This is a genomic window from Desulfovibrio gilichinskyi (assembly GCF_900177375.1).
GTDB classification, from domain to species: Bacteria; Desulfobacterota; Desulfovibrionia; order Desulfovibrionales; family Desulfovibrionaceae; genus Maridesulfovibrio; species Maridesulfovibrio gilichinskyi.
This window is the reverse complement of sequence record NZ_FWZU01000008.1, coordinates 1-57,671: the sequence shown is the minus strand read 5'-3', so window position 1 is coordinate 57,671 and position 57,671 is coordinate 1. Positions and strand designations below refer to the sequence as shown.

Here is a 57,671-nt window from a genome sequence, read left to right as displayed (position 1 = left end):
ATTTTCTGATCAAGTCCTTCCTGATAAAAAGATAATGGAACTCTGTAGATAGAATCAACATCAACTGCGGTGAAAACAGCGTCACGATCAACGTCACAGAAAAGTGCAATTTTAAGTTTAATACTTTCTTCAAGCTCAACTTCACTGCGGCAAAGAATAATATCAGGATGAATACCGATGCTGCGCAGTTCTTTAACACTGTGCTGTGTCGGTTTAGTCTTAACTTCACCTGCAGCCTTGAGGTAAGGGACAAGAGTCAGATGAAGGTACAGAACATTTTCACTTCCAAGCTCAGAACGGAGCTGGCGAATAGCTTCAAGGAAAGGAAGTCCTTCGATGTCACCGACGGTTCCGCCGATTTCAATTAAAGCAACATCTTCACCTTTAGCAACGCCGAGGATTGCCTGCTTAATTTCATCAGTAATGTGAGGAATAACCTGAACAGTGCCACCGAGGTAATCACCGCGTCTTTCTTTAGTAATTACGGAATGATAGATACGTCCGGAAGTAAAGTTGTTATTCTGATTGAGCGGAACATTCAAATAACGCTCGTAGTGTCCGAGGTCTAAATCTGTTTCCGCGCCGTCATCCGTTACATAGACTTCGCCATGTTGGAAGGGATTCATGGTTCCGGGGTCGACATTGATATAAGGATCGAGCTTTTGAATTGTCGCAGTAAGCCCTCTAGCTTTAAGAAGTGCGCCTATTGAGGCCGCAGCCAGTCCTTTGCCCAAAGAGGACAAAACGCCTCCGGTGATGAATATAAACTTGGTTTTCATGATGCTCCCATCCATGATGGATTATTTATTTAAACGCTCACTGTACATAAAACAAAATGCACAGCGAATAAAGTCGTATTTAAAAAAAACACAAAACGATACCACCCCAGTAAACATCCTACATTCAGGCGTATCCGACATCATTTTTTTGTGTTAGCGGTACGTCCTGAGGAATATAGGTTGTTGACGGAAAGCAGAGCCGCAATTATGTTCCTCTCTTCAAAACACGGACAAACTAGTCTCTGAATATTTCGATTGTCAACCTAGGAGGGGAAAATATATGGCCCGCGTTAAAGTATTGGTCATTACCGGATACGGAACCAATTGTGAACAGGAATCAGCACACGCAGCAAAAAAAGCTGGAGCTGACGAAGTAGATATCACATATTTTTCTGATCTTGCCGCAGGCAAAACAAGCCTTGAAGGATATAATTATCTTATATTTCCCGGTGGTTTCCTTGATGGAGACGACCTCGGAGCTGCGCAGGCCGCCGCCCTTCGCTGGAAGCATGCACAAACTGCTGACGGATCCCCGCTTGTAGATCAGATTAAAAAATTCTTTGAAGATGGCGGAATTATTCTCGGCATCTGCAACGGATTCCAACTTTTAGTAAAACTCGGCCTTTTACCTGCTGTAGGCGGTGAGTATTTCACCCGTCAGGTATCACTTAGTTACAATGATTCCGCAAGGTTCGAAGCACGTTGGGTACATCTCAAAGCTAATCCGGAATCTCCTTGTATTTTCACAAAAAATATTAAAACACTACATTTGCCGGTTCGTCACGGTGAAGGTAAAATAATTCCTGACACTGATGCCCTTCTAGAGCAATTGGTAGAAAAAAATCTCATCGCGCTGCAATATATCGATGAAGACAGCGGTGAAGTCACTCTTGAATACCCTGCCAACCCGAACGGTTCTCCGCTCGGCATAGCCGGCCTGACAGACCCTTCCGGACGCATATTAGGCCTTATGCCGCATCCTGAAGCATTTAACCACACCACCAATCACCCTAAATGGACAAGAGGCAACGTGCCTACTCTGGGGCTTGCTCTGCTTGAAGGCGGCGTAAATTACCTTAAGTCTATTTAAGACGAGATTATCTGTCTCTAATTGTTTACAGCTTATATGGAGGGAGAATTAAATTTCTTCCTCCAATTTTATTATGAATAATCCTGATGAAATAATTATCCGCGGCAATCCGCCCGTTACACCTCCGCAAGGCCAGACATGGCGCGACATGATGGACGTTGCTATGAGGCAGGGCTTTATTGCGCGCAGTAACGGAGAAGTTCCCATAGGAGCGGCTCTTTTTTCGCAGGATGGCAAAATTTTAGGAACCGGAAGCAACAGTCCGGTCACAGATTACGACCCGTCCGCTCACGCAGAAATTAAATGTTTACGCTCAGCCTGCAACAGTCTGAACAATTACCGATTACCGCAAGGGACAATCTTAGCCGTGACTCTTGAGCCGTGCATAATGTGCCTAGGAGCAATTATTCATGCACGAGTGGCAGGCATAATTTTCGGTGCGCCGGATATTAAAGCCGGAGCAGTTGTCTCGAATATGGAAGGCACAGACCTGACCTTCGCCAATCACAAATTCTGGGTACTAGGCGGAGTCCGCGCTGACGAATGCAGGACCATGCTGCAAAGTTTTTTTCTGCAAAGACGAAAATAAATCAAATTTATTTTTCACCGAATATTTCCACCCATACTTCAAAAACTTTCACAATTTTTTGCCTGAATATTCTTGCGTCTCACATCAAGAATGTATATGACTACCACTTCCCCAAGGCTGGAAGTCCTTTTTCAGCCACTATATATATGAGGAGAGGTAGCGAAGTCTGGCCGTAACGCGCTCGACTCGAAATCGAGTTACGGGTTCATCCCCGTACGTGGGTTCGAATCCCACCCTCTCCGCCATTTTAAAGGGCTCAAGCTGTAAAGTTTGGGCCCTTTAATTTTGGGGAAATTACTACAATAGGTGATTTTATAGGTGATTGACTTAAAATTTAAACATCATCACCCTCTTTCCTTCTTATATTCAAGAGCCTGCCGTTAAAAATCATTTTTTTGCCAAATCATCTAATCAATGTTTTAATAAAAGCATACATCCCGAAAAACATCTCTTAACAATAAAGCCGCCATGAATAAGCAAAATAAATCAAAAAAGATTTCAACCATTCTCCCCCTCTCTACAGGCCAACGCTCCTGCTACGACTCTGCTGGAAAAATCATTCCGTGCAAAAACAGCGGGCAAGACGGTGAATTAGCTAAGGGTATTCCGTGGCCCGAGCCGAGATTCAAATCTGATGGTGACATTACACAAGATTTATTAACCGGACTGATCTGGACGACAAATTCCTCTCCGGCGGAATTCCCGCTACCTTGGGAAGAAAGCTTTGATTTCATCAGCACCATGAATGAAAATAATTTCGCAGGACGTAATGACTGGCGAATGCCAAGCAGGCGGGAACTTTTCAGCCTCATAAGTTTTGCACGTAAAAAACCAGCTTTGCCGGATCATCCTTTCGGTTCAGTTTTTCTAGGTTGGTACTGGTCCAGCACCACTTACGCAGGATTACCGGACCATGCTTGGCGCGTGCATACTGAAGGCGGCCGCATGTTTTTCGGTCATAAGTCCGAAGATTCCCTGCTATGGCCGGTAGCAGGTGAAAGCTCAATACTTCCAGCCACCGGACAGACGATACTCTATGACCACGCAGGACGTGACACGCAAAACGGGGAACCACTGCCAAGTCCACGCTTCAAAGTAAACGAGCAAACCGCAACAGATTTACTTACGGGTCTTACGTGGCTTAAAAAAGCCGACTTATGCGGACTTGTTTCATGGGAACAAGCATTAGAAAAAGTGCAAAATTTCAACAAACAGCAAGGCTCCACAAATTGGAGGCTTCCAACTATTAGAGAATTGGAAAGCTTAGTAGATGCCTCCAACGCCTACCCTGCACTTACTGCATCACATCCATTCACTAATCTTGGCGACTCCTACTGGTCATCCACATCAAGCAGCTTTGAATATAACTGGGCCATGGCTTTGTACCTAAATAAAGGTGCTATCGGGGTTGGATTTAAATCCGGTGAACCTTTCTTAGTATGGCCTGTTTGTGACTCACTGAAGTGATCAGACAGATTAGATGGATAAAGAATCGAAAAGAATTAAGGGCTCAAGCTGTACGGTTTGAGTCCTTTACCTTTTTATAATCAATCTCAATCCGCCCAAGAAAAATCCACCACCCCCAACTATAACCCTCATCAATCAATACTATCACATTTACCCACCACTCACTCCAACAAATCACGATAAAAACCTATCAGATTCAAATATTTAAAATAAAAAAACACAACCTCTTTAGGTGTTACTAACTTGACATATGTAACATTTAATACATATGACTTTTAAAAAACAATCTTGGAGGTCTCCGTGTTTAAAAAAACTTATACTGGAAAACGTCTCTTGCAGGTTTTCGTGTTAAGCATTTTTTTGCTGACCATTGCCTGCACAGCCTTTGCTGCCAAAGACAAACTGGTACTCGCTGTCGGTGGAGAAAATGCTGAAGGGTATGATCCGCTTTTAGGCTGGGGGGCTTATGGTAATCCCTTATTTCAGAGTACATTGCTGAAACGAGATTCAGATCTAAACATTATTCCTGACCTGGCTGAAAAATGGACTCTTTCAAAAGACCGCCAGACATGGACAGTAACAATCCGTAAAGGTGTTGTTTTTTCAGACGGCTCACCGCTAACCGCCAAAGATGTAGCCTTCACATACAATAAGGCACTTGAATCCGGCGGAAAAGTAGATATTTCCCCGCTTGAATCAGCAACCGCTGTGGACGATTCAACTGTCACCCTTAAGCTTAAAGAGCCGGACATTACATTTATTCAGCATCTGATTACATTAGGAATTGTCCCTGCAAAACTTTACGGTCCAAATTATGGTCGTAATCCAATAGGATCAGGCCCGTACAAGCTTGTTCGCTGGGACGAAGGACAGCAGTTGATAGTTGAAGCCAATGATAAATATTACGGAGAACAGCCTTCAATTAAAACACTCGTCTTCCTTTTTTCAGATGAAGATGCAGCCCTTGCGGCGGCACGTGCCGGACAGGTCGACGTACTTGGCGTACCTTCCAACCTTGCTCGCCAAGACATACCGGGCATGAAACTGCACGTTGTTAAAAGCGTTGATAACCGCGGTTTAATGTTCCCGATGGTTCCAAATGTCGGCCAAAAGACTCCTAATGGATTGGCTATCGGCAACAATGTTACTGCTGATATAGCCATCCGCAAAGCCATTAACTACGCCATTGACAGAGAAGCTTTAGTCCTAGGTGTTCTGGACGGATACGGCCGCCCCGCTTTCGGTGTGGTTGATGATCTTCCTTGGGATAACGCAGCTATCCGTTTCAAAGACAACGATCCTAAAAAAGCTATCGCCATTCTGGAAAAAGCCGGATGGAAAGACACGGATGGTGACGGCATTCGCGAAAAGAACGGCCTTAAAGCTGAATTTACTGTTCTTTACAACTCCAAAGATTCTTTACGCCAAGGATTGGCTCTTGCCATTTCCGATATGCTCCGCCCTATCGGCATTGAAGCTACTCCAAAAGGTGTAAGCTGGGATCGCATCAAAAACGATCTGACTAACTCAAATGTCGTTGTTTACGGTTTCGGCGATCACAGCCCGCTCGAAATGTACAATCTTTACCACACTTCCGGCCCTGAACCTATGTACTGGAACGCTGGATTCTACTCCAACCCAGTTGTTGATAAATATTTAGATCAGGCCCGTACCGCAAAATCCTTTGAGGAATCAATTCCATATTGGAAACAAGCTCAATGGGATGGAAAAACAGGATTCACTGTTCCCGGTGATGCTGCATGGGCATGGCTGGTTAACCTCGACCACACCTACTTTGTGAATAAAAGTCTGGATGTAGGCAAATCCCAAATGGAACCGCATGGTCACGGCTGGCCGATCACAACAAACATTCAAGAGTGGAAATGGATTTCTGAATAATCTTATAAGTGAACAAATCGGTCAGGAAGAAATTTCTTCCTGACCGAAATTCCGGTACACCATGACAAAAAGAATACTTAAGTTTCTCGCAAAAAAAGCTGTTCACCTTGTATTGCTACTCATTGCAGTTGCAATACTGTCATATACATTGGTCAGCTTTTCCCCCATTGATCCGATTGATGCTTACCTCGGGCCGTCAATACTGAAAATTTCACCGGAACAACGCGAAGTAATCGCTCAGAGATGGGGGCTCAACCAGCCTCCCATAACAAGATTTTTTAAATGGGGCGAACAGGTAATAAAAGGCAATCTTGGAAAATCCACAATTTTTAACGAACCTGTCATTTCAGTCTTAAAAAAACGGTTTGTAACTTCATTTTGGCTGATGTCCGTAGCGTGGCTGTTATCGGGCGGATTGGGTTTTATTCTCGGCGTACTTGCCGGAGCGTTCGAAGACTCTGCGCTGGATAAAGCAATTCGTTTATATGCGTATACCATGGCCTCCACGCCGACATTCTGGGTCGGGATAGTCTTGCTCACAGTGTTTTCGGTTCAGCTGGGCTGGACTCCGGTTTGCTGTGCATGGCCTGTAGGATCAAGCGAAATGGAAGCCACACTATTTCAAAGAATTCATCACCTCATACTTCCGGCAATAACTCTTTCGCTGGTCGGAATTGCCCAGATTACTCTTCACACCCGTGAAAAAACGGTTGAGGCAATGCACAGCGATTATGCCCTGTTTGCAAGAGCTCAAGGCGAGAAAGATCTGGGGATTGCCTTCCGTCATGCCCTGCGAAACGTTGCGATCCCAGCTGTAACGCTTCAATTTGCATCGCTTGGCGAATTATTCGGCGGCGCAGTTTTAGCAGAACAGGTTTTTTCATATCCGGGATTAGGAAGGGCTACTGTCGAAGCCGGTTACAGAGGTGATGTGCCTTTACTTTTAGGAATAGTTCTCTTCAGTGCCACTTTTGTTTTTATCGGCAATACCGTTGCTGACCTCATTTACCTGATAGTCGACCCCAGAATGCGGAAAAAATGGAGCGCAGCATAATGATTCACGCACTCAAACTTCATGACCGCAGAAGCAGAACCATCGCAATCATAATCGGCTGCCTTATTTTCTTTTCAATAGTTTTCATTTCTGCGTGGCTCTACGGAAGCCAAGGGGAAGTAACAAACTTAGGTTCCCGTAAACTATCACCCAGCTTCCCTCACCCGTTCGGTACCGACTGGCTTGGAAGAGACATGCTCGCCAGAACTTTAAAAGGAATTAGAATAAGCCTCGGCGTCGGCCTTTCGGCAGCAACGTGTTCGTCAGTCATAGCTTTAATATTCGGCCTTGCCGCTGCGACCATGGGCAAAACTGTTGACAGCATTATCACTTGGCTTGTCGATATCTTCATAGCAACTCCGCATCTGGTTCTTCTAATACTTATATCCTTTGCCTGCGGAGGCGGAGCCAAAGGTGTTCTCATCGCGGTTGCGGCCTCACACTGGCCGGCCCTGACCAGAGTAATCAGAGCGGAAGTGATGCAACTTCGCTCGGCAGAATATATTCAAATGTCAAAGCAACTCGGGAAAAGCCCTTTCTTTATTGCAAAACATCATATGCTTCCGCATGTAGCACCGCAATTTATGGTCGGGCTGCTTCTTCTGTTTCCTCATGCAATTTTGCATGCTGCTGCGCTCACATTCCTAGGTTTCGGGATGTCCCCGCACACTCCTGCAATCGGAGTATTACTTGCGGAATCCATGCGCTACCTTTCAATGGGAATGTGGTGGCTCGCAGTAACTCCGGGAATTGCCCTTGTTATTACAGTTAAAGCTTTTGACATCTTAGGAACCAATGTTCGCGCTTTATTAGACCCTAGAACCTGTAGAGAATAGGAAGGTTTTACATGCTAGACGTAAAGCAGCTTTCGATATGTTTTTCAAACTATTCATTCGGACTTAAAAAGCAGGAAGTATGCGCCATACGCAGTTTAGATTTATCTGTAAAAGCCGGAGAAGTCGTTGCCGTGGTAGGACAATCCGGTGCAGGTAAGAGTCTGCTTGCACATGCTCTGCTCGGCATTCTTCCAAGAAACGCCCAAGTAACAGGCTCACTTTCATTTAAGGGAATGGAGCTGACGCCTAAAGAAATGGTCCGCCTGCGAGGCAGAGAAATTGCCCTTGTTCCGCAATCTGTGGCCTATCTAAATCCGTTACTCCACGTCGGGGTTCAGATATCCCGCGCAGCGGAGCTTAGCGGTATCGCCGCAAAATCTTCGTGGTCTTCAACTATCAAAGCTCTAAAACGTTATAAATTAGATGAAGAAGTGGCCAAGCATTTCCCTTTTCAACTGTCAGGAGGAATGGCCCGCAGGATTCTGACAGCTACGGCTACCATAGGCGGAGCAAGCCTTATTTTAGCAGATGAACCTACCAACGGCCTTGATGAAGATACCGCAAAGGAAACACTCGAACATCTGCGCCAGCTTGCTGACTGCGGCAAAGCAGTGCTGCTGATTACACACGACATTGAGGCCGCTCTTCAGGTTGCAGACAAGGTCACAGTTTTTTGCGGAGGTGTTACGGTTGAAGAAGCCTTTGCGAGTGATTTCTATGGCGAAAACAAACTTCGCCATCCTTATTCGCAAGCTCTATGGGCCGCACTTCCTACAAATAATTTTGTAAATGACCTGCCGGAAAAAATACATGCTGCAAACAATGGAGGTTGCCCGTTCAGCGCAACATGCTGCGAACGCGGTGACCTGTGCGGAGAAGTTTTGCCGGAATTACGCGAATTTAATGGCGGACGGGTAAGGTGCCAGAATGCTTAAAGCTACAAACCTGACTTTTAAATACGAAAAAAACAAACCGTGGCTTTTTGAAGATTTTGATCTCAGCATCGCTCCTGGTGAAATTGTCGGACTTCCCGGCCCCAGCGGTCGCGGTAAATCTACACTGGCGAAGATACTCGCAGGATACCTATCGTCCCATGAAGCAGGCGAAGTCCTTATTGACGGCAGTCCACTGCGATTAAATGAATTTTGTCCTGCACAGCTTATTTTTCAACATCCGGAACTTGCGGTTAATCCACGCTGGAAAATTAAAGAAACACTCTGCGAAGCGGGAACGCCTGATAAAAACCTTCTTGAAGAGTTATCTATAAATAATGCATGGCTGGAACGTTATCCACACGAACTTTCCGGCGGAGAACTTCAGAGAATATGTCTCGCCAGAGCTTTAAATCCCAAAGTAAAATATTTACTCTGTGATGAAATGACTTCAATGCTGGACGCGCTTACTCAGGCCGCAATATGGAAAGTTGTGCTGGGAGTTGCAAAAAAAAGGAACTTAGGACTTCTTGTCATCAGTCATGACGGAGCATTGATATCAAGACTTTGTGACCGGACTATTCCGTATTTTCTGAGCTAATTTCAGCTTGAAAGACAATATAATTCAGTGATAAACATGAAAACAAAAACTATGTCTTGATGGGCATAAATTAATAATAAGGTTATTTTAAATACATAGCTTAATTAAAATTAAGCGAAGATTGCAAATTTATTTATTTTTGTGTTTATATACAGTTTGCAACTTAAAAATATGAATCATATTATGATTAAATCAAATGAGTTTACAAAAAGTTTTACTTGTAAGTTAACTGCATTGAGAATCTTTGAATGGTTTTCAATTTCAACTTTCGCTGTATTTATTCTCACCCTGTGTTTTTGGGAAGAGATTATTAAGTACACTGCCAATTTACCTCAAGATACCGATAGTCACCTTGGGCTAACTCTTGGAGCCTTTTCTCTTTCCTTTGTTGAAGCGATAGTAATAGTTTTCTTTTTATGGTGCGGAAAGAAATATTTATGCAAAACTGCAGCAGTTAAACAAGCCCTGTTCACAGACAGAATTAATGAAGCATTAACAAGGCTTAGAAGTGAAGAAATTTTTGTACGTATTTCAGCTCTATCGGAACTATGGCGCATAGCCAAAGAAACAAAGACTGAAGGCGAAAAAATAGAAATATTAGATACTATTTGCGCTTTTATCCGCGACCTTTCCCATACCTCCCCCTCTGCAACCTCTCTTACTCATTCTCCAGAGCTAAAAAATAATATTGAAAAGAATGGAACTGCGATCAGAAATGACATTCAAATTGCGTTGAAATTTGTAACCAGAAACTTAGATGAGTTAGGTTTAAAATCAAAATATTCACTAAACTTATCCAGCGCTAACCTGAAACAGGCAAACCTTATTAATGCCGATCTTACAGGTGCAAATCTTTTAGGTACAAATCTCTATGATTCAAAGCTGCAAGGAGCAAAACTTGCAGAAGTCTTTTTCTCTCCTGACACTTTCACTGGAGCATGGCTCACCACAAAACAGTGTAAAAAACTTGGAATTAAAGATCATAAATGGATACTGGAAGAAAAGTAAAATTTAGACATATCTCAGGATCAAAAAACTCCCCCGCCGCTTGATTTGTTAATCTGCTATGTCCATGTTAGAACTGCCGGATATGGCAAGTCGCAATCAGCAATTGCTGCTAATTGCAGTAATTAACTATACTCATTCTTAAGTCTTTAAAAAGAAAAGTAATATGTCTCAAAAAAAACATCCTCTTGGTAAAGGTTCTTCATTCAGTCTCGACTTTACATACTCATTCTGGTGGAATTTAATACTTATTACAGTCGGATCCATCATTGCCGGAATAGGACTTCGCAGTCTAGCAGTTCCTTACCAGTTTATGCCGGGTGGAATTTTCGGTTTAGCATCTTTAATTTTTTATAAAACAGGAATCCTCTCACCGGGGTGGATTTATCTTATTCTTAACGTACCGCTTTTTGTATTCGCGTGGATAAAAGTCAGTAAACGTTTTTTCTGGTACAGCGCATACGCAACCTTGGCAACAACCGGATTTTATGAACTGATAAACATTCCTATGCACGTCGACAACCAGCTTTACGCTTGTGTTGCATGTGGTTTGATAACTGGTTTCGGATCCGGAGTTGTGCTGCGTTCGCTCGGTTCAAACGGCGGCCTTGATGTAATAGCTGTTTATCTTTACCAAAGATTCAATATAGGTATTGGTAAAGTATATATTATTTTCAATGCCGTTATTTTCAGTTTAAGCTTCTATGAACTCTCACTTGACTTAATCATCGCTTCACTGATCCTAGTTTTTATATCCGCTATGATAGTTGATAAAACTTTATCACTATTCAACCAACGTAAAGTCGTTTTTATTATCTCCGACAAAGCAGAAGAGATCAGTAATGATGTTCTCCATAAACTTAAACAAAGCGGAACATTTATAAAAGGTATCGGAGCATATACAAAACAGGAAAGAGATATCCTGATGACGGTTGTCAATAATGTTCAGTTAAAGAAATTAGAAGAAATAGCATTCAGTCACGATGCTAATGTTCTTTTCATAGTTGAAAATACGTTCTCGGTTGTCGGATCAAGTTTTTCTAAACGAAAAGTATATTGATATAAATTCTATATAACGTTTTTAATCCATACAATTGATCACAAAAGGAAAAATATTATGACTCAAAGTAAAGTTGCGATAATTACTGCCGGCGGTAGCGGTATGGGCGCAGGAGCCGCACGCAAATTAGCTGCAGAAGGATATCAAGTTGCAATCCTGTCCTCGTCCGGCAAAGGTGAAGCTCTTGCAAAAGAACTCGGAGGATTCGGCGTAACCGGTTCCAATCGTGTTCCTGAAGATCTCTCAGCTCTGGTCAACGGCACTATGGATAAATGGGGACGCATTGATGTAGCTGTGAACAGTGCAGGACACGGCCCTAAGGGCGACATTCTCACAATGACTGACGAAGACTGGGTAACCGGGATGGAAGTTTACCTGCTGAACGTCATCAGAGTAGCCAGACTGGTAACTCCGATTATGCTTAAACAGGGGTGCGGATCTATCGTCAACATTTCAACATACGCCTGTTTCGAACCTGAACCGTTGTTCCCCACATCGGGAGTTTTCCGTTCTGGACTTGCCGCATTTACTAAACTGTTTGCAGACCAGTACGCTTCAAGCTCCATCAGGATGAACAACGTGCTGCCAGGATTCATTGATAGTCTTCCTGAAAAAGATGAAAGACGTGATCGTATTCCAATGGGCCGCTATGGAAAAGTCGATGAAGTTGCAGAAGCGATAGCTTTTCTTGCATCAAAAAAATCCAGCTATATAACAGGGCAGAATTTACGCGTCGACGGAGGAATTACCCGGTCAGTTTAGTTACTAATAGTCGATATACCCCTTAATAAAATTTTATGTATACCACGAGACCTGACTTTGCTCAGGTCTCTTTTTTTTTGCGTGATCAAAATTAACCTTTTTTTTACCTTCACTTCTCTATATGTATGATCACAATCAACAGATCAAACGACTACGGTCTTAACCTGCCTGATAACTTTCCACTTAAATTTACTAAATATCTGAGAATCAACTATGCCCAATCTTTTATTGCTGGCCCTGCTAGCTACATTCCCATCGCTGTCTACCGATATGTACTTACCGGCCATCCCCACACTTCAAACGATTTGGGGAATCAGCCTTGCAGAAGCCAACATATCACTTGTTGCCTTTTTTATCAGTTTCAGCATCTTTTTACTGATACATGGCCCACTTTCAGACCGTATAGGAAGAAAACCGGTATTGCTTGGAGGAATAATTCTCTTCATAATCGGCAGCCTGCTCTGCGCGGCGTCACAATCAATAACGTGGCTGGTTGGAGCACGAATTATTCAGGCAGCAGGCGCGGCAGCGGCGTTCACTCTTTCAATGGCACTGTCTAAAGACTTATATGACGGGCCACAGCGGCAGAAAATTCTTGCATGGATGGGCGTAATTCTTGCTTTCTGCCCCATGCTTGCGCCTACCCTCGGTGGATGGCTTCTTCTGATTGCTTCATGGCGATGGATTTTTATTTGCCAGGCAACCCTTGCACTGGTTTCACTATATGGATCATTTAGACTAAAAGAACCACTTAAAGAAAAAACAAGTGGAGGTTTACTGGCAGTAGCGTCGCGCTATTTTGTCATAATGCATAATACCCGCTACATGATATTCACCGTAGCATTCTCACTTATGACTCTAGGCCATTTTGCATTCATCGGTGGATCGGCGGATATTTTTATTACCGGCTACGGAGTCAGCAAGCAAGCATTCGGTTACTATTTTGGACTTATCGCACTCGGCCTGCTGCTGGGTTCATTCACATGCTCCAGATTCTGTTCAGGTATTCCACCGCTTAAAATTCTGACATTTTCCTTACTGGGCATACTGATCACGGCATCATTTCTAGTGATTGAAGGCGGATCGACACCTTTATTGTTTATATGCCCCATGGTGATAATGTCTTATTTGCTGGGACTTAGCCGACCGATCAGTAACAATATGGTTCTGGAAGAAGTTGATAAATATGTGGGAGCAGCTTCGTCTTTGCTTACATTTACTATTTTCATACTTGCAGCAATAGCAATGCAGTTCATAGCTTTTGATTGGCCAAATAAACCGGCTGTAATCGGCAAGCTTGCAATGTTCGGCTCAACAGTGCCGCTAATAACCATGTGGGTAATGAATCGTATTACAAAGAAAAAGGCTGTCTGCCGTTAAGAACGGTAAATGAAAGGTGATTTTCTGAAAAATGAGTTCTTTTAGATTAGTTAGACTTATAAAATAAAATTCATCCGGTTTAAAATATACATTAAACCGGATGAATCAGTTCTTAGCTTCTGACCAGACATTTATTCCATCACTATATTGTGTCTTCAGTTTCTGAAGTTTCTTCAACATCCTCACCATTTTCATCAGACCCTGTCTGCTTCTTAGCTAATTGGCGTTGTTTCTTTTCTTCTTTCTTTTTCACTTTTGCCAAATCTTTCTGACGTTTCTCAAATTTATAATTACGCTTAGGTGGCAATGATATCTCCTCGTTAAACATTAAAAAAAGCAAAAAAAAACGCCCGTCTCCCGAAAGAGAGACGGGCGCCGGATACCGGACTAAAATTCGAAAATTTTAACTACCAGCGTGGACGTTCTTCACGTGGTTTAGCTTCGTTAACCTTAAGGTTACGTCCGCCGAAATCTTTTCCGTCCATGTTGTCGATAACTTCAAGAGCACCGGCATCATCCATTTCAACGAAACCGAAACCGCGAGGACGGCCAGTTTCACGATCTTCGATGAGGTTGATAGAAATAACTTCACCGTAAGCTTCAAATGCAGCACGGAGTTCTTCTTCAGTAGCAGACCAAGGCAAATTTCCAACATAAAGTTTTTTAGACATTATATATTCTCCTAAAAAATTGTTAAGACGATGACGCCTTCGCGTCAACAAAAAAAGGAGCAGTGTACAAGATGCACATTGCTCCTCGATATTCCTGTTCATTTTAAACTAGCTTCGGTCACATTCAGACCACGCATCCACGCGCGTTGCTAGTGTGTAGAAAACTCTTATCTAGTAGAAAGGTCATATTGTCAAGACATTTTATCTTTTTTATCACCACTAAGTTCAATTTAAATCAATTCAAGAAAATTAAACTTTAACAAATCCACAACACTTCTTATCTAAAGAGCAAAGTCCCCTCCTTATTTCAAAGATATTAAAAGCTGTTTCTTGCTTTACCATAAAGACACGTATAATTATAAATGCAAAACGAGGGGTCAAATATGCCTTTACTTACTTGGAATTCAAACTATTCGGTTGGAATCAAAATAATCGACGATGATCACAAGGTACTTATTGATATGATCAACAAAGCCTGTGATTCAATTGAACGTATGGAAGAGCAAAAAGTGTTAATAGGGTTAGTTAGCGATATGCGCCAATATGGCATGCAACATTTTTCAACAGAAGAAGGTCTCATGAAAGAGCATGACTACCCGGACATAGAAAGCCACAAAAAGTTGCACAATCATTTCATTATATATGCAGCGTCCTTAGACAACATGCATGACTCTGATAAAGAGAATCTCGAGCCACTTAAAATATTCAAATATCTCGCTGACTGGCTGCGAAACCATATACTCATTATTGATAAAAAATTCGGCTCTTTTTTAATTGATAAAGGCGTCAAATAAACACAGGCCGGATTCAATTTCCATTTTATGTTTCCTTATTCAATCTGTCTTTTAACAACAACAGTTATCGGATATTTTCTTACGAAGTGATTTTTGATTGAAGTAAATTCCAGTTTATCAAAACATCGGTTAATATCAAAATTGGAGCGTTAATGCCAACGTTTACCGAAGATATTTTGCTGGCACCTGAGAGCGAAATTGTTTGCTACTGCTCTGCTGTTACGAAAAGAGAAATTGTGGAAGCCATTGCATCAGGAGCTGACTCTTTGACTGCTATCAAAGATGTAACCGGAGCATGCACCGTTGCAAGATGTAAAGAAATGAACCCGCGCGGCAGGTGATGTTCAATCGAAATTAAAAATCTTCTTGGTAAGAAGATTCCTTTTTTGAATTCAATATGAAAAGTATTTTATTTATAACTTAGAGTTTTTTAACGTTTTTTCATTATAAAAAAGGCGTAATCCTTATGATTACGCCTCAATAAAATCACTTTTTTTGACTTATCATTTCCCTTTTTTCCAATTATCCCATTCTGTTTTACTTAGTTTTCCGTCTTTATTAACGTCAGCTTCACGCATAATCCGTTCAGCATTTAAGGGATATACGTGCACGACTTCGGAACGAATTATAGTTTTATCTCCATCGCTATCAATATCAATAAAACCTCTGGTAAAACGCACTCTTTCGAGATTATATTTTATTGCCTTAGCTTTTCTACCACCCTCTATATAATACAATGAAAGAGTCTGTTTTCCGGTAATTGTTCCCAATGTATAGCCGTCTTCATCTTCAGCAAAATACAGATGCGATCCATCCTCATCAATAATACCGCAGAAAGATTCAGTCAGAGCATTTTCATTATTATCTGCGAACCAGATTTTATAGCCGGAGAACATTGAGCCATCTTGTTTATTGATAACAAAAACAGCTTTATTAGCTTTTACGTCGCCATCTTTAGTTATAAGTTTAACCTGCCCTCCCCATGTACCACGCAGTTCCGGCGAATCTGCTGCAAATGCGACTGAACTGAAAACCATAAGAATCAGAACACCGAGACTTAAGCATAAAGACTTCTTCATAGAGTTACTCCATAATAAATTAAGGTTTAGGACTGACTTAATTTTATTGAGGATATAACCGAATTCGTCAACACTTTATTAACAAGTATAAAAAAAAGGCGACCTCTCTTAGAGAAGCCGCCTTAAAAGAATCAATGTTATCAAAGACTAAAGATGCGAAACCACTTTACCCAAAAAATCTTTTAATCTTGGGTTCTTAGGTTTAGTGAAAAATTCTTCGGGGCTACCTTCTTCTTGAATAACTCCTTCATCGATAAAAATAACCCTGTCTGCAACTTCTTTAGCAAAACCCATTTCGTGAGTAACAACGATCATGGTCATTCCTTCTCTTGCAAGTTTCTGCATTACATCCAAAACTTCACCTACAAGTTCAGGGTCCAGCGCAGAAGTAGGTTCATCAAAAAGGATGACTTTAGGCTGTAACGCAAGGGATCTGGCAATAGCTACACGCTGTTTTTGCCCACCTGACAGCTGATCTGGATAATTTATCGCTTTTTCTTTCAAGCCTACTTTATCAAGAAGTTTCAGCCCGAGTTCATTGGCTTCACTTTTGTTCATATTACGAACTTTGATCGGGCCCAGAGTAACGTTTTCCAAAATAGTCATATGCGGAAAAAGATTAAACTGCTGAAAGACCATACCAGCTTCAGTACGGACTTTATTGATATCAGTCTGCTTATCCATAATGTCATAACCATCGACGAAAATAGTGCCGGAACTTGGAACCTCAAGCTTATTAATGCACCTTAAAACCGTTGATTTACCAGATCCGGAAGGACCGATTATACAGACAACCTCACCGGATTTGACATGTAAATTAATCCCTTTAATAACTTGAAGATTTCCGAAATTTTTATGTAAATTCTTAATTTTAATCACAGATCTATCTCCGGGTGGTGTTAAGCTTTTTTTCTAACATTTTCATAGCTTGGGCTATTGAAAGAGTCATAACAAGATACACGCACGCAACTGCAAGGTATACTTCAAACGCCCTGAAGTTGACGGATGTAATCTCCTGTCCTGTTCTCATCAGCTCACCGACACCGATAACCATCAATAAAGAAGTATCTTTCAGACTGATAATAAACTGATTACCTAAAGGCGGAATCATACGTTTTAAAGCCTGCGGCCAGACAACGTAACACATTGTCTGAGTACGGGTGAGCCCTATAGAACGCCCGGCCTCAACCTGTCCAGGGTCAATAGATTGAACAGCACCACGCACGATTTCAGCAATATACGCACCGGAGTTTACAGCAATAATTATGATACCGGCAGTAATAGGTGTAATTCGAACACCCGCAGCCATAGGTATTCCATAATAAAGAAACATTGCTTGAACCAGCATAGGAGTACCGCGAATTGATTCAACATAGACTCCGGCAAGTTTTCTGGTAAAAATAGACCGCGCAAGCTTCATTAGCCCTGCAATACTACCGAGTATAAATCCGCAGAACAATCCCCCGACAGCGATCTCAACAGTAAGTTTGAGACCGCGCATAAGCATAGGGAAAGTATCCCAGAACACTGAAGTTTCAAATACGAATGCCATACTTTCTCTACCCTTTTAAAAGAATGAGGGCGGCCGATAAAGCCGCCCTTAAAATTACAGGAAAAAACAAATATTATTTAGGTTCTGATCCAAACCATTTGACATAAAGAGTGCGATATTCGCCATTAGCGCGAAGTTCTTTCAAAGCAGCATTAACTTTTGCTACAAGAGCACTTCCTTTAGGAAAAGCGATTCCGTAAGACTGTCCCTGATATAATGGACCGACAACTTCAACCTGGCCTTTTGGAGCCTTACGTACGTAGTCACCGATAACTGGGGAGTCAAACATTACAGCATCAGCTCCGCCTGCAACAAGTTCCATGAACATAGCGTCACTGTTAGGGAAAAGTTTAACTTCTTTAGCACCGCAGTTTGTTTTAACAAAGTCAGCTGAAGTAGTGCCGAGTTTAGTTGCAACTACTTTTCCTTTAAGATCTTTAATATCTTTAATGGAGGTATTGCCAGCTTTCACAAGAATAAGAATACCGGCATTGTAGTATGGATCTGAAAAATCGACAACTTTGCTGCGTTCAGGTTTAATAGTAATCCCTGCAATACCTACATCAACCTGATTTGACTGAAGTCCTGGGATAATTCCATTAAAATCCATGGGCTGTAAGGTGTATTCAGTTCCGATTTTTTTCGCAATTGCATCCCAAAGCTGAACATCAAACCCAGTATGTGTTCCAGTTTCAGGATCTTTGAACTCAAAAGGAGGAAAACTGGTATCACAGGCAACAGTTAATTTATCAGCAAAAGCTGATCCAACCATCAAAACAGTTAGCAGCGCAGCAACACAAAGTGACAATAAATTTTTCATAAAACCCCCTAAACTGGCATTGTTTTTTTAAAAATCTTCCCAATTAACAACTGAAGATTGATCCGGATGTTTCAAAAATCACCAACAAATTATACGTAATTTTTAATTATTAACACTAATATTTCAAAATTTCAAGATTTCAAGAACAACTGAAAAGAACATACCGATGTTTAAAAATTGAAAAAATAATGAACTGAATTAAATATATTTTTAACATTTCAATTCACTAAAAAATAACATAATACAGCTTATGTATTTCAGACAATGAGCTATCTATATGTTTGCTACAGCTATCAGCGAATTCGAAAACAGAATTTAATTATTGAAGACTTACAATTTTGAGCAGGATTTTAAAAAATATGACATTAATGTATCTTTGTAGGTTTATTTTAGCCTATTTTTAACATTTTCGTCAAAAACTAATTTAATAAAAAACATATAAATCATCTAACAGCTTGTTTTTTAAGTATATATATATTTAGGCACATTCTCTGCTTTTATAAAAATCATGTTTTGCAAATAAGTACCAACACTCCGTGTAAACGGAGGTTAATTTTAAATAATCTCAAGGAGCTTTTTGAAATGAGTTCAAACCAGTCCCGTCAGAACGCAATCACAGCTGTAACTAACTATACTCCACCAGCAACTCCGCTGAACTTTGCGGACATGAAACCCACAGACCTCTTCGGCTGTAACGTTTTTAACGATAAAGTAATGAAAGAGAGACTTCCTAAAGAAATTTACAAATCTCTCAGAAAAACTATCGAAAAAGGCGAAGCTATCGATCCTTCAATTGCCGATACTGTTGCTAACGCAATGAAAGAATGGGCAATGCAAAAAGGTGCAACACATTATACTCATGTATTCTATCCCCTTACCGGTTTAACAGCTGAGAAACATGACGGATTCCTCAGCCCTGACGGCAAAGGAAGTGCTATCGCTGAATTTGAAGGCAAACTTCTCATTCAGGGTGAACCTGACGCATCCAGCTTTCCTAACGGAGGTCTCCGCACAACTTTCGAAGCTCGCGGATACACAGCTTGGGACGTAACAAGCCCTGCATATATTTTGGAAAATCCTAACGGAACGTTCCTTTGTATTCCGACTGCATTTATTTCTTGGAAAGGTGAAGCTCTCGACAAGAAAACTCCTCTTCTCAGAGCAAATCAGGTTGTTGATAAACAAGCTCAGCGTATTTTAAATATTTTCGGTGATAAATCAGGAAACCGCGTTGTTTCTAATGCAGGCCCAGAGCAGGAATACTTCCTTATAGATAGAAACTTCTACTTTGCACGCCCTGACCTTCAGCTTTCAGGCAGAACTCTTTTCGGAGCTAAACCTGCAAAAGGTCAAGAACTGGACGATCATTACTTCGGCGCAATTCCACGCCGCGTCCTGTCTTTTATGATGGATGTTGAACACGAACTGTATAAACTTGGTGTGCCTGTTAAAACTCGTCACAACGAAGTTGCCCCCGGACAGTTTGAAATTGCACCTGTTTACGAACATGCAAACCTCGCTACCGACCATAACCAGATGCTTATGACCACCCTTAAATCCATTGCTAAAAAGCATGGTATGGTTTGTCTGCTGCATGAAAAACCATTTGCAGGCATCAACGGCTCCGGTAAACATCTTAACTATTCACTAAGTTGTGAAGGACACGGCAGTCTTTTCAATCCAGGCGAAAATCCTCATGAAAATGCTCAGTTCCTGATTTTCTGCGCTGCTGCTATCCGTGCCGTACATACTCACAGCAAACTCCTCCGTGCAGTTGTAGCCTCTGCAAGCAACGACCATCGTCTCGGTGCTAACGAAGCTCCTCCAGCAATCATGTCCATCTTCCTTGGAAAACACTTAACTGAAATTTTCCAGAAAATTCAGGAAGGCAACTCCCCTACCCCTACAAGTTCAGGATTCCTGAAAGTCGGCGTAGACACACTGCCTACTCTTCCAAGAGACGCCGGCGACCGTAACCGCACAAGTCCGTTTGCTTTCACCGGCAACCGCTTTGAATTCAGAGCAGTAGGTTCCAATGCATCCATTGCCGGACCTCAGGTTGCACTGAACACAATGATGGCTGAATCCTTAGACTTCATTGCTACTGAGCTTGAAAATGCAACTAAAGGTGATCCATCCAAACTCAACGGAGCAGTTCAGAAAGTAATCAAAGATATCATGGACAAACACAGTGCCATTCTCTTTGACGGCGACGGCTACTCTGCTGAATGGCACAAAGAAGCAACAGAAGGTCGCGGACTTCCTAACCTGCCGACATCTGTTGAAGCAATTCCGGCCATCACCGCACCTGAATCAGTTGAAATGTTCACGAAGTACAATGTCTTCACCGAAAAAGAACTTGAAAGCCGTAAAGAAATATACCTTGAACAGTATAATCAGGCTATAGTTACTGAAGCGGCACTTACTGTGAAAATTGCAAAAACTCAGATATTCCCGGGTGCTGTTCGCTACCAGAATGAACTGGCTGCAACATGCGCCAACATGAAATCAATCAATGTACCTTTCACTACTGACGTTCTTGTGGAAGTAACTGAAGGTCTCAGAAAAATGCAGGCTGCAGTTGTCGCTCTTCAGAAAATTATGGACAACAACACTGAAAGCGATGCAGAGAAACAAGCTCATTACCTCTGCTACACAGCTCTTCCAGCAATGCTTGAAGTCCGTAAGTATGCAGATGGACTTGAAAATGTTGTAGCTGATGACCTCTGGTCACTTCCAAGCTACTCTGAAATGCTCTTCATAAAATAATTAGCAAGATACCCCTTAGACCTCCATACACATTGAAGCCCTGCTTGAAAAAGCAGGGCTTCATGCGTTTTAGCTACTTATGAATAAATTTTAATTAAGCAATCCAGTTTGTTGTTATCCATTAATCATATAAAAAACTGCACTTTCTTCTTGGAGTAATATCAAAAAATATATATGTATGACTTCTGTATTTACTAAAAATGTAACTTACGCGGAGGATCATATGCTTAAAAAAGTGCTACTCATTATAACACTTATTCTTTCGTTAGCCTCGGTCTCTTATGCTGTTTCTCCCTTAACTTCTGATGAAATTGAGAGAGTAATAACTACAATGGAGCAGCTTGATCCGTATATGGATCAAATGGATAAGGAAATGAATGAATCAGGGGCTCAGCACAACGATATATTCGATCCGGAAATGATGAAAAAAGAATGTGCTCTTATATACGGTTACAATGCAAACGCTAAAAAAATAATTGAAGACAACGGATTTACTGCTCAAACTTGGCCGGACACTTCCAGCAGGGTATTAAAAGCTTTTGTTTCAATCGCTATGGAACAACAGCAGGCGGACGGAACGGACAACATGAACGCAGCAATTGCTCAGATTGATTCGGACCCCAATATGTCTCCTGAACAAAAAGATGCCATTAAACAGCAAATGAAAGCCGTAATGAAGGCGGCGGAATCAATGATGCAAGCTCCGAAAGCAGATATTGATGCCGTCCGGCCGTACTTTGACAAACTTACCGCAGCAGTTGATTAAATTTTTCAATAAAAAAGAGGAAGGCTCTGTGAGGCTTCCTCTTTTTTTGTTTTAATGCAGATTAAATATTAATCTTTATTTTCTTCAATTTCCTTAACATCTTCACGCTTTAAAATAATATTCTGTCCATCCAAATTTTTAAATTCATAACTCTGGGATGACTCAGAATATTTAGGTTGCCCAACTGAGACAACTGTGGAACCATCAGTTTTCATAAGGGTATAGTGGCTGGTTCCGCATCCAGAAAAAGCAAACAAAGCTGTACATACAAAAAGAACGGCAAGGATTTTTTTCATAATTAGACTCCTGAAATGTATTTAAGATCTTCACCAGAACGACATTTGAATTATTTATGCCATAGTTTGCAGCACAGATGCAATCTTTAAAGATTTTTCAGTAAAATCTTTCTCGAGCCTTTCAATATCATTTTTTATAATCTTTAAAATATCTGCACCTGAATACTTAGATTCAAGCTTAAGTAAATTTCCTACTCCACCGCCCCTCGCAGCTGAACTTGAAGAAATAGCTGCACCGGATTTACGTTTATGAAGCACTTTTAAATTTCCCTGATACACAGCAGTTCTTCCGGCAGTAGCAATCATTAAATCATGGTCAACATCATCATATTGAGTCGGTGTAAATCTAATATCAAAATTACCTATCTCATCTAAAACAGACTGTTTAAATAAATGAAAACATCCAGTTACAGAAGTACACGGTCTGCAAAAATCAAACTGTCCATAATCGAGATCCTGATTGTGAGGATCTAGATATAAAAACTCAAAACCTCGCGTATTGTCATTAAAATCTTCGGAAGTTTCTTTCAGATGCAAATCTGCATGCTGAATAATCTCTTCATGATCATAATTTACAATTTTGCACCCCCATACTCCTGCGTCGGGATATGAAATTACCGCTTTATTGAATTGAGCCTGCCAATTAATAGGAACAATCGCATCGTCATCAAGATAGGCTACATAATCGAACTCTTTAATATCTTCTAACGTTTTAAGCCAGTTACGCGCGGCAGGCGCACCTATATTCACCGGAAGATTGATTGCAGTTAATTTATTACCAAGCTTTTCGTCCCAGTGGCTCACAACCTGTTTAGTATCATCCGTGCTTCCATTATTTAGAACAAAAACGTGCACATTAGTAAGCGGAGACTTCGTTAAAGCTATCATAGTTGCATTGAATTCCTCTGCCTTATCATAAGTATAGAGGCAGACCGCTACTTTACCGTCTAGCAGGCTTTTACCGGAACTTTCGTAAATTTTGTCATGAACTTTAAACCATGTATTTACCTGCCACGGTCTTGCAGTCATCCGGTCCCGCCATAATATCAATGCTTCATCTCGGCGCCCCATACGGTCAAGCGATTCTGCCAGGCGCAAAAGACTTTCACCTAAGATAAGAGTATTTTCAGAAACATCAGCATAAATATTTTCCGCACGTTCATAATCACCCAAGCAAAAAGCAATATCACCCGAATATTTATTCTTAATAATCTTCATGGCGGAAGGCCAGCCGCGCGCTACGGCCTCTTGCGCCAACTCATAACGACCTAAGAAAAATGATAAATCTAAGAAATGAGATAGCCAGAAAATATTCTCAGGCTCACGAGTGGTCTGACTGGCCAAATATTCAAGAAGTTTTTCTTTGTCATCTTTTGCAATGAGACGTTGCAAAAAACTTATATTTTCAGGAATTTTGTTATTACCTGAGACAAACGAAAGTGTTTCAACAAGCTCAGCCGGTAAAAATTTGAGCTGGCGATTGATTGACAAAAGATTTGTTGCCAGTTGCCCATCAAGCGGGCTGGATTCCCACGCGGCAAGCAGTAGATCAACCCCGAGATCGATTAATGGAGCACTCTCTTTTCTATTATCAGATGAATTTAAAATTCTACTGGCGGTATCCATCAGATGAGGTTTGCCATGCCCGGAAACTAAGAGCCTGTAGCGCGATTCTATATCTAAAAAATCCCAAAATGTTCCTGTCATATCGTATCCTTACCCGAAGGTTTTCCTCATTTTATCCATGAGGCTTATCAGTCTGTGTTCATAAGTATGTTCGAATAATATCCTTTTCAGAGCGGCAGCACTAACTCTCGCTCTCATTTTCTTATCCTTAATACATCTTTCCAGCACCTGAGGTATTTCTTTAACATTTCTATACGAAATAATCTCGTTTTCCGGCTCGAAAAGGTTTTCCATCTGCTCGCGGTAATCTGTAAGAATAAAGCCTCCGCATGCCGGAACATCAAAAATACGCTGATTTACAGCCCCCTTCATCTGCCTGCTGGTACAATTGAAACTGACATCCGACATTGGATAAAAGGCCGGAAGATCAGTATAATAATCCAAAGAAGAAAGGTAATGCCAACCTTTATTATCAAGCAGTACATGCCATCCGCAGTCCCCAACAATAAGCGGGTTGAAACTAAGAAGCTCCTTGATGCATGACAGCCTGTACTGACGTGTTGCCTCCCACGTTATTAAAGCTTCAAAGGATAATTTTTGTTCATCCGTTGCAAATCCTTCAATAGCTTCTAAAACCTGAGGATGATTTTTCTTAAAATATTCTTCAACGGAAATGTCGGCAGATTCACAAAATTCAGCTGCGAGCTGTTGATATTTATTACTGATGTTCGCAGGTAATTTTGCGCCTAAAAGAGTGTTTGCGACCGCGTCAGCCATAGAATTCCCAACAAACGAAACCTTCGCCCGCCAACTGTTTTTACCTTTTATGCCAGCCTTAAATCGACAGGGATCTGTAGCGAGCGGCAAATAAAAAACGTTACCGTATCCCTTATCATGCATAATTTCTAAATTACCGGCATCATAAGTAAAAATTGCCGTAAGTTCTGGTGAAATATCCTTGTAACGGTAAAGCACTAAATGGGGGTTATCCACAAACCATGAGGCTAAAGGCAGCTTTAACTTCAAAAGTAGATCCGTCAGCTTCCCTTCCCTGTCTATTCCAAAGTGATTAACAGTGAGAGCAAAATCTGGCTTAAATTCAACTACTGATTTTAATAAATCTTCAACAAAACCATCACGAACTGTGTCACCCAGCCCGATATCAACGGTGCGATAAGAAATACCTAGACGATCCAAGGCAGAAATTATTTCACCGGTTAAAAAGTATGGGCGGTTTAAAAAAAGTATTTTAGGTTTCACATTTTGAAACTTAGGATATTTTACCTGCTCCCAAAAATCAAAACCATCCTCAGTTTTTTCCATCTCTGCGAGAGTATTCGCAATGACTGCGTACCAATCTGGATCAAGGCGCAAATATAATGGTATTTTAATAATTTCAAATGATCGCCCGCCATTAACATTCTGCCATTCTTTAAGTGAATTTAAAACTTCAGCAGGTTTTCCATCAATCCATAGAACCTGAGGATGATCCCTGAAACGATCAGCACCTGTCAGCTTTGCAATTTGCGGATCATTATCTACAACGGCCACAGGTCCGCGCTCAAGCAATTTTTCTATACAGACACCTAACCCTGCCCCGAAAAGAACAGGAAGAGTATGGGCTCCCTTATCAGATACACCGACAAGAGTTCTTTCTCGCTCATCCCCTTTACGGCCCCAAAGATGCCAAACCTTACCTTCGATCAAAATTCGAACATCGGTGAGTCTGGAAGATTCTTCGACAGGTTCGACTGTATATATACGTTTTGTCATAAGATTTCTTTAATCTATTTCAGTTAGGTGTGACAATGGTGAATTACCTTTCGGGAGAGGTCTTGATCTGCAAAACAATTTATGAAGTTAAAAACAAAACTTGCCAATATTGAGGATATCATTATCGTGTCTTTTCCAGATTAGTTATGAAATATTAAACAGGATTTCCAATGAAGAATGATATACTAGAATCAGCTCTTAACACAAACAGCGTTATGCGTAATTTAGATATGGAAAGCTGGGAAAGGCGTGACCATTTTACCTTCTTCCAGAATTTAAAATCATGTAATTACGGGGTTACCATACAGCAGGATGTTACCGAACTTTTAAAGTTCAGAGAAAATATTAAGGATTCCGGCGAATCAATCCGCTTTTCCGACGTATTATATTTTTTCGCCATGAAATCTGTTAACGCAATTCCTGAATTCATGACAAGAATTGTAGACGGAAAACCTGTCATTTTTGACAAGGTTCACCCCGCCTTCACGTATATTTCAAAGGGTTGCACTCTGCACTCTAACTGTTTGGCAAAATATGCTGATAATTACGCGCAGCAGGCAAAAAACATAGAAATTTCCCGTCTAAACACAGATAAAAATCCAACCTTGACGCCTGAAAACGGCGAAAAACAAAATCTAATATATTTCAGTATTGCTGTCGGAATTCCGTTCACTTCTCTCTCAAACCCTTGGGGAGACTGCAACATTGATTCCGTTCCGCGGATAATCTTCGGGCAAGTGACAGAATCAGAAACAGGAAAGAAGATATTACCTGTCTCAATAGAATTACTGCACAGTCTGGCAGATGGAAAACATGTAGCCGAATTCTTCAGGTTATTCGGAGAAATGTGCACTAACCCCGAAAAGCATATAAATATTTAAAAAAACAGGTGGAAATTTTCATTCGATAATTTCCACCTGTTTTTAAGTAACAAAAACACTAATACTTCTTTAAAACAGTTCCATTTTCTTCTACATCTTTCGCAAGCAATTCACGCATACGTTTACATACAGGACCGGGCCTTACATCATGAATCGGTTTTTTATTAAATCTGACTACTCCGACTGCGTCAATTGAGGTTCCGCAAACTATTACTTCTTTTGCCAAGAGAATATCTTCTTCAGAAATTGCGCAATAATCTACAGGAAATTCGTCAGCTATCAACTGAATAGCCCTGAGCATAGTTGTTCCAGCTAAAGCATTATTAAATTCGGGAACTTTGATTGTCCCGCCTGCATCAACGATGCAGACATTCTCAGTTGCGCCTTCTGCTAAAAAGCCCATGCGATCGAAACAAAACGGCATATCAAACCCTTGTTCAAGAGCTTCACGCTTCATCAATACATTCGGTAAATAATCAATTGATTTGATTGTTGCTAAATATGGCTGTTTTGCCGGTATTGAGGTTTTAAAAGCTGTAAGACCCTTTTCATACCAAGACTCAGGCTTTGGATCGTATTGATAAACAACAATATATAATGACGGAACCGGACACTCGTACGGGCTGATACCGAAACCTCCGACGCCTCTGCCAAGGAGAACCCGCACAAGACCGGATTCACATTCGGCTGCGCTGCAGACATCCAAAATGATCTCGGACAGTTCCTCCCATGAACATGGGGGCTGAAGATGTATTGTGGTGGCAGATCTCTTCATTCTGCGTAAATGAGGATCAAGCTGATAAAGCTTTCCGTTTACAAATTTCATGGTTTCAAAAACGCCATCTCCGCGATGAACCAGATGATCATCCCACGGCATAAGCATTAATTTAGGATCAGTGCATACAAACCCTATTCTATGCTCGTAAAAAGCACGGACCTTTTCAGTTCCGGCGCGCATAGCATTAAGCATCGCATCGAGATATTGTTCGCTATCTACTTTTTTGATCAACTTAGACTCCATAAATTTATTAATAATCCCCGAAGAGACAGATTTCGCCACATGCCGTTAAAATATGATTATTTAAGCGGCTTTGTTTCAACTTACAAAACAATCGTAAGATTCGGCAAGTGATTAACTCTGATTATTCTATTAATTCCGTTTAAATAATCAGCACTGAAAAAAAAAGGCCGATCTTCGAAAAACGAAGATCGGCCTGAAATGATATTGAAATTATATAAATTAAGCTACACGAACAAGGTTGCGTGCAATAAGAGTTTCAGCAATCTGCACAGTATTAAGAGCTGCACCTTTACGGATATTGTCTGAAACAACCCACATATTAATACCGTTTTCAATGGTTTCATCTTCACGGATTCTGCCGACAAAAACATCATCTTCACCGGCACAGTCAATTGCCATAGGATACTGACCCTTTTCAGGATAGTCTATAACGGTAACTCCGGGAGCAGATGCAAGAATATTTCTGCAATCTCTCACAGTAAGTTTTTCAACAGTTTCAATATTCACAGACTCTGAATGACAGTAGAAAACAGGAACACGTACTGTTGTTGCAGTAAGTTTAATGGAGTCATCACCCATTATCTTCTTGGTTTCATTGACCATTTTCATTTCTTCCTTGGTGTATCCATTCTCAAGGAAGATATCAATCTGCGGCAGACAGTTAAATGCAATCTGATGCGGGTAAACATCGGAGACAATTTCTTTGCCGTTGAAAAGCCTGGTAACCTGAGTTTCAAGTTCATTGATAGCTTTTTGCCCGGTGCCGGAAACGGCCTGATATGTAGAAACGACTATACGCTTAATCTTAGCTTCATCATGAATAGGTTTCAGAGCTACAACAAGCTGTATTGTAGAACAGTTCGGGTTGGCGATTATGCCTGGATGCCAGTCAAGATCATCGGGATTAACTTCCGGAACAACAAGAGGAACCTTAGGGTCCATTCTCCATGCGTTGGAATTATCGATTACAACGCACCCAGCTTTTACAGCCAGAGGAGCAAACTTTTCGGAAGTACTGCCGCCTGCGGAAAAAAGAGCTATGTCAAATCCTTCAAAGGAATCTTCTTTAAGCTCACGAACGATTAATTCGTCGTCTTTGTACGGAACTTTTGTTCCTGCGGAACGGATAGAAGAAAAAGGAACGACTTCAGATGCGGGAAAATTTCTCTGCTCAAGGACTTTGAGCATTTCGCGACCGACCGCGCCTGTAGCACCGACAACAGCAACTCTAGGATTCTTAGTACTCATGGCTTTTTCTCCGTATTCATAGTCTGAAACTTAAAAAAGTGATCAGGTTTAATTTTAGTGATAATGATCAAAACTTGACCGCAACATTTAACAAATTAAAATTTCAAAGCCTGTCCGATTTCAAGACATGCTTTCGCTCTGTTCAAGGTATACAAATGCACCCCCGGAGCCCCTCCATCAAGAAGCCCCTGAGCCTGCTTTGTGGCGTAATCTATTCCAAGGCGATAAACCGCATCATCCCCGCCTTCAGCGTGCGCTTTTTCAAGCGCGCTTAGGTATTTACCGGGAATAGCCGCGCCGCATAAAGAAAGAATAAATTTAGCTGACTTAAGGCTCATAATAGGCAAAACACCCGGAACAACCGGAACATTAATACCCATCTGGGAAAGCCTGTCACAAAAATCAAAATAAACCCTGTTATCGAAAAAGAGCTGAGTAATGATTAATTCCCCGCCCTCATCAACTTTATATTTCATCCACTTAAAATCTTCTTTAATTGAAGGAGATTCAAGGTGAGCTTCAGGATATCCCGCAACAGCGATTCCCATGCCCGGATGGTTCTCGTTTACGTAAGTGACTAAATCAGAGCCCTGCTTAAACGCCTGTTTGCTAAAATCAAAATTAGCATCATCAGCAGGAGCATCACCGCGTAGCGCGAGAATGTTTTCTACCCCTGCTTCACGCAATGAATTAATGAAATAGCTTATATTTTCAGGGCTTGCACCAACGCATGTTAAATGAGCCAAAGGCTCAATTCCCATATCCTGCTTCATCTTCTTAACAATTTCAAGGGAATTACTTTGAGTGCCGCCACCTGCGCCATAAGTTACAGATGCAAAAAGAGGATTCAGCACCTTTAACTTTTCAACAACTTCAAAAAAAGCAGGCCATGACTCTTTATCCTTAGGCGGAAAAAATTCTAAAGAAAGAAACGGTTTTTTTTCTTTGATCAAATCTACAATTTTCATGCACTCTCCTTACTGGGCAACGGACATTCATCGCTATTTACAACAATTATGCTGTAAAATTCCTATTTTATCCCAGATCTCTTTCTTTAAGTAATTCAAGAATCTCATAATTAACAGGTAAAAACTTTACATCAACTACATTATTAAGATCAAACCAGTCAAACAACTGATTTTCCATTGATGTAACATCTCCTGAAAATTCCCATATATCAAAAAAGCTTAATTTTACAGTATACTCTGGATAATCAACTATCTTTTCCATCCAGAAATCAAATTTTAAAGGTGTAATTCCCAGTTCTTCCTGTAATTCACGGACAAGAGCTTCAGAAAGAGATTCTCCCTTTTCCACTTTGCCGCCGGGGAATTCCCAAAAGTTTTCGTAATCTTTGCCTTTCGGCCGTTCAGCCGAAAGAAATAAACCATTTTTCCAAACAATTCCGGCAACAACAGAAACAGGATTCCGAGCAACCATGAGGGCTAATCCTCATCCATAAGCTGCTTTTTGCGCTCTTCAATCTCAGCGATTTCTTTTTCAAGAACAGCCATGTCTTCCATCAAACTTTCAGACCATGATGAGGCTTCGGAATACTTAGAATTAAGTTCAATAGCCGCGCCGCTGTCGTTATATAATTCAGGGTCGTTTAACTTTTCTTCCATTTCCGCCAGTTCTTCAAGAACTTTTTCAAGCTCTTTCTCTAACTTTTCGTACTTTGCAAGACGCGGCTTCAAATCTTTATATAAATTATTTCTAATATCTGCCTGACGACGTTTTTCTTCTTTAGTCAGTTTACGCTTTTCAGGTTTATAATCACTGTCTGAAGTTTTTGAATCAGAACTGCTGCCACCACCGGCAAGCATCTCCTTGCGGTGGGCATCATAATCTGCAAAAGACTGAAAGACCTCAATACCTGTATCAGTCAGCGACCAGATCTCTTCTGCAACTTCCCCAAGCAAATAACGGTCATGAGCTACAAAGAATATAGTCCCGTCATAATCCTTAAGAGCCTGAATCAATCCTTCGCGACTTTCAAGGTCCAGATGGTTGGTAGGTTCATCGAGAATAAGCAGGTTCGCCCTTGAAAGAAATAAACTTGCAAGTATAAGCCTGTTTTTCTCACCTCCGGAAAGAGCTGAGACCGGACGGTCGAAATAAGATTCTCCTAGAAGAAAGAGTCCCAAAACGCCCTTAAGCTGTTCTTCTGTGGTATCCGGGTCGCATAAACGTCTTATTTCCGACAACGCAGTTGCTTCGGTTCTGAGAATTTCACTTTGATGCTGGCTGAAATATGCAAGGCTGGTATTGGGGCCGATCCTTGCGTAACCCGCATTAGCTTCAAGAGTTCCGAGAATAACCTTGAGCAAAGTTGATTTACCGGCTCCGTTAGGAGCTGCCAAAGCAACTTTAGTTCCGCGGAACAGCTGAAAATTTAATAACGGCCACAAGGATGGCGGTTTTCCGTCATATGAAAATTCTAGGTCAACAACGGTTATCGGAGCCTTATCACCGCGAGCAGTTGGAGGCATACGAAAAGCAAGCGCCCTTCCGGCGCGATTGCTCTCAGTTTCATCTTGAATCTTGGACAGATCGTCTTCAAGTTTGCTGACTTTTTTCATTTTAGACTGGGCCTGCGCAGCCTTTCTAGCCTGAGCCTTAAAGCGACGAATATATGAATATTCGTTATCAATTTTAGCAGTCAATTTTGCAGCTTCGCGCGAACGCTGCAAAGAATTTTCCGCGCGCCATTCAATAAACTGCGAGAAGGAACCGCGTCTCACAACAGCTTTGCCGGATCCAAGATACAAAACATGTGTACCGACACGATCAAGAAAAATACGATCATGGGCTACGTATATAACCGCACCTCTAAATGACAAAAGGTAACTTTCAAGCCACTCAACCGCTTCAAGGTCAAGATGGTTGGTAGGTTCATCAAGCAGTAAAATATCTGCGCCCTGCAAAAGTACCCGCCCGAGCTTGGCGCGCTCACGCCATCCACCACTCAGTTCTGCGATTTTACTGAGCATATTATGCTCTGAAAAACCGAGTCCGGTCAAAATTGTACGGGCTTTATGCTCCGGATTATATCCGAACTGGTGTTCAAGGTCGGCCTGACGCTGTGAAAGCCTTTCTATTAACGCCTGATCATTGGTACTGGCGGCTTTTTCCCATTCTTCCCATAAGGAATTCCATGAAGGCAGCGCGGCAAGCACCCAGCTTAAAAGACCATGGTCAAGGTCTTCCTCAGTAAATTCCTGAGCAACATAACCGACTCTGGCGTTCTTAGAGATAGCAATAACACCGGAATCAGGATCGATTTTTCCGGCAACAAGTTTGAGAAGAGTAGATTTACCGCACCCGTTAGGGCCGGTTACGGCAAGACGCATTCCCGCAATAACTTCAAAAGTAAGATCGCTGAAGAGGTCTTCTCCGTTATATGATTTCTCGAGAGATGAAATAGTAACTTTAGGCATTAATTCTCCGATTGAGGGGATATAGCTTTAAAAGCAGATCAGAAATAATATAAGCTTACGAAATGCAGACTGTGCTTTTAAGCGACCGCCCTTCACATATATCAAAATAGATCATAAATTTATTCAGTGTAAGAGAGGGAAAATATCTTCATGCAGCAAGGAAAGCAAGGGAAATGGCATAATCAAATCTAAGATATATTTTTCACAAAACTTATCGATATTCCCAGTCAAAAACGGAGTTGTAGTTTTGACCTCCGCACTTGTCCGGAGTACACCACGTTTATGAAAACATGGTATGTCTATTTACTTCGTTGTAATGACAATTCACTTTACTGCGGGGTCACCACTGACCCGGCACGCAGGCTTGAAGAGCACAACAACGGCGGCAAAAAAGGTGCAAAATATACTCGTTCACGCAGACCTGTAGAAATAGAAGCGGCTGAACCTCTGCCGAACAAAACATCAGCTTACAAACTGGAATACGCAGTAAAGCAAAAGCCATCTACGCAAAAAGCTGCCTTCCTAAGGAAAACAGCTTTAAAGATGCGTAGTGAATTTAAGCAGGAAGATGAATCATCTCAAAACAATTAATCATTATCAGACGCTGTGAGTAGCATCAGCGAGAGATAATGCGTCTTGTCGGGTACGGCGTCTATATCATCATATATGGCTTCGCCTTCAAGTCCAAGACGGGTATAAAATTTAACATCAACATTATTTAGTTTTTTAACAACATTACGCAGCTGCGGAAAATTGCGATATGCTTTTAAAATAATGGCATTATGAGCTTTTGAAATGGTATGGGCAAACTCATCCGCATCCGCTACGCCGGAAGTCAGCAATAAATTCTGCCCCGATTCAACAAGGACCTGACATGATTTTGCAGCTGCCGCCTGATACGAAGTAATTCCAGGAACAACTTCAACTTCAACTTCTGGATAATGTTTTCTTAAGGTGCGAAGCATGTACCCGAAGGTAGAATAAATCAGAGGATCACCAAGAGTCAGAAACGCAGCGTTTTTACCTTCACTTAAATATTTAGCCGCGATCTTACCGTTTTCTTCCCACGCTTCCTGCAACTTGGCTTTATCGCGAGTCATCGGGTATCCCAGTCTCACAATCTCGCACCCTTCGTGCAGATACTCGGACGCAATGCTGAGCGAATGCGAAAAATCATTTTTTGTTGAAGACGCAGCAAAAACAACATCAACCTGTCCAAGAAGCTTAACCGCCCGCACTGTCAACAAATCTGAATCACCGGGGCCGACACCTATGCCATATATTTTACCGTAATTACTCATGAATATTCTCTTTTAATTTTTACTATATAAAAAGTCAGCTAAAGTTTCGACTGCGTCCACATTACGCGGTCCGGGACGCGAAAAAACTGATTCATCAACCTTTAAAACTTTTCCAAGCCGCACAGCTTTAATCATTTTAAAATGATCTCTATCCGCCGGAACAACCGGAGATTGATTCATCCTTCCTGATTGATAAACGTAATTTTCAGGATCAAGACGAAAAACCTCCTCTTCTCCCATGCGTACAATCTTCTTGGAATTCTGCACGCAATTAACGCCGCCGGCCTTATCAATTATATCGGATACGATTGAACCTTGTCCGGCAGCCAAAAGATTCGGATAACGAATCTCAAAAAAAACTCTAGGCTTATCTTTTACAGTGCTAAATCTTTCATTAACCTTATCAAGTCTGGAAGCCATTGAATTTATAAGTTTGTCTGCCCGCTCAGGTTCACCTGTTAATATACCGATTTTATTTATCAAAGCGTAAAGATCATTAAACGATGTAACCGTAAACATTGCGGTCGGAATTCCGCGTTCCTTTATCGGCTCAAGGGCTGACTCTGCCTGAGGCCTTCCCGCCATTTGTAAAACAAGATCGGGATTAAGCGCGACAATAAGCTCAGGATTAGGCCGCATATGAGTTCCGATCGAGGGCAATTTTATAATCTGCGCCGGATAATCATCACCGGAAGTACGAGCAACAATTGTGTCACCTAAATCCATAGCAAAAAGGATCTCATTAAATGCGCCGTACAAAGCGATAATCCGTTTAGCAGGAGCTTTCAGAACAACTTTGTTTCCAAAATCATCAGTTACAGAAACTCCTGCAAAAACAGAATTAGCAGGAATAATCGCCAGAAGGAGAAAAAAGAACTTGAGGAACACCGAGTTGCGGATGTTCGACAATTGAAACAGATGTCTTATAAACATTTGAAATATTATCCTTTGTAACGACTTCAGCAGGCGAGCCGTCAAGCTTTACTTTACCGTTTGATAAAAAGACCAAACGATCAAAATAAAGCGCGGCAAGATTCAAGTCATGAATTACACAAATTATAGTTGCGCCCTGCCGATTCATTTTTTTAAGCATATCAAAAAGTTCGATTTTTCCGGCAACATCAACGCCAGATGCAGCCTCATCAAGGACCATTATTTTTGCCTGCTGCGATACAGTGCGAGCCATCAAAACCCGTTGAAATTCCCCGCCTGAAAGCTCAGACACGGGCCGATCAATCAAATGATTGATACCTATCATTCTTATGGCTTCACCGCAGATATCTTCGTCTTCACTATCATAACCGAAAAAGCCCGAACCGTGCGCATATCGGCCCATCATAACCATGGACTTAACCGTTAAACCAAATGCAGGTTCAACCTTCTGCGGCAGAACTGCCATTATCCCTGCAAGCTCACGGGGACGATAATCACGTACATTTTTCCCGGCAATCTCAACTTTTCCCGAAATCGGACATAACACTCCTGAAAGAGATGAAACTAGAGTAGTTTTGCCGCTTCCGTTAGGACCGAGCACAGCAGTCATTGATCCGGCTGGAAAGCTTAAATTCATACCTTGAAGAACTTCCCGCTTTCCATATCCGGCAGAAAGATTCTGAACGGTAATCATGAACGTGCTCCCTTGAAGCCGCCCCGTAAAACAATGCAGAAGAAAGGACCGCCGAGCAAAGCCGTTACGACTCCGACCGGGAGTTCTTCCCCGCCGGGGAGTAATGAACGGGCAATCACGTCGGACCAGACCAGAAGCAATCCGCCAAGCAACGAGGATGACAGTAACAAAGGCCGATGTTCAGCACCTTGAAACATCCGCACCAGATGAGGAACAATAAGCCCCACAAATCCGATGATTCCGGAAACAGCTACAGCCGCACCGGTTAACAGCCCCGATCCGACAAGCAAAAACAGCCGCACTCTTGATACATCCATACCAAGATGGCGGGCCTGAGTTTCACCTAGTGACAATATATCAAGTTCACGTGAATAATAAATTATGGGAATCATCCCGGCAATAAAGTATGGCAGAAACAGTGTTACATGCTCCCACCCACGGCCCTGAAAACTTCCCATTATCCAGAAAACAATGCTTGTAACAGAGTCTTCATCCAGTGATTTTAGCAATGATATCAACGCAGAAAGAAAAGTCGCTACGACAATTCCTGCCAGTACCATAGTTTCGCGCCTAAGAGTTCCGCCGATTCTGCCGAGCATAAGCACTGCGCCAAGGGCAGCCATAGCTCCGGCAAGAGCGGCAAGAGGGAGAAAAAGCGAACCGAACTTCAGCCACAAACCAGCGCCAAGCACGGTTGAACCGGAGAATATCGCAAGACTGGCTCCGAAAGCCGCACCGCTGCTGATTCCCAACGTAAACGGATCAGCCAGAGGATTTCGCAAAATCCCCTGATAAACGGTTCCGGCAACAGCAAGCGACATCCCAACAAGGAAAGATAGACAAACTCTGCTGAGCCGAAGATCAGTTATAATAAATGATAAAGATGATTTTGAACCTTCCGCTCCGCCTAAGATAACGTTTTTAAAAACATTAAAAACCTGCGCAGCAGAAGTCTCGTATGCACCGAACAAACAGGCGGCAAATACAGAAACAGGAACAAGAAATAAAAGCACAGCAACAGCTCTGCTCCTTCTTTTTTCCATTGTTTCCATATCTTACCGCCTCCTGAATTAAATCGGTTTAATGATCAAGACTGTTGAATGCGGTTTTAAGATGATCAACCCAGATATCCACAACCTGAGGATATTCAGCTGAACCTTTAAGGACCGGCACGCATTTATATCCGGCTTTGGTCAAAATAGATTTCCAAGAGTCTGCATCTTCTCCGGCCATATCATTACGGGCATGGTCACCTGCAACAGACATATACGGAATGAGATAAACTTTCTTTGCTTTCATTTTTGCAAGCTTAGCCATCACGTCATCAAGAGAAGGAGTCCCTTCAACCGTACCTACAAGAATTTTAGGATCGGCCTTGGTAAAATAATACTGTGAACCGGGATAATAAATATTAGCACTGTCAGGTGTTCCGTGCCCCATCAGCACTACAGCATCTTTAGGTTTGCGATCTTTTGGAATACTGGCAATGATAGCTTTAACAGTTCTATCCATATCTTCGTTTGAATAAAGTAAAGGTTTACCAACGGCAATCTTAACCATTCCCTTAGGCATACCTTCAAACTTCATAGCTGTTTCACTAATACCGGAAAATTCTTCTCCGGGGATAGTATGCAACGACTGAACGGCAACATGCGTAAAACCGTCATCCATCATCTTAGCTAGAGCTGTGACAGGAGAATCAACGATGCGGCCTTCTTTTGCCAGAATATGTCTGATTATAGAAGATGAGAAGGCCCAGCGGACAGGTACACCGGGAAATGCTTTTTTGACAGCCTTGTCGATGTTATCAAATGAAACCTGCGCCTGATCCATGCTTGAACCGAAGGCCGCAAGAAGGATACCCTTTTTAACAGGTTTGGAATCGCCGTGTCCGGCTAGAGCAAGTGAAGGGATGAGAAGAAAACAAAGAATGATAAAAGCAAAAACAGCTTTTTGTTGAACCCCAAAACGACACTGCATAACAGTCTCCTTGAATTTGGGGGCTTGAATTAATACAGCCCCTACAGTTACATATATAGTACATGCAACCATAAGGATTTTTGTCAGATAAAAGCCCCGTTATCTGTCAAAACTGAGCACAAGTTATTCTTTGGCAGGTCTTCCGACTCATCCCATCTCACCCGGCCTTCCCGAAATAAATTTCAGTGGCACGCTAGTACGGCTTAAACCATACACGGGGGTCAACTTCACAGGACTTACGGCGGCGGGTCCGTTCCCGAATTTAACGGGATTCCCTTTTAAGCTCTTTCGAGCACCACAAGAGAAAAACTGATATTCTGCTTAGCCTTTGCTGTCAATCACGAAGAAAAATGTTTTCCGGGTAATACTTTTTTTAAAATTCAGCATAGACTTGAATTGCAATTGAAGACAAATAATTTAATTAATTAATTTGAAAGAGATAAAGGAGCTTGTCCTATTCCCGGCCAAATTCTGATCATCCCCAATATTGCTCTGATTGAAGTCCAGATTCCGGCAATTATCCATATCCATAACAACATGTGCTCAGGTTTATAATAGTCTACGACAAGCAACAGTCCGGAGCTTATACCTACAGCAATCAGCATAGCATTTCTAAGATAATGAAAATCTCCGGTCCCTAAGTGAATTCCATCCGTTGCAAAAGAAAGAGCATTAACTGGTTGCAGAAAAGTAACCGCAAGCCATGCCGGTCCGAAAACGGCAGCAGCTTCAGGCGGTACAAGCAGCCAACTGACGGGCTCCTGACCGAAATACATTGCTAGTGTAAGAAAAATTCCAGTACAGAAACTCCACTGGCAGACCAAAACTGCAACTTTTCGCGCCAGCACTCTGTTTGCACTACCCATAAAATACCCGACTAAAGACTGACCGCTGATAGCAAACGCATCGAGGAAAAGTGCTAAGGAAACAAAAAACTGGCGGATAGCCTGATGCGCTGCGCCGGAATCAGCTCCGGCTTTGGTTGCAAATCTGGTACACAGAAGCAAAAATAAACATACTCCTCCTGAACGGATAAACATATCTCCGCCTATCGAAAAAAGTCTTCTGGCATCACTTAGGCTGAAACCTAAATTAAAACCGTAATTCTTTTTAACAACAGAGACTGCCCAGAATGCTCCAATCCACTGACTTATGGAACTCGCCAGTGCTGCTCCCCCGACACCGAGCTGTGGAAACGGCCCATGGCCGAAAACAAGACCCCAATCCAGAAACACGTTAATTAAATTCATACCGACAGCAACATACAATTGGGTCCGCATATCCTGATAGCCGCGCAGTGACCCGAAGCAGGAAAGCGTAACCAGAACAGCCGGTGCTCCTATCAACCTGTATTTCATATAATCAACGGCAAGGATCTGAACATCACCGTCCGCGCCCATAATGTTCGAAATATAACCGAGAAGCGGCAATAGACATACGGCTAAAACTATTCCCAAAACTATTGAAATTGCCACTGCAAGCCAGCAAAGGGAAGAAGCTCTTTCCATATCCCCTTTACCGAGAGCATGTGAAACCTCGGTCTGTGTTCCGACTCCTAAAAATCCGAACACCCAGAAAATTGACGAAAATATCATTGTCCCGATGCCCAGAGAGGCCAGAGATTCTGCGCCGATTTTTGCAACAAAGGCAGTATCAACCAGTCCAGTAACAGGCTCTGCTATCATTGAAAACAGAACAGGTATGGATAAAAAAAGAAGTGTCTTATTAGGACGTTCTTCAAAAGGATGAAGTTTTGCAGGACTGTCAACAGCCATTTAAATATGCCTCCGGCGGCAAATTATTCTATCAAAAAATTAAAACCGCATGCTTTAAATAAGCATGCGGTTTTAATAAACTTATCTTTATCAACAATCTCTACTGAAGATTTTTGATAACAGCCTGACCCATTTCAACACAACCGACAAGGGTACCGCCCTCGTCCATGATATCGCCTGTGCGAAGTCCCTGACTGAGGGTTTTAGCAACAGCTTCTTCGATACATGTTGCTTCAGCAGCCATATCAAAAGAATAACGCAGCATCATGGCAACAGAAAGAATTGTTGCAAGAGGATTAGCTTTATCCTGTCCTGCAATGTCAGGAGCAGATCCGTGAATAGGTTCAAACAAACCAGGATTGCCTTCACCAAGAGAAGCGGAAGGAAGCATACCGATTGAACCGGTAATAACAGCCGCTTCGTCAGAAAGGATATCGCCGAACAGGTTGCCTGTTACGATTACATCAAACTGTGAAGGATCGCGAACAAGCTGCATAGCAGCGTTGTCGACATACATGTGGCTGAGTTCTACATCAGGATAATCAGCGGATACTTCGATAACAATCTCGCGCCATACGCGGGAAACATCAAGTACGTTTGCTTTATCAACTGAACAGAGACGTTTGCTGCGTTTTCGTGCAGCTTCAAAAGCCAACTTAGCGATACGTCTGATTTCGTGCTCACGGTAAACCATGGTGTTGAAGCCGATACGTTCACCGTTTTCAACGCCGGTGCCGCGAGGTTCGCCGAAATAAATTCCACCGGTAAGTTCACGGACAACCATTACGTCTATACCTTTTTCAACGATGTCAGAACGCAGAAAACATGCTTTCTTGAGCTGTGGAAAAAGAGCTGCAGGACGAAGGTTTGCGAACAGAGAAAGTTCTTTACGGATTCCGAGAAGTCCGCGTTCAGGTCTGATAGCCGGATCAATGGTATCCCACTGAGGTCCGCCGACAGCACCGAGCATAACGGCGTCAGCTTCTTTGCAGGCTTTAACTGTTGCATCAGGAAGAGGAACTCCGGTCTTATCAATAGCAATACCGCCGATAAGAGCTTCAGTAACATCAAATGTATGACCGAATTTTTCACCGATAACTTCAAGAACTTTTATTCCCTGAGCCATTATCTCAGGCCCGATTCCGTCACCGGGCATAACACATATTTTCATCGTCTTATCCTTATTCATCTATCTTCACTACTTAGTGAAGGTTTTAGCCGCTGAATTAAACAGAGAAGCTGAAAATATCTATCCACATGGAAAATATTTCACGCCTGACTCTCAGCGAATTAATTACCCATGCGTTTTTTAACGTAATCAACAAGTCCGCCGGCATCCAGAATTTCTTTCATGAATGGAGGAACAGGAGCACATGTGATTGTTTCACCGGTTGTGATATTCTTGATTGTTCCTTTTTCAGCATCAACTTCAAGCTGATCGCCGTCACCGAGCTTTTTAAAATCGTCACCGACTTCAAGCAGGATGAGACCCATGTTAAATCCGTTGCGATAAAAAATACGGGCAAAACTTTTTGCAACAACAACTGGAATACCTGCTCCTAAAAGGGAAATCGGAGCATGTTCGCGAGATGATCCGCAACCGAAGTTTTCATCGGCTACCATGATATCATTCTTTTTAACGCGTTTAATCCAGCCTGCTTCAAGTCCTTCCATGCAGTTTGCGCCGAGTTCTGCGGCGTCGGTAGTAACAAGAAAACGTGCAGGGATGATTGCGTCGGTATCAATATGTGCTCCGACTCTATGCGCTGTACCTGTGATAGTCATATTTATTCTCCTTGGGATTAGGATTTAATTAAATCAAATTTATTAGTGAAACTTCTACAAAGCTGAAGGATCGATGATTTCACCGGCAATAGCACTTGCAGCAGCAACAGCAGGGTTGGAAAGGAATACTTCACTCTGCAAGCTTCCCATACGGCCCTTGAAGTTACGGTTTGTTGTTGCAATTACTCTTTCACCGCCTGCGAGGATTCCCATGTGACCGCCGAGGCAGGGACCACAGGTTGCAGGTCCGACAATTGCGCCGGCATCCATGAATATTTCGAGCAATCCTTCTTTAAGAGCCTGTTTCCAGATAGAAGGAGTAGCGGGAAGAATGATCAATCTTACATTCTTATCAGCTTTACGTCCTTTAAGGATTGCAGCAGCTTCTCTAAGGTCGGAGATACGACCGTTTGTGCAGGAACCGATAACAGCCTGATTAATCTTCATGTTTTTAACTTCATCAACAGGCTTAACATTTTCAGGCAGATGAGGACATGCAATCTGAGGTTTCATGCCTGTCACATCCATTTTTACGATTCTTTCGTATACTGCGCCTGCGTCAGCGGAAAGGAGTGAATCTCCGGTTCTTCCGGCAGCAACGCAATATTCAAGAGTTTTTGCATCAACAGGGAACAGACCGACTTTACCGCCGGCTTCAATTGCCATGTTTGCAATGGTCATGCGACCTTCAACAGAAAGATTATTTACAGCTGAACCGCTGAATTCAAGAGCTTTATAGAGAGCTCCAGAAACACCGATTTCACCGATAAGACGCAGGATATAATCCTTTGCGCCGACATATTTGCCGGGAGTTCCTTCAATTTCAACCTTAACGGAAGGCGGAACTTTGAACCATGTTTCACCAAGAGCCATAGCTCCGGCAATATCAGTTGAGCCCATACCGGTAGCAAAAGCACCGAGGCCGCCGTAAGTACAGGTATGACTGTCTGCACCGATTACGATGTCAGCAGGACCGACAAGGCCGAGCTCCGGCAAAAGTGCGTGTTCTACGCCGCAGTCTCCGCCTTCATAATAATGAGTAATATTTTTTTCGTGTGCGAATTCACGGACAACTTTAACCTGCTCTGCAGAATCAATGTCTTTATTCGGTGTGAAATGGTCACAGACGAGGGCAACTTTGTCTTTATTAAAAACTTCTTTTGCGCCCATTGCTCTGAAAGATTTAATTGCAAGAGGAGCAGTAATGTCATTTGCAAGGACTAAAGAGACTTTGCAACGTACAATCTGTCCGACTTCTTTAACAACTTCATCAGTATGAGCTTGTAAAATTTTTTCCGCTAATGTTTTAGGCATTGTGCTTCTCCTGTTTCATGCGTTCAACTCTGTTTATGGCATTTATATAAGCTTTAGCGCTGGCAACTATAATATCTTCGTCAGAGCCTCGACCAATAGATTTTATACCGTCATCAACAATATGGACCATAACCGCACCCTGTGCGTCTGCGCCGCCAGTAACTGCGTTTACAGAATAAAGTTCCAGTTTGGGGTTTCCGCCTACCAATTTATTGATAGTTGAAAAAACTGCATTGATTGGCCCTTCACCGAAACCGACTTCTCGAATTTCTACCGGATTATCCTTATCTTTTCTGAAATCTTCCAGAACAACAGCAGCGTGAGGAGAAACACCCGAAGTTCCTGAAAAAACCGACAAATCTTTAACCCTGAACAGGTCATGAATGCGGTAGGCTTTTTCCAAAACAAGAGCTTCAACGTCCTCATCAAAAATCTGTTCTTTCTTATCAGCTAAAATTTTAATAGCTTTAAAGACTTCTGCAATCTGATCATCATTTAATTCATAACCCATCTCGCGAAGCTTTGATCCCAAGGCGTTTCTGCCGGAATGTTTGCCAAGCACAATAGAAGTGCCTTTTTTGCCTATGGATTCAGGAGTCATAATTTCATAAGTCTGGCGATTCTTAAGCATTCCGTCCTGATGAATTCCCGACTCATGAGCAAAAGCGTTAGCACCGACAATTGCTTTGTAAGGCGAAATAGGCTGTCCGATTGTACTTGCAAGTCTGCGGCATGCCGGAAACAACTGCTCTGTTACAATGGAAGTTTCGATATCATAATAATCTTTGCGGGTGTGCAGCCCCATAACAACTTCTTCAAGCGAGGCATTACCTGCACGTTCACCGATACCGGAAAGAGTGACTTCTGCCTGTCTGGCTCCGGCTTTAATTGCGGCCAGAGTATTTGCAGTCGCAAGGCCGAGATCATTATGACAATGAACGCTGAAAACAGCCTTATGACTGTTCGGGACAGTTTTCAGCAAATAAGCGATTAATCTGCCGAATTCTTCCGGCTGTGCGTAACCGACTGTATCTGGAATGTTGATTGTTGTTGCGCCTTCATTAATAACAGCTTCAACAATCTCTGCCAAAAATTCCCAGCGTGAACGGGAAGCATCTTCAGCAGAAAATTCAACGTTAGGAGTCAGTGAAACAGCATGACGTACTGCCTTCTTAGCCATTTCTAATATTTCAGCAGGTTCTTTGTTGAACTTATGCTTCATGTGAATATCTGATGTGGCAATAAAGGTATGGATGCGGGGATTTTTAGCATATTTCACAGCTTCGTAAGCACGGTCGATATCAGAGATAAGAGCCCTGCAAAGTCCGGCAACCTGAATTTTATCTACCGACTGAGCTATCTCTTTAACAGCTTCAAAATCGCCCTGACTTGCAGCAGGAAAACCTGCTTCAATAATATCAACTCCAAGCATTTCCAGCTGACGGGCCATGGTAATTTTTTCGTTGATATTCATGGTTGCGCCGGGGGACTGTTCACCATCACGTAAGGTCGTATCAAAAATATATACTTTTTCGGACATTTTTATTCTCCTGTCTGCCTGTAAAATAAAGCCGTTAGGCAGATTATTTCAAAATTTCACTGGATATAGCTATAGAACACTTTGGGAGACTAAGATTTACCGTCCCCCAAAAGATTTTATGTTTTACTAGCTGGTGTGAACCGAGGCTATGACAAATCTTTGGAGGACTTTCTTAGTAGTAGCTTAGAGCTTCTGCGTGATAGGAAGAAAATAGTGTAGATAGGACCGGAAATAATATAACAAGCGAAAATAATGAATCCCAAGAACTTGGGCTGAGATGCAACCATCACAAACAAAGCAATGACAGTTACCATAGAGCTGAATGGATGAGCTTTGAAAACGCCTGCTTCTTTAAAAGAATTGTAGCGGACAGAACTTACCATCAGGAAAGACACGATATAAACAAGAATCAGAGTTCCAACAGGAAGAACAGCATTAGCTAAAGCCGTAGGCATGAAAGGAGCAAAAAGGATCAAAGTTGCCAAAGTACAACCCGCAGCAGGGATAGGCAATCCGATAAAATGAGCTTTAGAAGTGGTTCCGGCTTGAACATTGAAACGGGCAAGTCTGAGAGCTCCGCAGGCGATCATTAAGAATGATGCCAAGAGTCCCAGTCTGCCGAAATTATGAAGCTGCCATTCATAGGCCATGAAAGCAGGAGTAACACCGAAAGCAACCAAATCAGCGAGAGAATCGAGCTGTACACCGAATTCACTGCTTGTCCCGGTCAACCTAGCAACTTTACCATCAAGACCATCAAAAAGACAGCTGACCAAGATAGAAACTGCACAAAGTTCAAATTTACCTTCCACAGCCCATGTCATCCCCAGAAAGCCGCAAAAGAGGCTCGCTATGGTCAGCATGTTCGGCAGAATATATACTGCCTTGTGTTTAGGTATTCTTTTTTCCTTAGCCATAATAATCACTTATAAATATATTAAATTTCCAAACTTTATTAACTGTTAATTAAACCTTGTGAGCAAGAGCTGTTTCACCAGCGATGACCTTGTCACCAACTTGTATGGAAGGTTCATACCCCTCAGGCAAGTAAAGGTCAACCCGCGAACCGAACTTAATCAGACCGAAACGATCGCCTCGTTTAAGTTTATCCATCTTTTCAGCCCAGCAGACAATTCTTCTGGCGATAAGTCCGGCAATCTGCACCATAGTAAATCTCTGATTACCTTTACCAATTATTTCAACGACATTGCGTTCATTATCAGTACTAGCTTTATCAAATGATGCGTTGAAATACTTACCGGGGATATACCTGATCCGCTCAATTTTTCCGGAAACAGGCATGCGGTTAACATGAACATTAAAAACATTCATAAAAATACAGATCGACTGACGAAGCTCTCCGGTAAGAGGGTCCGGAGCGTATTCAACTTTAATAACTTTTCCGTCAGCAGGAGAAACCACCGCATCAATATCTTCAGGAGCGACTCTTTCCGGATCACGAAAAAAATGACCGATAAAAGCGGTAAGTCCCAACATTACAAGAGTGGCAATCCACCAACCTAAAATTGCAAAACAAACGGTGGTGAACGCACTTAAAAATATATATGGCAATCCTTCAAGACTGACCCCAACGGAAGGCTGACGCATGTTTTCTACCTTGTATTTAAGTTAATATGAACCATCAAATATAAGACGGAGTTATACAAAACTGAGCTATACATAGCCAGCATATTTAACAAGGTCAACTAGATCAGAACAAATAAAGGTTAAGCTCTTTCTCTTTTATTTTTAAACCAGTTACCCGGGTGCTGACCCTTCGGTTAAAATTAATTTTGCAGCTTCTTCACTTCGGAATGTCTGAAACAGGAAATCAGATGATCGTTAACCATCCCGACTGCCTGCATATATGCGTAACAAATCGTAGAGCCGACAAATTTAAACCCTTTTTTCTTCAAACTTTTGCTCATTTCATCTGATTCTGTAGAACTTGCAGGAACATCAGATAAAACAGCCCATTTATTGTTTATAGAATGACCATCCACAAAAGACCAAATATATCTGTCAAAGGATCCATACTCTTTCTGTATTTCAAGAAATATCTTTGCGTTTGTGATTGCTCCATTAATTTTCAGTTTATTTCTAACGATTCCGGCATTACTCATTAATTCCGCGATTTTTACGTCTGAATATTTCGAAATTTTCTCTGCATCAAAATTATCAAAAGCCTTTACGTAACCTTCGCGCTTTTTAAGGATAGTGGACCAGCTGAGCCCGGCCTGAGCACCTTCAAGGATCAGCATTTCAAAAAGGAGCCTATCATCATGGACAGGCACGCCCCACTGTTCATCATGATATTTTATTTCAAGCTCACCTGTATTTGCCCATTCACATCTTTCCATAATTTTTCCCTTTTCTAAAGCGCGTTACGGATTATGCCGCCCCCGAGAACAGCTCCGTCTTCAGTATATGCTGCGACAATCTGACCTGGAGTCGGCATTGAATGCTGCTCAACAAATTCAAAAACAAGGTTGTCACCATCAAGTCGTACTTTAGCAGACATGGACCTCTGCCGATAGCGAGTTTGAATATGCACAGTTTCAGGCCATTTTTCAAAATCCACCAGAAAATTCACTTTCTCAGCAACACAACCAGATGCGCCGAGTTCTTCTTTAGTCCCTAAAACAAGTAAATTCCGCTCTAAATCCTTTTCTATTACATAAATCGGCTCCTTCCAAGCAATTCCGAGCCCTTTGCGCTGGCCATGAGTATACCGCCACAAACCTTGGTGGCGTCCTAACTTTTCTCCGGTTGAAAGCACTACATTTCCGGGACCGGGCAATTTTATATTACGCTCCATTAGAAACTGCCGATAATCGTCATCCGGAACAAAGCATATTTCCTGACTTTCGGTTGGAAGCGGAATTCTAAGACCGCGTCTTTCCAGTTCGGAATAAGTTTCACTCTTGCTGTGATTTCCAAGAGGAAACACCGCGTTTAAAACTTTTTCTTTGGGAACTAACGATAAAAAATAACTCTGATCTTTACCGATTTCCGCCCCGCGCGCTATCATCCTGCCATATTCTGCATGGTCTGCAATGCGCACGTAATGTCCGGTGCTTAAAAGTTCTGCTCCCAATTTACGAACAGCTTCATACAAAACACCGAACTTAATTTGCGGATTACACTGCGCACAAGGATTAGGGGTATTCCCGTCAAGATAAGCCTTAACAAACGGGTCAATCACCATTTTATCAAATTCAGCCTTAAAATCAAAAACATGAAGATCTATTCCGAGTTCAGCGCACCGTACTTCAAGACCTGCGACAGCCGTCTTGGACTTTTCACTTCCCAGAAAACACCCGTGAACAGCAATCACATCTGCGCCGAATTCTTTAAGAAGTACCATGGACAGCAAACTGTCTGCCCCGCCGCTGACAGCGACCGCTATTTTACGCTCACCAACCAGCGACATAAGTTCCGGATAGCTAAAACTTGATTCCATATGGATCTCCCAAAAAAACGCTCGAACCCTTCTGTTTCAGAAGATGTCCGAGCGTCTGATATTATCTAAATTCGGCCTGAATTCTTACCGGAATAATCCGGTATATATCTAGGCTTCTTTCTTACCTCTAGGAAGAATCAGATTCAGGAAAACACCGAGAATTCCTGCCAGTCCGATACCGCCGAGTCTGAACTGATCACTGAAAGGAGTAGGCACGGACATGCCGCCTACACCGAAGATAACAATAAGTGCGACAATTGCAAGATTGCGGGCTTCCATCAAGTCATCCCCTGCACGAACAAGAGTGTTCATACCGACAACCATGATTGCTCCGAAAAGCAGAACCATAATACCACCCATTACAGGCGAAGGAATAGTCTGTAAAAAAGCGCCGACTTTGCCGACAAATGCCAAAGCGATTGCAACAATAGCAGCCCATGTCATAATAGCAGGGTTGAAGACTTTAATCAAAGCAACCGCTCCTGTTACCTCAGAATAGGTTGTATTAGGAGGTCCGCCAAGGAATGCAGCCAGTGACGTTGCAAGACCGTCACCCATCATTGTTCTGTGGATACCGGGATCTTTTACATAATCCTTACCGGAAACTGAACCGATAGCAAGGATATCGCCGAAATGTTCAATTGCAGGAGCAATTGCTACCGGAACGATAAATAATATTGCGTCAAGATTCCATGTCGGGAACGTAAATGCAGGCATCGCAAACCAAGGGGCTGCTGCGACAGAGCTGAAGTCGACAAGTCCCATGAAAATACTTGCGCAATATCCTGCAACAATACCACTCAGGATAGGAATAAGTTTAAGCCAGCCTTTACCGAAAATGGAAACTACGACAGTTACACTGAGAGATATCATTGAAAGAGTCAGTGCTGTTTTTTCAGGATACAAAACAGCTGATCCGGTACCGGTTTTACCAGTTGCCATAAAGACAGCAACCGGAGCGAGAATCAAACCGATAACCATAATGACAGGACCTGTTACAATCGGGGGAAGTATTCTTCTCAGAACATCTGTTCCGCGCCAGCTGATGAGCAGGCTGAGAATAACATAGAAACCACCGGCCGCAGCCAGACCACAGAGTGTTGAAGGAATCCCCCAAGTTTGAACTCCGTAAATAATAGGAGCAATAAAAGCAAAGGAGGAAGCTAGAAAAATCGGAACTTTTCCGCCGGTTACCAACTGGAAAACAAGAGTTCCAAGTCCTGCTGTAAACAGGGCTACGTTCGGATTAAGTCCCGTCAGAAGCGGAACCAGAACCAAAGCTCCGAAAGCTACAAACAACATCTGTGCGCCGAGAATTATATCTCTGGCTCTAAAATTATACTCGGTACTTGAAATACTCATCTTTTATCCCCCTAAAAATGTGACAAAAAAAAGGCACCTTATTTGGTGCCGAAAATTTTATCTCCCGCATCGCCTAAGCCTGGGAGGATATATCCTGCATCATTTAACTTTTCGTCTATAGATGCAGTATAAATATCTACGTCAGGATGAGCGGCGACAACTCTTTCAATCCCTTCAGGAGCTGCAACAAGGAAAAGACCTTTAATATCGGTACATCCTGACTTCTTAAGAAGTTCAATTGTTGCAAGCAATGTCCCGCCTGTTGCGAGCATAGGGTCGAGAATAAGCGCGCTACGCTCATCAATGTTCTTTGCAAGCTTGACGTAATATTCTACAGGCTGCAAAGTTTCTTCATCCCGATAAAAACCGACTACACTGACTCGTGCTCCCGGAACCATATCAAGCACACCATCCATCATGCCGAGTCCGGCTCTGAGGATAGGAACTACTGTGATTTTTTTACCTTTAATCATCTCGACTTCAACTTTTCCGGCCCAGCCTTCAATAGTCTTATGCTCGGTGACAAGGTCTTTAGTCGCCTCGTAGGTGAGGAGTCTTGAAATCTCAAGAGCCAAATCCCGGAAACGACTAGTACTGATGCCCGCTTCCCGGAGAATTCCAAGCTTGTGTCTTACCAGAGGATGGTCTACCACATGAACCGCCACGGTGGCCTCCTTGATCTCAATGTTACGTGTTATTAAATTTCTTAAAGTCAAAACTTCGTGTTTCTATATTCCACGCACTTCTCGGTCAAGAAATATTTAAATTATTTTTGAGATAAAGTCATCAGCACTTGGCAATACTTAAAATAACCAATATTAATTAGAATGAATTTTTGGCAAACTATAACAAATAATCGGAAAATTGTATGAATAATAATGATAGCGTTGATGAAAATGATTTTTCTGAAATCTGGGCAAGAGAAGCTCAGTACTCAGACCGCAACACCAGACTGGACAAATTCTGGGGAACAGAACTTGAAAATGAAGGTATTTCCAGAGGAAAAGCAAAAGACTGGATTAAGGCAGGTCTTGCCGAAGTTGACGGAGTATTGTGCACAAAACCCAATTACAAAATAATTGGAACCGAAAAGCTTACCCTTAAAGGTGAGCTTGAAGACAATTCTCTGGTACCGGAAGATAAGCCTCTGGATATTATATTTAATGATGGGCGTGTTGTGGTCATCAACAAACCTGCAGGACTGACAACTCACCCTGCCCCGAGCTGCCCGACAGAAACGCTAGTGCATCGCCTTATTCATCATTTTCCTGAAATTCAAGGCATGAATGAATGGCGTCCGGGTATTGTGCATAGACTTGATAAGTTTACATCAGGACTTATTGCTGTTGCCTTAAATGAACATGACAGACTTGCTCTTTCCGCATCTTTTGCAGAACGGGAAGTATCTAAAACCTATCTTGCAATTGTTCACGGAGTCCCGGAAAAAGATTTTGCTGATATAAACATGCCTATCGGCAGACACCCTATTCATAAAACCAAAATGGCTGTGGTGTTAAAAGGCGGCAGAGATGCCCGCTCGAGCTATGAAATTCTCTGGACGGATCCGTCACAACGGGCCAGCCTTGTAAAAGTCAAAATTTACACCGGAAGAACTCACCAGATCAGAGTTCATATGGCGCATATCGGTCACCCTCTTGTAGGTGATCAGGTTTACGGACCACAGCAGCACGCAAAATGGGTAGCTAAGGGCAAACCTCTTTCTGAACTTGCTTCACGCCAGATGCTTCATGCGTACAGTCTTTCTTTTAATCATCCTGAAACAGATGAAAAATTGAATTTCAAGCTGACACCTCCTGACGATTTCATTACCCTGCTGAAAGAGCTGAGCAAATCTGTGCAGCGTGTCGGACTTATCGGCATGCCGTGCTGCGGAAAATCTACCGTGCTCAAAATTCTTGAAGACCTCGGCATTCCAGTATTCAGTGCGGATAAATCAGTTTCCGACACATATAATAAAGACGGAGCCGGATGGGAAATGATCCGCCAGAGATTCGGCAACCAGTTTACTGAAACCGAAACCGGAAATATTGATAAAAAGAAAATATTCAACGCAATGTGTGAAGACAGTGATATCCGCCGCGAAATAATGAATATTGTCCATCCGATTGTTCAGCACGAAGCAAATGAGTTCTTTCAGGATAACGCAAATAAACCGATAGCTGTTGCTGAAGTACCACTGCTCTTAGAAGCTGGCTGGCATACGCAAAAACAGGTTGATGTTGTTATCGGAATCCAATGCCCTGTAGATAAAAGGACTGGAGAACTAAGAGAAAAGCGTAATCTTAATGCTGAAACTCTTGCTATTTTCGACTCATGGCAGTGGGATGAAAAAGCTAAAATGGACTGCTGCACAGCAATAATTAATAATGATTCAGATTTGGAAGCATTAAAATCAAGCACAGAAAAAGCGTTATCAGTTTTAACAAAAATACGTGAAACAAAAGCTGAAAAGTTTAACGCATTTCTTGAAGCCCTCTTTAAGCAGGAAGAGGACCAATAATTTAATTGCTATCTCTTGACTTCGCCTCCTTTAGGCTTATTATTAAATTAAGACCTGAAGCGTTGGTCAGGACAGCAGCGAGAGAATGAACATATATTATACGTTAGGGCTTAATGCCCATTTTACATACGAGAATTCTCACCTTAGTCCAACCACGCTTTCGGCATCAGGTTTAGTATAGTGTTTCGGGAGTGAAGACCCGTAGTAAACCTATCAACCAACCCTCTACAATTCCCGCCGCTTTTGCGGCGGGAATTTTTTATATTCGGCAACGAAATGATACCCATCCGAGATAATGTTCCCTGCCTGATCAGCCCTTATGTCCTTTGGGCACTGATGACGGCCAATATCACAACTTTTTTGATGGAGATGTTCCTTGCCCCCCCCGCAAAACTGGCAATTTTCCATTTATTAGGGGTTGTGCCTGCCCGCTATATGAGTCCAGAATGGGCGGTTGCGACAGGTTATCCATCTGCGGGAATGCTCCCCTTTTTCACTTACATGTTCCTTCACAGCGGCTGGATTCACATAATACTGAACATGTGGATGCTTTGGATTTTCGCTGATAACATTGAAGATGCCATGGGCCATATAAGATTTTTAGCTTTTTATATAATCTGCGGACTCAGTGCCATTGCAACGCAGATATTGCTCACCCCGTCTGCCAATGCACCGATCATAGGTGCTTCCGGAGCCGTCGCTGGAATAATGGGTGCCTACTTCGTTCTCTACCCGCACGGACGTGTTTTAACTCTCATCCCTATCATTATTGTGCCGCTTTTTTTTAAAATTCCGGCCGGACTTTTTTTGGGAATATGGTTTGCCCTTCAAATCTTTTCCGGTTTTGCAGAACAGATTTCAGGCGGAACACAACAAATTGCATGGGGAGCACATATCGGAGGGTTTGTTACAGGCTTAATTTTAGTACGCTTCTTCATCAAAAAAGATCGCTGCAAATACTGTTATGACCATGCAAAAAAGGACTACGAACTGCCGGATGATTTTTAATTGCATTTTTTCATTGTATCAATTCTCCTCCTGAACATAGGGAAATTCTATATTCCCGGGTATATTTACCGGAATTTTCGTTTAAACTACAATCTAAATCCAATCATTACGCTTGACTTGATCTAATGGCGATATACTTTGATATGGTGACGCCGTTCTGCTACGATGGCGAAATATTTAAGGAGTACTGACGAGATGAGTGTAAAATATAAAGACTACTATAAACTTCTGGGAGTTTCGCGCTCCGCCTCTAAGGATGAAATATCAAAAGCATTCAAAAAGCTGGCGCGCAAGCATCATCCCGACTTGAATCATGATAATCCAGAGTCCGAAACGAAGTTTAAAGAAATAAACGAAGCTTATGAAGTCCTGAAAGACCCCAAAAAGCGTAAAATGTATGACCAGTTCGGTGCTGACTGGGAACACGGTCAGAACTTTCAGCCACCTCCGGGACATGAAAATATGAACTTCGGCGGACAGGGGTTCGGCGGTGCACAGGGATTCGCCGGCGGCGATTTCAGTGACTTCTTCGAAACCATTTTCGGCGGAGCCGGCGGAGGTCGCGGCGGATTCGGCGGAGCACAGGGGTTCGGCGGCGGCGGATTTCAGCAACGTCCCCAGAAAGGAGCTGATTCCGAAACAGCTCTGACTTTGACACTTGAAGAAGCATATAAAGGCGGATCAAAATCTATTTCAGTTCAGGAACGTACAACCGGCCCCGGCGGTCATCCAATGGTTCAGTCAAAAAATCTTGACGTGAATATACCTGCCGGAATTAAAGACGGTCAAAAGATACGTCTGGCAAATCAGGGAGCACCCGGCCCAGGAGATGGTCCTTCCGGTGATCTTTATCTGAAAATAAGATTAGCTCCGCACGCTCTTTATAAGGTGGAAGAAAACAATATTATTTTGGATCTTCCGCTCGCTCCTTGGGAAGCAGCCCTTGGCGTTAAAGCTAAAGTCCCGACTCTTGACGGAATGATTGAAATGAATATTCCGGCAGGAATGGGAAGCGGTAAAAAACTGAGAGTTAAAGGACGTGGACTGGGAGCCGGACCTAAGAAAGGTGATCAGTTCATCAGAATAATGATTCAAGTGCCTGTTGCAGATTCCGATGAAGTAAAAAAACTTTGGGAAGAATTATCTGAAAAAACAAAATTCAGCCCGAGATCATTCTAAGGGAGATTTAGCCCATGGATATTAAGAAAAGAACAGAGGCCAATCCTCCCAGTCGCTCACGCAGATTATTGTTCGCGCAGATTGTAGAAATGACAGGGCTTGAAGAAGAAACTGTTCTGGAACTTATCAGCCTTGAATGGGTCTCCCCTGCTACAACCGGTGATGGACAATATCTTTTTGAAACGCGGGATCTTTACAGGCTCAGCAAACTTTCAAGGTTATGCCGGGATCTGGAAATTACCGCAGCCGGAGGGTCTATTATTGTGGACCTTCTGGACAGAGTTGAACAACTGGAAGCTCGAGTTGAAGAAATGCGCAAACTTATTTAATTTGTGCAATTTTAAATAATGTTAAAATTGACTTGCTACATATTCAGGATTCTGACTCCTGCCTCAAAAACCGGAAGTGTTCGTTGATTCAACGAACTTTTAAATGCGTCCGGCAACGTAAGACCGGGATTTAATCTCGATCGAAATGAGTGAGTTTGGAATCTTTTTGCGAGTCATCAATACCTGATAGAAAGGAGACTCTATATGGATCCGAATAAATTCACAAAAAAAACAAACGACGCAATTGCCGAAGCCCAATCTCTGGCCATTTCAAATGGCCAGCAGCAAATAGAAGTTGAGCACCTGCTCTTCACGCTGGTTGAACAGGAAAACGGCATTGTCACTAAAATTCTGCAGAAAAGCGGAATTGACCCCGCTGCATATAAAGCGGCAGTTCAAAAAGAAATCAACAAACTACCGAGCGTCAGCGGCCCCGGAGCACAGCCCGGGCAGGTCTTTGTTACTCAGCGGCTTAACCGTGTAATGGTTGAGGCAGAGCAAGTTGCCAAACGCATGCATGACGAATTCGTAAGTGTTGAACATTTATTTCTGGCCATCATGGGCGAGCACGGTTCAACCGGAGCAGGCAAAGTCAACGCATCCTTCAACCTGACTAAAGATAAGGTTCTGGAAGCAATGACAACCATCAGAGGAAATCAGCGAGTAACAACTGACAACCCTGAAGCCACTTATGACGCGCTTAAAAAATACGGACGCGACCTTGTTGAAGAAGCCCGTAAAGGCAAACTTGACCCCGTCATCGGACGTGACTCTGAAATCAGACGAGTTGTCCGCATTCTTTCGAGGCGCACAAAGAACAATCCTATTCTGATCGGTGAGGCCGGTGTAGGTAAAACAGCGATTATTGAAGGATTGGCGCAGCGTATCGTCAAGCAGGATGTACCTGAAGGATTGAAAGACAAAACTGTTTTTATGCTCGACATGGGATCGCTTATTGCCGGGGCTAAATATCGTGGTGAATTTGAAGAACGCCTCAAAGCAGTATTAAAAGAAGTTCAGGAATCCGAAGGCCGGATTCTCATCTTCATTGATGAAATCCACACCATAGTCGGTGCAGGTAAAAGCGATGGCGCAATGGACGCAGGTAACCTGCTGAAACCGATGCTCGCCAGAGGTGAACTCCACTGCATAGGCGCTACGACCACGGATGAATATCGTAAATATATTGAAAAAGATCCTGCGCTTGAAAGACGTTTTCAGACTATCATGGTGGACGAACCTTCTGTTGAGGATACCATATCAATCCTGCGCGGACTCCGCGAAAGGTTTGAGGTTCATCACGGCGTGCGCATCAGTGACGCAGCTCTTATTGAGGCTGCAACACTTTCACACCGTTACTTGCCTGACAGACAGCTGCCGGATAAGGCCATTGACCTGATTGACGAAGCAGCAGCCATGATCAGGACGGAAATTGATTCACAGCCATATGAGCTTGACAAAATCAATAGACAGATTCTGCAATTTGAAATTGAACGTGAAGCTTTAAGACGTGAAGAAGACAGCGGATCGCGTACCAGACTTGCTAAGCTTGAAGACTCTCTGACTGAACTTAAAATAACCCAGTCCGAGCTTCTTGAGCAGTGGGAAAAAGAAAAAGCATCAATCGACACGGTACGTGATCTTAAATCACAAATCGAACAGACTAAGATTCAAATTGAAAAAGCTGAAAGAAATCTTGATTACAACAAGGCGGCTGAACTTAAATATTCAGTTCTATTAGAGCTGGATAAGAAACTTGCAGCAATTGAAAAAGATATTCAAGGCAGTGATGACGATTCTTCTGTGACCAGAACACGCATGCTGAAAGAATTCGTCGGCCCTGATGACATAGCCGGAATAATCTCTCGCTGGACAGGTATTCCTGTAACCAGACTGGTTGAAGGTGAAAGAGAAAAGCTGCTGCGACTTGAAGAAATTCTGCATGCCAGAGTTATCGGGCAGGACGAAGCAGTACGCGCTGTATCAGATGCGGTAATCAGAGCGCGTGCAGGACTTAAAGATCCATCGCGCCCCATTGGCTCATTCATATTCCTCGGTCCTACCGGAGTTGGTAAAACAGAACTGTGTAAGGCCCTTGCGGAATCCCTGTTTGACACTGAAGATAACATTGTACGCCTAGACATGTCAGAGTACATGGAAAAACATGCTGTCGCCAGACTCATCGGAGCTCCTCCGGGATACATCGGTTACGATGAAGGCGGTCAGCTGACAGAAGCCATCAGAAGAAAACCGTATTCAGTTGTGCTTTTTGATGAAGTGGAGAAAGCTCATCCGGATGTTTTCAACGTTCTGCTGCAAATTCTTGATGACGGTCGTCTTACCGACAGTCAAGGTAGAACTGTAGACTGCAAAAATACTTTGATCATTATGACTTCTAACCTTGGATCGCATTTGCTGTTAGAAGGAATTGACGAAGAAGGTGAGTTTAAAGCAGGAGTCGGAGACAGTGTTATGAATGTCCTGCGCGGACATTTCAGGCCGGAATTCCTGAACAGAGTTGACGAAACTGTGCTATTCAAACCTCTGCTTGAAAAGGATCTGAAACAGATTGTTGACCTGCAACTGGGCGGACTTCGCGCTCGTCTGGCTGAACATAAGATGTCTCTGGAAGTAACAGAAAGAGCCAAGACGTTTATCGCCCATGGCGCATATGATCCGGTTTACGGAGCAAGACCTCTGCGCAGGTATCTCCAACTTCACCTTGAAACACCGCTGGCAAAAGAAATTATCAGCGGAAAGTTGCAAGAGGAACAGACTGTATCAATTGATGCAAACGACGACGGACTTACTTTCCAGAACAGTTAATAGTTAAAATAAAATTGATACGAGAAGGCCGCAAATTTCATTATGAAATTTGCGGCCTTTTTTTGTTGAAAGAGATATTCCGCTGAAACTTGCACATTTTATAACAACTCCACTTGTATTAATCATATACTTAGATTATTATAAAAATCATTATTAGATTTTTTCTAAATGGAGAGTAAAATGATCATTTATAATTGTCACTTACACACTTTCACGATTGATCATGTTCCACCTCGATTTATCGGTATAGATTTGACGCTATTACAAAAAAATTCTTTCGTGAGGAAAATTTTGCAGTCACTTCTCCGAATAACAATTCCGCACAAAAACAAGGATTTGTTTGACCGGTATGCAACTTTCTTATCTACAGCAGGAGAAAAAACTCAGCATCAAGTTTTTCTGAAAGTACGTGAATGTTACCCTCCAGAAACTAAATTTGTGATATTACCGATGGATATGGAGTTTATGGGAGCGGGGAAACCTTCAAAATCAATTGAACAACAACATGATGAATTAGCAAAACTTCGAGATTCTTTTCCAAATCAAATTATCCCCTTCGCTGCAATTGATCCTCGCCGTCCAGATGTTCTTTCAATGCTTAAGGATTTAGTTGAAAAAAAACAATTCAAAGGAATTAAGTTATATCCTCCACTCGGATATTTTCCATATGATGAAAGACTAAATCCTATTTATGAATTTGCAGAAACAAAGAACATTCCTATCATTGCACACTGTGCCTCAGCCACAGTACATAGCCGTGATTTAGGCAAAGAAGAATGCAGTAACTATGCAAATCCTGATCACTACAAATCAATTTTAAAAAAATATAAAGACCTAAAAATATGTTTAGCTCATTTCGGAGGTGAAGCCGCTTGGAAGGATTATCTGGAAAATCCTAGTCTAACCTCATCTGCAAATACAAATTGGATGGCTAAAATAATGGCAATGATAGGGTCAGGAGAATATGAGAATCTTTATACAGATATATCCTACTCTATTTTTAACTTTAAAGAGAACGCTAAGATACTAAAAGTCTTACTTGAAAATGAAAAGTTAAGAACAAAAGTTCTCTTCGGGTCAGACTTTTACCTCAGCACACAGAAAGGTTTTCCTGAGAAAAAATTATCTCTTTTCCTTAGATCAACACTTGGTGAAGATAAATTTTGGCAAATTGCAAACACCAATCCTTTAAATTTTTTATAGAAAACCTTCACTGGCAAAAGAAATTATCAGCGGAAAGTTGCAAGAGGAACAGACTGTATCAATTGATGCAAACGACGACGGACTTACTTTCCAGAACAGTTAATAGTTAAAATAAAATTGATACGAGAAGGCCGCAAATTTCATTATGAAATTTGCGGCCTTTTTTTATTGGGCGGACCTGACTCGGCTTATTCATGTCCGCCCTGCCCTATATCCTATGCTTATTCAGTTAAGGATAGCTTAATTAAATTCAGAACAGGTCTGTGTT

General features: G+C 42.2%; 55 protein-coding genes, 1 tRNA gene and 1 riboswitch (1 of these 57 running past the window's edge). Of the genes, 25 read left to right on the top strand and 31 right to left on the bottom strand.

All coding sequences use genetic code 11. The features are described from left to right. A protein-coding gene (locus B9N78_RS17455; protein WP_085104691.1) for a CTP synthase crosses the window boundary here: on the bottom strand, positions 1 to 779 show its 5' portion. Its footprint begins 853 nt before the window's first position; only the first 779 of its 1,632 coding nucleotides appear in the window; its start codon is at positions 777 to 779; its stop codon lies off the left edge, out of view. A gap of 280 nt (positions 780 to 1,059) precedes the next feature. Here B9N78_RS17455 and B9N78_RS17450 point away from each other — a divergent pair, with 280 nt between their 5' ends. The 13 genes from B9N78_RS17450 to B9N78_RS17390 all read left to right on the top strand — a co-directional run bounded on the left by B9N78_RS17450 (position 1,060) and on the right by B9N78_RS17390 (position 13,454). After that, entirely contained in the window at positions 1,060 to 1,869 is an 810-nt protein-coding gene (locus B9N78_RS17450) for a phosphoribosylformylglycinamidine synthase subunit PurQ (protein WP_085104689.1), read from the top strand. A 73-nt stretch (positions 1,870 to 1,942) separates the two neighbouring features. Further along, a complete protein-coding gene (locus tag B9N78_RS17445) occupies positions 1,943 to 2,458 on the top strand; it encodes a nucleoside deaminase (protein WP_085104687.1) in 516 nt (171 codons plus the stop codon). A gap of 150 nt (positions 2,459 to 2,608) precedes the next feature. Continuing rightward, positions 2,609 to 2,703: transfer RNA gene (locus B9N78_RS17440), tRNA-Ser, on the top strand. Between the two features lie 223 nt (positions 2,704 to 2,926). After that, positions 2,927 to 3,925 (top strand): Lcl C-terminal domain-containing protein, encoded by a 999-nt coding sequence (locus tag B9N78_RS17435; protein ID WP_085104685.1) that lies wholly within the window; start codon positions 2,927 to 2,929, stop codon positions 3,923 to 3,925. A 300-nt stretch (positions 3,926 to 4,225) separates the two neighbouring features. Continuing rightward, positions 4,226 to 5,824: an ABC transporter substrate-binding protein gene (locus tag B9N78_RS17430; protein WP_085104683.1), complete on the top strand. Its 1,599-nt coding sequence runs from the start codon at positions 4,226 to 4,228 to the stop codon at positions 5,822 to 5,824. Positions 5,825 to 5,885: 61 nt separating this feature from the next. Continuing rightward, complete coding sequence (locus B9N78_RS17425; protein ID WP_085104681.1) at positions 5,886 to 6,878, top strand: ABC transporter permease; 993 nt, start codon at positions 5,886 to 5,888, stop codon at positions 6,876 to 6,878. Then, a complete protein-coding gene (locus B9N78_RS17420) occupies positions 6,863 to 7,714 on the top strand; it encodes an ABC transporter permease (protein WP_085104679.1) in 852 nt (283 codons plus the stop codon). Before B9N78_RS17425 ends, B9N78_RS17420 begins: the two co-directional genes overlap by 16 nt. 11 nt (positions 7,715 to 7,725) lie before the next feature. Then, positions 7,726 to 8,649, top strand: a complete 924-nt coding sequence (locus B9N78_RS17415) for an ATP-binding cassette domain-containing protein (RefSeq protein ID WP_085104677.1) — start codon at positions 7,726 to 7,728, stop codon at positions 8,647 to 8,649. Then, positions 8,642 to 9,247: an ABC transporter ATP-binding protein gene (locus B9N78_RS17410; protein WP_085104675.1), complete on the top strand. Its 606-nt coding sequence runs from the start codon at positions 8,642 to 8,644 to the stop codon at positions 9,245 to 9,247. The genes B9N78_RS17415 and B9N78_RS17410 overlap by 8 nt, the downstream gene beginning before the upstream one ends. 183 nt (positions 9,248 to 9,430) lie before the next feature. Beyond that, the gene (locus B9N78_RS17405) at positions 9,431 to 10,255 is read left to right on the top strand and encodes a pentapeptide repeat-containing protein (RefSeq protein ID WP_085104673.1); all 825 of its coding nucleotides are present in this window, start codon (positions 9,431 to 9,433) and stop codon (positions 10,253 to 10,255) included. Positions 10,256 to 10,418: 163 nt separating this feature from the next. Beyond that, positions 10,419 to 11,312, top strand: a complete 894-nt coding sequence (locus tag B9N78_RS17400; protein WP_085104671.1) for a YitT family protein — start codon at positions 10,419 to 10,421, stop codon at positions 11,310 to 11,312. Positions 11,313 to 11,369: 57 nt separating this feature from the next. Further along, a complete protein-coding gene (locus B9N78_RS17395; RefSeq protein ID WP_085104669.1) occupies positions 11,370 to 12,074 on the top strand; it encodes an SDR family oxidoreductase in 705 nt (234 codons plus the stop codon). Positions 12,075 to 12,287: 213 nt separating this feature from the next. Further along, positions 12,288 to 13,454 (top strand): Bcr/CflA family efflux MFS transporter, encoded by a 1,167-nt coding sequence (locus B9N78_RS17390; protein ID WP_085104667.1) that lies wholly within the window; start codon positions 12,288 to 12,290, stop codon positions 13,452 to 13,454. 142 nt (positions 13,455 to 13,596) lie between these two features. On the opposite strand, the gene B9N78_RS17385 is transcribed toward B9N78_RS17390, so the two are convergent. Continuing rightward, positions 13,597 to 13,761 (bottom strand): hypothetical protein, encoded by a 165-nt coding sequence (locus B9N78_RS17385; RefSeq protein WP_245805587.1) that lies wholly within the window; start codon positions 13,759 to 13,761, stop codon positions 13,597 to 13,599. Between the two features lie 100 nt (positions 13,762 to 13,861). Then, complete coding sequence (locus B9N78_RS17380; RefSeq protein ID WP_085104663.1) at positions 13,862 to 14,125, bottom strand: RNA recognition motif domain-containing protein; 264 nt, start codon at positions 14,123 to 14,125, stop codon at positions 13,862 to 13,864. Positions 14,126 to 14,508: 383 nt separating this feature from the next. On the opposite strand from B9N78_RS17380, the gene B9N78_RS17375 reads away from it, so the two are divergent. After that, positions 14,509 to 14,919, top strand: a complete 411-nt coding sequence (locus B9N78_RS17375; RefSeq protein ID WP_085104662.1) for a bacteriohemerythrin — start codon at positions 14,509 to 14,511, stop codon at positions 14,917 to 14,919. A gap of 152 nt (positions 14,920 to 15,071) precedes the next feature. Continuing rightward, positions 15,072 to 15,260: a (2Fe-2S)-binding protein gene (locus B9N78_RS17370; protein WP_085104660.1), complete on the top strand. Its 189-nt coding sequence runs from the start codon at positions 15,072 to 15,074 to the stop codon at positions 15,258 to 15,260. A 162-nt stretch (positions 15,261 to 15,422) separates the two neighbouring features. On the opposite strand, the gene B9N78_RS17365 is transcribed toward B9N78_RS17370, so the two are convergent. The 4 genes from B9N78_RS17365 to glnH form a co-directional block, all read right to left on the bottom strand. Further along, a complete protein-coding gene (locus tag B9N78_RS17365) occupies positions 15,423 to 15,998 on the bottom strand; it encodes an EF-hand domain-containing protein (protein WP_085104659.1) in 576 nt (191 codons plus the stop codon). A gap of 147 nt (positions 15,999 to 16,145) precedes the next feature. Beyond that, the gene (locus tag B9N78_RS17360; protein ID WP_085104657.1) at positions 16,146 to 16,877 is read right to left on the bottom strand and encodes an amino acid ABC transporter ATP-binding protein; all 732 of its coding nucleotides are present in this window, start codon (positions 16,875 to 16,877) and stop codon (positions 16,146 to 16,148) included. A gap of 4 nt (positions 16,878 to 16,881) precedes the next feature. Then, positions 16,882 to 17,550, bottom strand: coding sequence for an amino acid ABC transporter permease (locus tag B9N78_RS17355; RefSeq protein ID WP_085104655.1), 669 nt, complete (start codon positions 17,548 to 17,550; stop codon positions 16,882 to 16,884). Positions 17,551 to 17,623: 73 nt separating this feature from the next. Next, entirely contained in the window at positions 17,624 to 18,370 is a 747-nt protein-coding gene (gene glnH, locus B9N78_RS17350; protein ID WP_085104653.1) for a glutamine ABC transporter substrate-binding protein GlnH, read from the bottom strand. A gap of 582 nt (positions 18,371 to 18,952) precedes the next feature. On the opposite strand from glnH, the gene B9N78_RS17345 reads away from it, so the two are divergent. Together B9N78_RS17345 and B9N78_RS17340 are read left to right on the top strand one after the other, a co-directional pair. Beyond that, on the top strand, positions 18,953 to 21,139 hold the full coding sequence (locus B9N78_RS17345; protein ID WP_085104651.1) for a glutamine synthetase III family protein: 2,187 nt from the start codon (positions 18,953 to 18,955) through the stop codon (positions 21,137 to 21,139). Between the two features lie 223 nt (positions 21,140 to 21,362). After that, positions 21,363 to 21,905, top strand: a complete 543-nt coding sequence (locus B9N78_RS17340) for a hypothetical protein (protein WP_085104650.1) — start codon at positions 21,363 to 21,365, stop codon at positions 21,903 to 21,905. A 68-nt stretch (positions 21,906 to 21,973) separates the two neighbouring features. Here B9N78_RS17340 and B9N78_RS17335 read toward each other — a convergent pair whose 3' ends face one another. The 3 genes from B9N78_RS17335 to B9N78_RS17325 are packed head-to-tail and all read right to left on the bottom strand — an operon-like array spanning position 21,974 to position 25,600. Then, complete coding sequence (locus tag B9N78_RS17335; RefSeq protein WP_085104648.1) at positions 21,974 to 22,201, bottom strand: YgdI/YgdR family lipoprotein; 228 nt, start codon at positions 22,199 to 22,201, stop codon at positions 21,974 to 21,976. 54 nt (positions 22,202 to 22,255) lie between these two features. Next, positions 22,256 to 23,908, bottom strand: coding sequence for a glycosyltransferase (locus B9N78_RS17330; protein ID WP_085104646.1), 1,653 nt, complete (start codon positions 23,906 to 23,908; stop codon positions 22,256 to 22,258). A 9-nt stretch (positions 23,909 to 23,917) separates the two neighbouring features. Next, positions 23,918 to 25,600 (bottom strand): CgeB family protein, encoded by a 1,683-nt coding sequence (locus B9N78_RS17325; RefSeq protein ID WP_085104644.1) that lies wholly within the window; start codon positions 25,598 to 25,600, stop codon positions 23,918 to 23,920. Between the two features lie 170 nt (positions 25,601 to 25,770). On the opposite strand from B9N78_RS17325, the gene B9N78_RS17320 reads away from it, so the two are divergent. Further along, positions 25,771 to 26,481 (top strand): CatA-like O-acetyltransferase, encoded by a 711-nt coding sequence (locus B9N78_RS17320; RefSeq protein WP_085104642.1) that lies wholly within the window; start codon positions 25,771 to 25,773, stop codon positions 26,479 to 26,481. Positions 26,482 to 26,539: 58 nt separating this feature from the next. Here B9N78_RS17320 and B9N78_RS17315 read toward each other — a convergent pair whose 3' ends face one another. The 5 genes from B9N78_RS17315 to B9N78_RS17295 all read right to left on the bottom strand — a co-directional run bounded on the left by B9N78_RS17315 (position 26,540) and on the right by B9N78_RS17295 (position 32,190). Continuing rightward, positions 26,540 to 27,490, bottom strand: a complete 951-nt coding sequence (locus B9N78_RS17315; protein ID WP_085104640.1) for an aminodeoxychorismate lyase — start codon at positions 27,488 to 27,490, stop codon at positions 26,540 to 26,542. Positions 27,491 to 27,721: 231 nt separating this feature from the next. Continuing rightward, on the bottom strand, positions 27,722 to 28,750 hold the full coding sequence (locus B9N78_RS17310; RefSeq protein WP_085104638.1) for an aspartate-semialdehyde dehydrogenase: 1,029 nt from the start codon (positions 28,748 to 28,750) through the stop codon (positions 27,722 to 27,724). 95 nt (positions 28,751 to 28,845) lie between these two features. Continuing rightward, complete coding sequence (locus B9N78_RS17305) at positions 28,846 to 29,718, bottom strand: methylenetetrahydrofolate reductase (protein ID WP_085104636.1); 873 nt, start codon at positions 29,716 to 29,718, stop codon at positions 28,846 to 28,848. Positions 29,719 to 29,785: 67 nt separating this feature from the next. Next, positions 29,786 to 30,190, bottom strand: coding sequence for a (deoxy)nucleoside triphosphate pyrophosphohydrolase (locus B9N78_RS17300; RefSeq protein ID WP_085104634.1), 405 nt, complete (start codon positions 30,188 to 30,190; stop codon positions 29,786 to 29,788). A gap of 5 nt (positions 30,191 to 30,195) precedes the next feature. After that, on the bottom strand, positions 30,196 to 32,190 hold the full coding sequence (locus B9N78_RS17295; protein WP_085104633.1) for an ABC-F family ATP-binding cassette domain-containing protein: 1,995 nt from the start codon (positions 32,188 to 32,190) through the stop codon (positions 30,196 to 30,198). 282 nt (positions 32,191 to 32,472) lie between these two features. On the opposite strand from B9N78_RS17295, the gene B9N78_RS17290 reads away from it, so the two are divergent. Next, the gene (locus B9N78_RS17290) at positions 32,473 to 32,781 is read left to right on the top strand and encodes a GIY-YIG nuclease family protein (RefSeq protein WP_085104631.1); all 309 of its coding nucleotides are present in this window, start codon (positions 32,473 to 32,475) and stop codon (positions 32,779 to 32,781) included. On the opposite strand, the gene cobI is transcribed toward B9N78_RS17290, so the two are convergent. From cobI to upp, 16 genes are all read right to left on the bottom strand, one after another. Continuing rightward, the gene (gene cobI, locus B9N78_RS17285) at positions 32,778 to 33,491 is read right to left on the bottom strand and encodes a precorrin-2 C(20)-methyltransferase (protein ID WP_085104629.1); all 714 of its coding nucleotides are present in this window, start codon (positions 33,489 to 33,491) and stop codon (positions 32,778 to 32,780) included. The genes B9N78_RS17290 and cobI overlap by 4 nt on opposite strands. A 12-nt stretch (positions 33,492 to 33,503) precedes the next feature. Then, positions 33,504 to 34,424: an ABC transporter substrate-binding protein gene (locus tag B9N78_RS17280; protein ID WP_085104627.1), complete on the bottom strand. Its 921-nt coding sequence runs from the start codon at positions 34,422 to 34,424 to the stop codon at positions 33,504 to 33,506. Further along, positions 34,333 to 35,118, bottom strand: a complete 786-nt coding sequence (locus B9N78_RS17275) for an ABC transporter ATP-binding protein (RefSeq protein ID WP_085104625.1) — start codon at positions 35,116 to 35,118, stop codon at positions 34,333 to 34,335. Before B9N78_RS17275 ends, B9N78_RS17280 begins: the two co-directional genes overlap by 92 nt. Next, positions 35,115 to 36,170: a FecCD family ABC transporter permease gene (locus B9N78_RS17270; RefSeq protein ID WP_085104623.1), complete on the bottom strand. Its 1,056-nt coding sequence runs from the start codon at positions 36,168 to 36,170 to the stop codon at positions 35,115 to 35,117. Before B9N78_RS17270 ends, B9N78_RS17275 begins: the two co-directional genes overlap by 4 nt. 28 nt (positions 36,171 to 36,198) lie before the next feature. After that, on the bottom strand, positions 36,199 to 37,098 hold the full coding sequence (locus tag B9N78_RS17265) for a sirohydrochlorin cobaltochelatase (protein ID WP_085104621.1): 900 nt from the start codon (positions 37,096 to 37,098) through the stop codon (positions 36,199 to 36,201). Between the two features lie 115 nt (positions 37,099 to 37,213). After that, a riboswitch (cobalamin riboswitch) is annotated at positions 37,214 to 37,413 on the bottom strand. A 110-nt stretch (positions 37,414 to 37,523) separates the two neighbouring features. Further along, entirely contained in the window at positions 37,524 to 38,873 is a 1,350-nt protein-coding gene (locus tag B9N78_RS17260) for an MATE family efflux transporter (protein ID WP_085104619.1), read from the bottom strand. A gap of 100 nt (positions 38,874 to 38,973) precedes the next feature. After that, complete coding sequence (leuB, locus tag B9N78_RS17255; protein WP_085104617.1) at positions 38,974 to 40,044, bottom strand: 3-isopropylmalate dehydrogenase; 1,071 nt, start codon at positions 40,042 to 40,044, stop codon at positions 38,974 to 38,976. Positions 40,045 to 40,163: 119 nt separating this feature from the next. Then, positions 40,164 to 40,658, bottom strand: a complete 495-nt coding sequence (locus B9N78_RS17250; protein ID WP_085104615.1) for a 3-isopropylmalate dehydratase small subunit — start codon at positions 40,656 to 40,658, stop codon at positions 40,164 to 40,166. A gap of 54 nt (positions 40,659 to 40,712) precedes the next feature. Next, positions 40,713 to 41,972 carry a 3-isopropylmalate dehydratase large subunit gene (gene leuC / locus B9N78_RS17245; RefSeq protein ID WP_085104613.1) on the bottom strand — a complete coding sequence of 420 codons (1,260 nt, stop codon included), beginning with the start codon at positions 41,970 to 41,972 and terminating at the stop codon, positions 40,713 to 40,715. Then, on the bottom strand, positions 41,965 to 43,512 hold the full coding sequence (locus B9N78_RS17240) for a 2-isopropylmalate synthase (protein ID WP_085104611.1): 1,548 nt from the start codon (positions 43,510 to 43,512) through the stop codon (positions 41,965 to 41,967). Before B9N78_RS17240 ends, leuC begins: the two co-directional genes overlap by 8 nt. A 146-nt stretch (positions 43,513 to 43,658) precedes the next feature. After that, the gene (gene pssA, locus B9N78_RS17235) at positions 43,659 to 44,429 is read right to left on the bottom strand and encodes a CDP-diacylglycerol--serine O-phosphatidyltransferase (RefSeq protein ID WP_085104609.1); all 771 of its coding nucleotides are present in this window, start codon (positions 44,427 to 44,429) and stop codon (positions 43,659 to 43,661) included. Positions 44,430 to 44,478: 49 nt separating this feature from the next. Beyond that, the gene (locus B9N78_RS17230) at positions 44,479 to 45,120 is read right to left on the bottom strand and encodes a phosphatidylserine decarboxylase family protein (RefSeq protein ID WP_085104607.1); all 642 of its coding nucleotides are present in this window, start codon (positions 45,118 to 45,120) and stop codon (positions 44,479 to 44,481) included. A gap of 179 nt (positions 45,121 to 45,299) precedes the next feature. Then, positions 45,300 to 45,872 (bottom strand): DNA-3-methyladenine glycosylase I, encoded by a 573-nt coding sequence (locus B9N78_RS17225; protein ID WP_085104605.1) that lies wholly within the window; start codon positions 45,870 to 45,872, stop codon positions 45,300 to 45,302. Between the two features lie 14 nt (positions 45,873 to 45,886). After that, complete coding sequence (gene mnmA / locus B9N78_RS17220; RefSeq protein WP_085104603.1) at positions 45,887 to 46,975, bottom strand: tRNA 2-thiouridine(34) synthase MnmA; 1,089 nt, start codon at positions 46,973 to 46,975, stop codon at positions 45,887 to 45,889. A 108-nt stretch (positions 46,976 to 47,083) separates the two neighbouring features. After that, entirely contained in the window at positions 47,084 to 48,337 is a 1,254-nt protein-coding gene (locus tag B9N78_RS17215) for a uracil-xanthine permease family protein (protein WP_085104601.1), read from the bottom strand. A gap of 38 nt (positions 48,338 to 48,375) precedes the next feature. Beyond that, positions 48,376 to 49,002, bottom strand: a complete 627-nt coding sequence (gene upp, locus B9N78_RS17210; protein WP_085104599.1) for a uracil phosphoribosyltransferase — start codon at positions 49,000 to 49,002, stop codon at positions 48,376 to 48,378. Between the two features lie 203 nt (positions 49,003 to 49,205). Here upp and coaE point away from each other — a divergent pair, with 203 nt between their 5' ends. The 6 genes from coaE to B9N78_RS17180 all read left to right on the top strand — a co-directional run bounded on the left by coaE (position 49,206) and on the right by B9N78_RS17180 (position 57,403). Continuing rightward, complete coding sequence (gene coaE, locus B9N78_RS17205; RefSeq protein WP_085104597.1) at positions 49,206 to 50,858, top strand: dephospho-CoA kinase; 1,653 nt, start codon at positions 49,206 to 49,208, stop codon at positions 50,856 to 50,858. A 276-nt stretch (positions 50,859 to 51,134) separates the two neighbouring features. Continuing rightward, positions 51,135 to 51,866: a rhomboid family intramembrane serine protease gene (locus B9N78_RS17200; protein WP_085104595.1), complete on the top strand. Its 732-nt coding sequence runs from the start codon at positions 51,135 to 51,137 to the stop codon at positions 51,864 to 51,866. A gap of 195 nt (positions 51,867 to 52,061) precedes the next feature. Next, positions 52,062 to 53,045, top strand: a complete 984-nt coding sequence (locus B9N78_RS17195) for a DnaJ C-terminal domain-containing protein (protein WP_085104593.1) — start codon at positions 52,062 to 52,064, stop codon at positions 53,043 to 53,045. Between the two features lie 14 nt (positions 53,046 to 53,059). Continuing rightward, positions 53,060 to 53,374 carry a chaperone modulator CbpM gene (locus tag B9N78_RS17190; RefSeq protein ID WP_085104591.1) on the top strand — a complete coding sequence of 105 codons (315 nt, stop codon included), beginning with the start codon at positions 53,060 to 53,062 and terminating at the stop codon, positions 53,372 to 53,374. A gap of 204 nt (positions 53,375 to 53,578) precedes the next feature. After that, complete coding sequence (gene clpB / locus B9N78_RS17185; protein WP_085104589.1) at positions 53,579 to 56,200, top strand: ATP-dependent chaperone ClpB; 2,622 nt, start codon at positions 53,579 to 53,581, stop codon at positions 56,198 to 56,200. A 180-nt stretch (positions 56,201 to 56,380) separates the two neighbouring features. Next, on the top strand, positions 56,381 to 57,403 hold the full coding sequence (locus B9N78_RS17180; protein WP_170921463.1) for an amidohydrolase family protein: 1,023 nt from the start codon (positions 56,381 to 56,383) through the stop codon (positions 57,401 to 57,403). Positions 57,404 to 57,671: the final 268 nt, after the last annotated feature.

Coding starts and splice junctions, on each gene's coding strand:
- B9N78_RS17365 (WP_085104659.1), bottom strand. CDS start 15,998: ATGAAGAAGTCTTTATGCTTAAGTCTCGGTGTTCTGATTCTTATGGTT.
- B9N78_RS17230 (WP_085104607.1), bottom strand. CDS start 45,120: ATGCGTCAGCCTTCCGTTGGGGTCAGTCTTGAAGGATTGCCATATATA.
- B9N78_RS17295 (WP_085104633.1), bottom strand. CDS start 32,190: ATGCCTAAAGTTACTATTTCATCTCTCGAGAAATCATATAACGGAGAA.
- mnmA (WP_085104603.1), bottom strand. CDS start 46,975: ATGGAATCAAGTTTTAGCTATCCGGAACTTATGTCGCTGGTTGGTGAG.
- clpB (WP_085104589.1), top strand. CDS start 53,579: ATGGATCCGAATAAATTCACAAAAAAAACAAACGACGCAATTGCCGAA.
- leuB (WP_085104617.1), bottom strand. CDS start 40,044: ATGAAAATATGTGTTATGCCCGGTGACGGAATCGGGCCTGAGATAATG.
- B9N78_RS17240 (WP_085104611.1), bottom strand. CDS start 43,512: ATGTCCGAAAAAGTATATATTTTTGATACGACCTTACGTGATGGTGAA.
- B9N78_RS17380 (WP_085104663.1), bottom strand. CDS start 14,125: ATGTCTAAAAAACTTTATGTTGGAAATTTGCCTTGGTCTGCTACTGAA.
- leuC (WP_085104613.1), bottom strand. CDS start 41,972: ATGCCTAAAACATTAGCGGAAAAAATTTTACAAGCTCATACTGATGAA.
- B9N78_RS17225 (WP_085104605.1), bottom strand. CDS start 45,872: ATGGAAAGATGTGAATGGGCAAATACAGGTGAGCTTGAAATAAAATAT.
- B9N78_RS17265 (WP_085104621.1), bottom strand. CDS start 37,098: ATGCAGTGTCGTTTTGGGGTTCAACAAAAAGCTGTTTTTGCTTTTATC.
- B9N78_RS17445 (WP_085104687.1), top strand. CDS start 1,943: ATGAATAATCCTGATGAAATAATTATCCGCGGCAATCCGCCCGTTACA.
- B9N78_RS17325 (WP_085104644.1), bottom strand. CDS start 25,600: ATGACAAAACGTATATATACAGTCGAACCTGTCGAAGAATCTTCCAGA.
- B9N78_RS17260 (WP_085104619.1), bottom strand. CDS start 38,873: ATGGCTGTTGACAGTCCTGCAAAACTTCATCCTTTTGAAGAACGTCCT.
- B9N78_RS17335 (WP_085104648.1), bottom strand. CDS start 22,201: ATGAAAAAAATCCTTGCCGTTCTTTTTGTATGTACAGCTTTGTTTGCT.
- B9N78_RS17270 (WP_085104623.1), bottom strand. CDS start 36,170: ATGGAAACAATGGAAAAAAGAAGGAGCAGAGCTGTTGCTGTGCTTTTA.
- glnH (WP_085104653.1), bottom strand. CDS start 18,370: ATGAAAAATTTATTGTCACTTTGTGTTGCTGCGCTGCTAACTGTTTTG.
- pssA (WP_085104609.1), bottom strand. CDS start 44,429: ATGGCTAAGGAAAAAAGAATACCTAAACACAAGGCAGTATATATTCTG.
- B9N78_RS17435 (WP_085104685.1), top strand. CDS start 2,927: ATGAATAAGCAAAATAAATCAAAAAAGATTTCAACCATTCTCCCCCTC.
- B9N78_RS17340 (WP_085104650.1), top strand. CDS start 21,363: ATGCTTAAAAAAGTGCTACTCATTATAACACTTATTCTTTCGTTAGCC.
- B9N78_RS17200 (WP_085104595.1), top strand. CDS start 51,135: ATGATACCCATCCGAGATAATGTTCCCTGCCTGATCAGCCCTTATGTC.
- coaE (WP_085104597.1), top strand. CDS start 49,206: ATGAATAATAATGATAGCGTTGATGAAAATGATTTTTCTGAAATCTGG.
- B9N78_RS17320 (WP_085104642.1), top strand. CDS start 25,771: ATGAAGAATGATATACTAGAATCAGCTCTTAACACAAACAGCGTTATG.
- B9N78_RS17415 (WP_085104677.1), top strand. CDS start 7,726: ATGCTAGACGTAAAGCAGCTTTCGATATGTTTTTCAAACTATTCATTC.
- B9N78_RS17300 (WP_085104634.1), bottom strand. CDS start 30,190: ATGGTTGCTCGGAATCCTGTTTCTGTTGTTGCCGGAATTGTTTGGAAA.
- B9N78_RS17370 (WP_085104660.1), top strand. CDS start 15,072: ATGCCAACGTTTACCGAAGATATTTTGCTGGCACCTGAGAGCGAAATT.
- B9N78_RS17390 (WP_085104667.1), top strand. CDS start 12,288: ATGCCCAATCTTTTATTGCTGGCCCTGCTAGCTACATTCCCATCGCTG.
- B9N78_RS17190 (WP_085104591.1), top strand. CDS start 53,060: ATGGATATTAAGAAAAGAACAGAGGCCAATCCTCCCAGTCGCTCACGC.
- B9N78_RS17195 (WP_085104593.1), top strand. CDS start 52,062: ATGAGTGTAAAATATAAAGACTACTATAAACTTCTGGGAGTTTCGCGC.
- B9N78_RS17425 (WP_085104681.1), top strand. CDS start 5,886: ATGACAAAAAGAATACTTAAGTTTCTCGCAAAAAAAGCTGTTCACCTT.
- B9N78_RS17375 (WP_085104662.1), top strand. CDS start 14,509: ATGCCTTTACTTACTTGGAATTCAAACTATTCGGTTGGAATCAAAATA.
- B9N78_RS17215 (WP_085104601.1), bottom strand. CDS start 48,337: ATGAGTATTTCAAGTACCGAGTATAATTTTAGAGCCAGAGATATAATT.
- B9N78_RS17395 (WP_085104669.1), top strand. CDS start 11,370: ATGACTCAAAGTAAAGTTGCGATAATTACTGCCGGCGGTAGCGGTATG.
- B9N78_RS17355 (WP_085104655.1), bottom strand. CDS start 17,550: ATGGCATTCGTATTTGAAACTTCAGTGTTCTGGGATACTTTCCCTATG.
- B9N78_RS17400 (WP_085104671.1), top strand. CDS start 10,419: ATGTCTCAAAAAAAACATCCTCTTGGTAAAGGTTCTTCATTCAGTCTC.
- B9N78_RS17450 (WP_085104689.1), top strand. CDS start 1,060: ATGGCCCGCGTTAAAGTATTGGTCATTACCGGATACGGAACCAATTGT.
- B9N78_RS17420 (WP_085104679.1), top strand. CDS start 6,863: ATGGAGCGCAGCATAATGATTCACGCACTCAAACTTCATGACCGCAGA.
- B9N78_RS17410 (WP_085104675.1), top strand. CDS start 8,642: ATGCTTAAAGCTACAAACCTGACTTTTAAATACGAAAAAAACAAACCG.
- B9N78_RS17345 (WP_085104651.1), top strand. CDS start 18,953: ATGAGTTCAAACCAGTCCCGTCAGAACGCAATCACAGCTGTAACTAAC.
- B9N78_RS17290 (WP_085104631.1), top strand. CDS start 32,473: ATGAAAACATGGTATGTCTATTTACTTCGTTGTAATGACAATTCACTT.
- B9N78_RS17180 (WP_170921463.1), top strand. CDS start 56,381: ATGATCATTTATAATTGTCACTTACACACTTTCACGATTGATCATGTT.
- B9N78_RS17275 (WP_085104625.1), bottom strand. CDS start 35,118: ATGATTACCGTTCAGAATCTTTCTGCCGGATATGGAAAGCGGGAAGTT.
- B9N78_RS17405 (WP_085104673.1), top strand. CDS start 9,431: ATGATTAAATCAAATGAGTTTACAAAAAGTTTTACTTGTAAGTTAACT.
- B9N78_RS17305 (WP_085104636.1), bottom strand. CDS start 29,718: ATGAAAATTGTAGATTTGATCAAAGAAAAAAAACCGTTTCTTTCTTTA.
- B9N78_RS17330 (WP_085104646.1), bottom strand. CDS start 23,908: ATGACAGGAACATTTTGGGATTTTTTAGATATAGAATCGCGCTACAGG.
- cobI (WP_085104629.1), bottom strand. CDS start 33,491: ATGAGTAATTACGGTAAAATATATGGCATAGGTGTCGGCCCCGGTGAT.
- B9N78_RS17250 (WP_085104615.1), bottom strand. CDS start 40,658: ATGACTATCACAGGTACAGCGCATAGAGTCGGAGCACATATTGATACC.
- B9N78_RS17280 (WP_085104627.1), bottom strand. CDS start 34,424: ATGTTTATAAGACATCTGTTTCAATTGTCGAACATCCGCAACTCGGTG.
- B9N78_RS17310 (WP_085104638.1), bottom strand. CDS start 28,750: ATGAGTACTAAGAATCCTAGAGTTGCTGTTGTCGGTGCTACAGGCGCG.